Source organism: Metabacillus sp. YM-086, assembly GCF_048059995.1.
Lineage (GTDB): Bacteria > Bacillota > Bacilli > Bacillales > Bacillaceae > Metabacillus > Metabacillus litoralis_B.
Genome location: NZ_JBLUOI010000042.1, coordinates 1 through 46,778 on the forward strand (window position 1 = coordinate 1; position 46,778 = coordinate 46,778).

At 35.9% G+C, this 46,778-nt stretch carries 40 protein-coding genes, 1 rRNA gene and 2 riboswitches; of the genes, 34 read left to right on the top strand and 7 right to left on the bottom strand.

The window, feature by feature from the left end; all coding sequences use genetic code 11:
* Positions 1-311 precede the first annotated feature (311 nt).
* From thiL to tsaD, 5 genes are read left to right on the top strand one after another with little or no spacing between them, the layout of a single operon-like run.
* Complete coding sequence (gene thiL / locus ACEWK1_RS16990) at positions 312-1,298, top strand: thiamine-phosphate kinase (protein WP_212138732.1); 987 nt, start codon at positions 312-314, stop codon at positions 1,296-1,298.
* 10 nt (positions 1,299-1,308) lie between these two features.
* Positions 1,309-1,782: a tRNA (adenosine(37)-N6)-threonylcarbamoyltransferase complex ATPase subunit type 1 TsaE gene (gene tsaE / locus ACEWK1_RS16995; protein ID WP_212138731.1), complete on the top strand. Its 474-nt coding sequence runs from the start codon at positions 1,309-1,311 to the stop codon at positions 1,780-1,782.
* The gene (tsaB, locus tag ACEWK1_RS17000; RefSeq protein WP_212138730.1) at positions 1,763-2,452 is read left to right on the top strand and encodes a tRNA (adenosine(37)-N6)-threonylcarbamoyltransferase complex dimerization subunit type 1 TsaB; all 690 of its coding nucleotides are present in this window, start codon (positions 1,763-1,765) and stop codon (positions 2,450-2,452) included. The genes tsaE and tsaB overlap by 20 nt, the downstream gene beginning before the upstream one ends.
* 13 nt (positions 2,453-2,465) lie before the next feature.
* Entirely contained in the window at positions 2,466-2,918 is a 453-nt protein-coding gene (gene rimI / locus ACEWK1_RS17005; protein ID WP_396653934.1) for a ribosomal protein S18-alanine N-acetyltransferase, read from the top strand.
* Positions 2,915-3,946 carry a tRNA (adenosine(37)-N6)-threonylcarbamoyltransferase complex transferase subunit TsaD gene (gene tsaD / locus ACEWK1_RS17010; RefSeq protein WP_121664255.1) on the top strand — a complete coding sequence of 344 codons (1,032 nt, stop codon included), beginning with the start codon at positions 2,915-2,917 and terminating at the stop codon, positions 3,944-3,946. The genes rimI and tsaD overlap by 4 nt, the downstream gene beginning before the upstream one ends.
* A 440-nt stretch (positions 3,947-4,386) precedes the next feature.
* On the opposite strand, the gene ACEWK1_RS17015 is transcribed toward tsaD, so the two are convergent.
* The gene (locus ACEWK1_RS17015; RefSeq protein ID WP_121664256.1) at positions 4,387-6,321 is read right to left on the bottom strand and encodes an ATP-binding cassette domain-containing protein; all 1,935 of its coding nucleotides are present in this window, start codon (positions 6,319-6,321) and stop codon (positions 4,387-4,389) included.
* Positions 6,322-6,545: 224 nt separating this feature from the next.
* On the opposite strand from ACEWK1_RS17015, the gene moaC reads away from it, so the two are divergent.
* The 4 genes from moaC to tatC all read left to right on the top strand — a co-directional run bounded on the left by moaC (position 6,546) and on the right by tatC (position 8,749).
* Positions 6,546-7,037, top strand: a complete 492-nt coding sequence (gene moaC / locus ACEWK1_RS17020; protein ID WP_121664257.1) for a cyclic pyranopterin monophosphate synthase MoaC — start codon at positions 6,546-6,548, stop codon at positions 7,035-7,037.
* Between the two features lie 73 nt (positions 7,038-7,110).
* Positions 7,111-7,755, top strand: coding sequence for a redox-sensing transcriptional repressor Rex (locus tag ACEWK1_RS17025; RefSeq protein WP_121664258.1), 645 nt, complete (start codon positions 7,111-7,113; stop codon positions 7,753-7,755).
* Positions 7,756-7,788: 33 nt separating this feature from the next.
* Positions 7,789-7,983 (top strand): twin-arginine translocase TatA/TatE family subunit, encoded by a 195-nt coding sequence (locus ACEWK1_RS17030; RefSeq protein ID WP_098798907.1) that lies wholly within the window; start codon positions 7,789-7,791, stop codon positions 7,981-7,983.
* Positions 7,984-7,999: 16 nt separating this feature from the next.
* Positions 8,000-8,749 (top strand): twin-arginine translocase subunit TatC, encoded by a 750-nt coding sequence (gene tatC, locus ACEWK1_RS17035; RefSeq protein ID WP_121664259.1) that lies wholly within the window; start codon positions 8,000-8,002, stop codon positions 8,747-8,749.
* A gap of 15 nt (positions 8,750-8,764) precedes the next feature.
* Here tatC and ACEWK1_RS17040 read toward each other — a convergent pair whose 3' ends face one another.
* Together ACEWK1_RS17040 and ACEWK1_RS17045 are read right to left on the bottom strand one after the other, a co-directional pair.
* Positions 8,765-8,968, bottom strand: a complete 204-nt coding sequence (locus ACEWK1_RS17040; protein ID WP_121664260.1) for a YdiK family protein — start codon at positions 8,966-8,968, stop codon at positions 8,765-8,767.
* Positions 8,965-9,690 carry a CPBP family intramembrane glutamic endopeptidase gene (locus ACEWK1_RS17045; protein ID WP_212138728.1) on the bottom strand — a complete coding sequence of 242 codons (726 nt, stop codon included), beginning with the start codon at positions 9,688-9,690 and terminating at the stop codon, positions 8,965-8,967. Before ACEWK1_RS17045 ends, ACEWK1_RS17040 begins: the two co-directional genes overlap by 4 nt.
* A gap of 321 nt (positions 9,691-10,011) precedes the next feature.
* Here ACEWK1_RS17045 and groES point away from each other — a divergent pair, with 321 nt between their 5' ends.
* The 12 genes from groES (at position 10,012) to ACEWK1_RS17105 (ending at position 23,104) form a co-directional block, all read left to right on the top strand.
* A complete protein-coding gene (gene groES / locus ACEWK1_RS17050) occupies positions 10,012-10,296 on the top strand; it encodes a co-chaperone GroES (protein ID WP_026561982.1) in 285 nt (94 codons plus the stop codon).
* 54 nt (positions 10,297-10,350) lie between these two features.
* A complete protein-coding gene (groL, locus tag ACEWK1_RS17055; RefSeq protein WP_121664262.1) occupies positions 10,351-11,985 on the top strand; it encodes a chaperonin GroEL in 1,635 nt (544 codons plus the stop codon).
* A gap of 578 nt (positions 11,986-12,563) precedes the next feature.
* Positions 12,564-13,151 carry a TetR/AcrR family transcriptional regulator gene (locus ACEWK1_RS17060; protein ID WP_121664263.1) on the top strand — a complete coding sequence of 196 codons (588 nt, stop codon included), beginning with the start codon at positions 12,564-12,566 and terminating at the stop codon, positions 13,149-13,151.
* Positions 13,152-13,167: 16 nt separating this feature from the next.
* Complete coding sequence (locus ACEWK1_RS17065; protein WP_121664264.1) at positions 13,168-13,587, top strand: DUF3995 domain-containing protein; 420 nt, start codon at positions 13,168-13,170, stop codon at positions 13,585-13,587.
* Positions 13,588-13,675: 88 nt separating this feature from the next.
* On the top strand, positions 13,676-14,821 hold the full coding sequence (locus tag ACEWK1_RS17070) for an FAD-dependent monooxygenase (protein ID WP_212138727.1): 1,146 nt from the start codon (positions 13,676-13,678) through the stop codon (positions 14,819-14,821).
* Between the two features lie 327 nt (positions 14,822-15,148).
* Positions 15,149-15,718, top strand: a complete 570-nt coding sequence (locus ACEWK1_RS17075; protein ID WP_212138726.1) for a Uma2 family endonuclease — start codon at positions 15,149-15,151, stop codon at positions 15,716-15,718.
* Positions 15,719-16,158: 440 nt separating this feature from the next.
* Positions 16,159-17,010 carry a DegV family protein gene (locus tag ACEWK1_RS17080; RefSeq protein ID WP_212138725.1) on the top strand — a complete coding sequence of 284 codons (852 nt, stop codon included), beginning with the start codon at positions 16,159-16,161 and terminating at the stop codon, positions 17,008-17,010.
* A 916-nt stretch (positions 17,011-17,926) separates the two neighbouring features.
* Positions 17,927-18,874, top strand: coding sequence for a carbohydrate ABC transporter permease (locus tag ACEWK1_RS17085; protein WP_121664272.1), 948 nt, complete (start codon positions 17,927-17,929; stop codon positions 18,872-18,874).
* Positions 18,875-19,714 (top strand): carbohydrate ABC transporter permease, encoded by an 840-nt coding sequence (locus ACEWK1_RS17090; RefSeq protein WP_212138724.1) that lies wholly within the window; start codon positions 18,875-18,877, stop codon positions 19,712-19,714.
* A 34-nt stretch (positions 19,715-19,748) separates the two neighbouring features.
* Complete coding sequence (locus ACEWK1_RS17095) at positions 19,749-20,381, top strand: YesL family protein (RefSeq protein WP_212138723.1); 633 nt, start codon at positions 19,749-19,751, stop codon at positions 20,379-20,381.
* 188 nt (positions 20,382-20,569) lie between these two features.
* A complete protein-coding gene (locus tag ACEWK1_RS17100; protein WP_373995081.1) occupies positions 20,570-21,901 on the top strand; it encodes an ABC transporter substrate-binding protein in 1,332 nt (443 codons plus the stop codon).
* A 237-nt stretch (positions 21,902-22,138) separates the two neighbouring features.
* Entirely contained in the window at positions 22,139-23,104 is a 966-nt protein-coding gene (locus tag ACEWK1_RS17105) for a hypothetical protein (protein WP_212138722.1), read from the top strand.
* Positions 23,105-23,306: 202 nt separating this feature from the next.
* Here ACEWK1_RS17105 and ACEWK1_RS17110 read toward each other — a convergent pair whose 3' ends face one another.
* Positions 23,307-24,554, bottom strand: coding sequence for an oligosaccharide MFS transporter (locus ACEWK1_RS17110; protein WP_212138721.1), 1,248 nt, complete (start codon positions 24,552-24,554; stop codon positions 23,307-23,309).
* 19 nt (positions 24,555-24,573) lie between these two features.
* Positions 24,574-25,560 carry a family 43 glycosylhydrolase gene (locus tag ACEWK1_RS17115; protein ID WP_212138720.1) on the bottom strand — a complete coding sequence of 329 codons (987 nt, stop codon included), beginning with the start codon at positions 25,558-25,560 and terminating at the stop codon, positions 24,574-24,576.
* A gap of 627 nt (positions 25,561-26,187) precedes the next feature.
* Between ACEWK1_RS17115 and ACEWK1_RS17120 the strand changes: the two genes are divergently transcribed.
* On the top strand, positions 26,188-27,621 hold the full coding sequence (locus ACEWK1_RS17120; RefSeq protein ID WP_212138719.1) for a glycoside hydrolase family 1 protein: 1,434 nt from the start codon (positions 26,188-26,190) through the stop codon (positions 27,619-27,621).
* A gap of 306 nt (positions 27,622-27,927) precedes the next feature.
* On the top strand, positions 27,928-28,881 hold the full coding sequence (locus ACEWK1_RS17125) for an alpha/beta fold hydrolase (RefSeq protein ID WP_212138718.1): 954 nt from the start codon (positions 27,928-27,930) through the stop codon (positions 28,879-28,881).
* Positions 28,882-29,089: 208 nt separating this feature from the next.
* Here ACEWK1_RS17125 and ACEWK1_RS17130 read toward each other — a convergent pair whose 3' ends face one another.
* A complete protein-coding gene (locus ACEWK1_RS17130; protein ID WP_416636529.1) occupies positions 29,090-30,274 on the bottom strand; it encodes a DUF4317 domain-containing protein in 1,185 nt (394 codons plus the stop codon).
* Between the two features lie 235 nt (positions 30,275-30,509).
* On the opposite strand from ACEWK1_RS17130, the gene ACEWK1_RS17135 reads away from it, so the two are divergent.
* From ACEWK1_RS17135 to ACEWK1_RS17155, 5 genes are all read left to right on the top strand, one after another.
* On the top strand, positions 30,510-32,078 hold the full coding sequence (locus tag ACEWK1_RS17135) for a sensor histidine kinase (RefSeq protein ID WP_379053759.1): 1,569 nt from the start codon (positions 30,510-30,512) through the stop codon (positions 32,076-32,078).
* A 22-nt stretch (positions 32,079-32,100) separates the two neighbouring features.
* A complete protein-coding gene (locus tag ACEWK1_RS17140) occupies positions 32,101-32,781 on the top strand; it encodes a response regulator (RefSeq protein ID WP_247339198.1) in 681 nt (226 codons plus the stop codon).
* Between the two features lie 186 nt (positions 32,782-32,967).
* Positions 32,968-33,939: a tripartite tricarboxylate transporter substrate binding protein gene (locus ACEWK1_RS17145; RefSeq protein WP_247339202.1), complete on the top strand. Its 972-nt coding sequence runs from the start codon at positions 32,968-32,970 to the stop codon at positions 33,937-33,939.
* Between the two features lie 92 nt (positions 33,940-34,031).
* Positions 34,032-34,481: a tripartite tricarboxylate transporter TctB family protein gene (locus tag ACEWK1_RS17150; protein ID WP_247339203.1), complete on the top strand. Its 450-nt coding sequence runs from the start codon at positions 34,032-34,034 to the stop codon at positions 34,479-34,481.
* An 18-nt stretch (positions 34,482-34,499) separates the two neighbouring features.
* Complete coding sequence (locus ACEWK1_RS17155) at positions 34,500-36,002, top strand: tripartite tricarboxylate transporter permease (RefSeq protein WP_247347077.1); 1,503 nt, start codon at positions 34,500-34,502, stop codon at positions 36,000-36,002.
* 84 nt (positions 36,003-36,086) lie between these two features.
* On the opposite strand, the gene ACEWK1_RS17160 is transcribed toward ACEWK1_RS17155, so the two are convergent.
* On the bottom strand, positions 36,087-37,265 hold the full coding sequence (locus ACEWK1_RS17160; RefSeq protein WP_416636530.1) for a sensor histidine kinase: 1,179 nt from the start codon (positions 37,263-37,265) through the stop codon (positions 36,087-36,089).
* A 348-nt stretch (positions 37,266-37,613) separates the two neighbouring features.
* On the opposite strand from ACEWK1_RS17160, the gene ACEWK1_RS17165 reads away from it, so the two are divergent.
* The 6 genes from ACEWK1_RS17165 to ACEWK1_RS17190 form a co-directional block, all read left to right on the top strand.
* Positions 37,614-38,582, top strand: a complete 969-nt coding sequence (locus tag ACEWK1_RS17165; protein WP_247339205.1) for an AAA family ATPase — start codon at positions 37,614-37,616, stop codon at positions 38,580-38,582.
* Positions 38,579-39,793 (top strand): DUF58 domain-containing protein, encoded by a 1,215-nt coding sequence (locus ACEWK1_RS17170; protein WP_247339207.1) that lies wholly within the window; start codon positions 38,579-38,581, stop codon positions 39,791-39,793. Before ACEWK1_RS17165 ends, ACEWK1_RS17170 begins: the two co-directional genes overlap by 4 nt.
* Positions 39,793-42,006, top strand: coding sequence for a transglutaminase TgpA family protein (locus ACEWK1_RS17175; RefSeq protein ID WP_247339208.1), 2,214 nt, complete (start codon positions 39,793-39,795; stop codon positions 42,004-42,006). The genes ACEWK1_RS17170 and ACEWK1_RS17175 overlap by 1 nt, the downstream gene beginning before the upstream one ends.
* 26 nt (positions 42,007-42,032) lie before the next feature.
* Positions 42,033-42,134: riboswitch (purine riboswitch) on the top strand.
* Positions 42,135-42,346: 212 nt separating this feature from the next.
* Complete coding sequence (guaA, locus tag ACEWK1_RS17180; protein ID WP_416636531.1) at positions 42,347-43,888, top strand: glutamine-hydrolyzing GMP synthase; 1,542 nt, start codon at positions 42,347-42,349, stop codon at positions 43,886-43,888.
* Positions 43,889-43,973: 85 nt separating this feature from the next.
* Positions 43,974-44,075: riboswitch (purine riboswitch) on the top strand.
* Positions 44,076-44,222: 147 nt separating this feature from the next.
* On the top strand, positions 44,223-45,545 hold the full coding sequence (locus ACEWK1_RS17185) for an NCS2 family permease (protein WP_247339209.1): 1,323 nt from the start codon (positions 44,223-44,225) through the stop codon (positions 45,543-45,545).
* Positions 45,546-45,933: 388 nt separating this feature from the next.
* Positions 45,934-46,778, top strand: a 16S ribosomal RNA gene (locus ACEWK1_RS17190); the annotation flags it as partial.

Sequence of the window (46,778 nt, forward strand, 5' to 3'; positions counted from 1 at the left end):
CCGGTAGTTCAGTTGGTTAGAATGCCTGCCTGTCACGCAGGAGGTCGCGGGTTCGAGTCCCGTCCGGACCGCCATATATTGATTGCTTGCGAAACGATGATGTTTCGTTTTTTTTATGTTTACTCATAATATTTATGTTCATAGATAAGAATTTAATTAATACCACCATTAAGCCTTATATGGTACGATAGAATAGATAAAACTTGGTTAAACTAAGTTTAACGCTTACACGCTAACAGTGAATCCTTAGGAAACAATTCCTAAGGTTTTTTCGTAATATTAGCGAATAACTAAAAAAGATGGAGCATGAAATGGATGAATTTGATTTTATTCTTAAAGTAAAACCAAATCGTACTTTTCAAAAGAATGTAAAAGTAGCAATTGGGGACGATGCAGCTGTTTACGAACCGAGTCTAAATCGCAACCAAGTTGTTTGTGTAGATACTATGGTAGAAGGAGTTCACTTTCTTAAACATTTATCTACTCCTTTTGAAATAGGCTATAAAGCATTGGCAGTTAATATTAGTGATATTGCTGCTATGGCAGGTATCCCTCTTTATTATCTAGTTTCTATTACTGTTCCACCTAGATGGAAAGAAGAGGAGCTAGTAGAGATTTATAAAGGCATGGACGAGCTTGCAAAGGAATATAAAATGGATTTATTAGGTGGAGATACAGTTTCTACATCTGACAAACTTGTTATTACGGTTACGGTTATAGGAGAAGTTGAACAAAAAACACAGACTCTTAGAAGCAAGGCTTGTGATGATGATATTGTTTTTGTAACAGGTAGTATTGGCGATTCATCTGCAGGTTTAGCTATTTTATTAGATCACGTACAATTACATAATCAACAATCGAAAGAATACCTTATAACCCGTCACAAAAAGCCTACACCTCGTGTAAATGCAGGTAGACTTATAGGTGCATTAGATCGCGCTTCATTAAATGATGTTAGTGATGGGCTTGCTAGTGAATTGAATGAAATTTGTGAAGCAAGTGATGTTGGTATAACAGTCTTTAAAGATCAGCTTCCTATCAGTGATGAGCTTTTGTCATTGAGTTCAGCAAATGATATTTACAAATGGATTCTTTATGGTGGTGAAGATTTTGAATTAGTCGGAACCACCTCACGGAACTCATGGGAAAAGTTAAAGCAAGCTTGTAATGAAATGGATGTAAAAATAACACAAATTGGAATAGTAAATCAAAAGCATTCTGGCGTTATACTACAGACTGTTAATCACGAATTAGTCAGAATTGAAAAATCAGGGTATAACCACTTCAGAAATAAGTAAGGTGAGTAGAGTGGAAAAATATGAGTTTATAACAAAAAGTACTGAAGATACAACTATGATTGCCATTAATCTTTCAAAAAAACTAGAGTCGAATGCTGTTATTACTTTAGAGGGAGATTTAGGTGCAGGTAAGACTACTTTTACTAAGGGCTTGGCAAAGGGACTGGGGATTAAACGTAATGTTAACAGCCCTACATTCACTATTATTAAGGAATATCATGATGGGAGACTGCCATTATATCACATGGATGTTTATCGAGTAGAAGATTCTGATGAGGACCTAGGTTTCGATGAATATTTTCATGCCAATGGAGTTACTGTTGTAGAATGGGCTCATCTGATAGAAGAACAGTTACCAAGTGAACGGTTAGATATAAAAATTCTTTATGTAGATGATACAACAAGAACAATTATCATGAGTCCTAAGGGATCTTATTATGTTGGACTGTGTAAGGAGTTAAATGATGAAAGCATTAGCCATTGATACAACCAATAATGTGTTGGGAATTGCAATTGTTGAAGAAGATAAAGTCATTGGAGAATATATCACAAATTTAAAGAAAAATCATTCTGTACGAGCAATGCCAGCTGTTGAAAGACTTTTAAGTGATTGTGATATAACACCAAAACAGCTAGATAAAATTATTGTAGCAACTGGTCCTGGATCTTATACAGGTGTTCGAATTGGTGTTTCAATTGCTAAAACAATGGCATGGGCCCTTCAACTTCCCATTGTAGGTGTTTCAAGCTTGGAAATATTAGCGGCAAATGGACGTTTCTTTAATGGATTGATATCTCCACTATTTGACGCTAGAAGAGGGCAAGTATACACAGGCTTATATCAATATGATAATCAGAATTTAGTTACTGTGGAAAATGATCAAAATTTATTGTTAACAGATTGGTTAGAGATGTTAAAGTCTAAAAATGAGCGTATTCTATTTCTCGGTAATGATCTCCCTATTCATGAGGAAACAATTACACATATACTTGGTGGATTGGCAGAATTTGCACAAGTAGCTCTACATAATCCGAGACCAAGTGAGTTAGCACTTATAGGGCTTAGAAAGAATGCTGAAGATGTTCATAGTCTTGTACCAAATTACATAAGACTAGCTGAAGCTGAAGCGAAATGGCTAGAACAGCAAAAATAAGATGGTGGCTATTGTGGATAACGAGTTAACAATAAGAAAAATGGTAAGAGAAGATATTGAAGACGTATATCATATAGAGTGTCAGTCCTTCTCAGCACCATGGACGAAGGAATCGCTATATTATGAGCTTGAGCAAAATTTATTTGCCAAATATCTAGTAGTTGAACTGGATGGTAAAGTGGTCGGCTATTGTGGATTATGGGTAATCATGGATGATGCCCAAATAACCAATATAGCAGTTCACCCTGAATACAGAGGGAAAAAAATAGGTGAAGCTCTTTTAAGATTTACTATTCAATTAAGTAGAGAAATGAGTGCAAAAAGATTATCTTTAGAGGTTAGAGTGTCCAATCACATCGCACAGTCCCTATACAAAAAGGTGGGATTTTCACCTGGTGGTATAAGGAAGCGTTATTATACAGATAATCAAGAAGATGCTTTAGTAATGTGGGTGAATTTAATATGATTGAAAAAGATCAATATATACTAGGAATAGAGACAAGCTGTGATGAAACAGCTGCTGCGATTATAAAAAACGGCCGTGAAATTGTCGCAAATGTTGTTGCATCACAAATTGAAAGTCACAAACGGTTTGGTGGGGTAGTTCCAGAGATCGCTTCCCGACATCATGTTGAGCAATTAACAATTGTTTTTGAGGAAGCAATGAAACAAGCAGATCTTACTTTTGAGGATCTATCAGCAATTGCAGTTACTGAAGGACCTGGACTAGTTGGAGCGCTATTAACAGGCATTAATGCAGCAAAAGCCTTAGCCTTTGCACATGGTATTCCACTAATAGGAGTCCATCATATTGCGGGCCATATTTATGCTAATCGACTTATTCATGAGTTGGAATTTCCTTTACTTGCGCTGGTGGTTTCAGGTGGACATACGGAGTTAGTATATATGAGGGAGCATGGAGATTTTGAGGTAATTGGTGAAACTCTCGATGATGCTGCCGGAGAGGCTTATGACAAGGTTGCACGAACTCTTGGCCTTCCATACCCGGGTGGTCCTCATATTGATAAATTAGCTCATGAAGGTCAAGCCTCTATCGATTTACCAAGGGCTTGGCTAAGTGAAGGTTCCTTTGATTTTAGCTTTAGTGGACTTAAGTCAGCTGTTATTAACACACTCCACAATGCAAAACAAAAGGGGATTGAACTTGACCCTAAAGATGTTGCAGCAAGCTTTCAGGCAAGTGTTATCGACGTTTTAGTCACAAAGACTTCACAAGCTGTGGATAAATATCATGTTAAACAGTTGTTATTAGCAGGCGGTGTTGCAGCTAATAAAGGTTTAAGAACAGCATTAGAAAAAGAGTTTTCTTCAAGGGAAGGATTAACATTAACAATCCCACCATTATCATTATGCACAGATAACGCTGCCATGATTGCTGCTGCTGGAAGCATTTTATATGAAAAGGGAGTAAGAAGTGATTTAGCATTAAATGCAAATCCTGGTTTAGAATTAACATCTTATCAACAAAAGTGAATAAATAATAAAGTAAAACAGGATCTGAGGGTCCTGTTTTTTCTATTTCTTTTGACAAAAGGTGAGTGCATTCACAGAAAATCTCCTAATTTCTAAAAAAATAGGATTATTCACATAGTTATCCACAGAATGTACACGATTTTTGTAGAAATGTGTAAAACTATTTAAAATGCTGTCAAATCAATGTTTTTTAGAGTGTGTATAACTTGAGGAAATTAAAGCAAATATGTGGACAATGTGTATAAGTCTGTTGATATGTTGGAAATAAAGGATTTGTAGTGTGGATAAAAAGTGTGGATGTGAATAAATAATAGTTATTCACATGAACTTAAGAGAAGATTGTCGAATACGTTTTTGAATCTTACTTTTCTGAATGAATCAATAAAAAAACAGCGAGGAAAACCCGCTGTTTAATAAATATTCCGTTGATTACTTAATAATTAATGTAATTGTTCCCATTCTGCCATTAGACCTTCTAGTTTAGAATGGATTTGTTCATTTTCTTCGTTAATTTTTTGTACTTTTTCATGATCTTGATAAACATCTGGATCACAAAGCAGGGCTTCATTTCCTTCAACTTTTTCTTCAAGTTCGCTTATTTCATTTTCAATTTCTTCTATTCTTCTTTGCTTTTGTCTTTCAAGTTTTTTTAATTCTTTTTCTTGTTGATAACTTAGTTTCCCCTCAGGTTCTTGTCCTGATTTTTTTTGGATGGGAGAGTCATTTCCTTCCTGCTCTAACCGTTCATGTTCAAGTTGTTCTTCCTTTTTTGTAAGATAATAATCATAATCTCCTAAGTACTCAGTAAGATGAGTGCTAGAAAGCTCATAAACTTTTGTGGCAATTCTATTAATAAAGTATCTGTCATGAGAAACAAAAAGGATTGTACCAGGAAAATCGATTAAAGCATTTTCTAAGATTTGCTTACTATCTAAATCAAGATGGTTGGTTGGCTCATCAAGAATTAGGAAGTTGGCTTTTTGTAGCATCAGCTTAGAGAGTGCGACTCTTGCTTTCTCTCCTCCGCTTAGTGCAGATACAGGCTTTAATACATCGTCACCAGAGAATAAAAAGTTTCCAAGAATTGTTCGAATTTCCTTTTCGGTCATTTGTGGATATTCATCCCACAGCTCGTCTAAAACTCGTTTATTTGATGTAAGATCGGCTTGTTGCTGATCATAGTAACCAATTTGTACATGTGAGCCAAGAGAAAAGGTACCAGTCAACGAATCTAATTTTTGAATAATTGATTTTAGTAAAGTTGATTTCCCAATTCCATTTGGTCCGACTAAGGCAATGCTATCACCGCGGGATATAGAAAAGGAGATGTTAGAGATAACAGGATGAACATTGTCATAGGAAACAGAAATATGATCAGCTTTTAACACATCGTTACCGCTTTGTCGGTCAATATCAAACTGAAAGCTTGCTGATTTTTCATCACCTAGAGGCTTGTTCATTAACTCCATCTTCTCTAGCTTTTTCCTTCTGCTTTGGGCCAGCTTTGTAGTTGAAGCACGAGCTAAGTTGCGTTGAATAAAGTCTTTTAGTTTTGCTACCTCTTCCTGTTGCTTTTCAAAGCTTTTTAGCTCCTTTTCATATGAGTCAGCTTTTTGCTTTAGATATTGGCTGTAGTTTCCAATAAATCTTGTGCTTGTATGGCGGCTGATTTCATATACTTGTGTAACAATCTTATCTAGGAAATATCGGTCATGGGAAACAATTAGTATTGCTCCAGGGTAGTTTTGTAAATATTGTTCTAACCAGGTTAATGTTTCAATATCAAGATGGTTCGTTGGCTCGTCCAATATTAAGAGATCAGGCTTAGTAAGTAATAGCTTACCTAAAGCAAGTCTTGTTTTTTGGCCACCACTTAAAGAAGCAATTTTTGTTGTCGGATCAAAATGATGAAATCCAAGGCCATGTAGAACAGAACGTATATCAGCTTCATATTGATATCCGCCTTCTTCCTTAAATCTAACTTGAAGGGTATCATATTCTTTTAAAAGCTGTTCAAACTTTTGTGATTCAGTGGCCGGATCAACTGTTGCCATTTTCTGTTCAAGATTTCGCATTTCTTGTTCCATTGATTTGAGACCTTTAAACACTAAATTCATTTCTTCCCAAATCGATAATTGAGATTCAAGCCCGGTGTCTTGAGCTAAATATCCAACCGAAACATCTTTAGGCTTAATAATTTCACCAGAATCATGGGACATGGCTCCGGAAATAATTTTTAAAAGTGTTGATTTCCCTGCTCCATTACGACCAACAATCGCAACTTTATCTCTCGTTTGTACTTCCAACTTAATATTCGATAAAATAGGGTCAGCACCAAAGTATTTACTAAGTTGATTTATTTGTAACAATATCATTGTTTTCACCTCTACTAATGCTTTAAGTGTAGCTTAGTTTTGGGGTGCCTGTCACCACCCGAATTTTGTCGACGGAAAAGAAAAGTGCTCTCGATTCAAGTGTGTCATATACTCTTAGATGTTAAACGGGTGATTCTTGCTTTTTGTATCCATATAATTGTCACAATAACAAAACAGACAGAAGCTAAAAAATAGTGTATAGTCTAATATAAGGAGATTTGTATATGTCAGATTTTACTCATTTTAATGAACAAGGCCGAGCAAAGATGGTTGATATTTCGGCTAAAGAAGAGACTGTTAGAACAGCTCAAGCTAAGACAAGTATTCAAGTAACAAAAGAGGTTTATGAAAAAATGATCAACCATGAAATAGGAAAAGGTGATGTATTATCGGTTGCACAAGTAGCTGGAGTTATGGCAGCTAAGCAAACATCACAGGTTATTCCTATGTGTCATCCAATTTCAATAAAAGGTGTAAACATTGAGTTTGAATGGGATGCTCGTGATACGAATCATTATACTCTATTGATCTCAGTTACTGTGAAAACAAAGGGAAGTACAGGTGTTGAAATGGAAGCGTTAACCTCTGCTAGCATAACAGCACTAACTGTTTATGATATGTGCAAAGCAGTGGATAAAGGAATGATTATAGGCCCAACCTATTTAGTAGAGAAAACAGGTGGTAAAAGCGGCGATTTCCTAAGAAACGAAATATGACATGGATTTTACTAGTATCTCCAAAATCCTATAAGCATTGTCATATGTGTTTGTGTGAATGTGAGGGATAAGATTGAATATAGACCAAACGAAAATACCGCAGGCAACTGCTAAGAGATTGCCTTTATATTATCGGTTTTTAAAAAATTTACACTCGTCAGGAAAGCAACGAGTCTCATCCGCCGAGTTAAGTGATGCAGTAAAGGTAGATTCAGCTACAATCCGAAGGGATTTTTCATATTTTGGAGCTCTTGGAAAAAAAGGATATGGATATAATGTAAATTATTTGTTATCCTTTTTTAGAAAAACATTAGATCAAGATGAGATAACGAAAGTATGTTTAATTGGAGTAGGGAATTTAGGAACGGCATTTTTACATTATAATTTCACTAAAAATAACAATACAGTTATTTCTCTAGCTTTTGATGTAGACGAAGATAAGGTAGGTACAGAAATTGGTGGGGTACCGGTTTTCCATTTAGATGAGATGGAGCATCATCTTCCTGATGATGTTACAGTTGCGATTTTAACTGTACCAGCACCAGTAGCACAATCTATCACAGACCGTCTCATTACAAAGGGTATTAAAGGAATATTAAACTTTACACCAGCACGGTTAAACGTGCCGGATGAAATAAGAATTCACCACATAGATTTAGCAGTGGAGCTACAGTCACTAGTTTATTTCTTAAAACATTATCCTCATGAGGAGAAATAACTAATAACCATTATAGAAAAGGAGGTGGATTCGATGCCAACAGTAGGAATCGGAAGCCTTTTACTTATCGTATTCGTAGCATTACTTATTTTTGGACCAAAAAAGCTACCTGAACTTGGAAAAGCAGCAGGTAATACACTTCGTGAATTTAAAAATGCAACAAAGGGCTTAGCAGACGATGATGATGAGCAAGACAGCAAAAAAGAGAAAAAGGAAGAAGTCAAGTAAGATAGGATGAACCGATATGAAACATGATGAAATGTCGGTCATGGAACATATAACCGAACTAAGAAAACGACTCGTTATTGTTGTCGTTTTCTTTTTCGTAGCGGTTATTGCCGGATTTCTCCTCTCCAGACCGATCATTATTTATTTGCAGCAAACTGATGAAGCAAAATCACTAACATTAAATGCTTTTAATTTAACAGATCCATTAATGGTTTATATGAAGTTCGCTTTCATAATAGCATTTGTTATTACTTCACCGATTATTTTGTATCAGCTCTGGTCGTTTGTTAGTCCAGGATTATATGAAAAAGAAAGAAAAGTGACATTAAGCTATATTCCTATTTCACTTTTGTTATTCTTTCTCGGGATTTCCTTTTCTTACTTTATCCTATTTCCGTTTGTGATCGACTTCATGGAAAGAATATCAACTGACTTGGATATTAATCAAGTCATCGGAGTGAATGAGTATTTCTCGTTCTTATTACAGCTTACGGTGCCATTTGGTATCCTGTTTCAATTACCGGTTGTGATTATGTTTCTAACTAGATTAGGCATTGTCACTCCTATGTTTTTATCAAAGGTTAGAAAATACGCATACTTTGTGTTGTTAGTTATTGCAGCTTTAATCACACCACCTGAACTAGCGTCACATTTGATGGTTTCCATACCGCTGTTTATTTTATATGAAATTAGCATCTGGATTTCGCGTATTTCCTATCGAAAAGCACAGAAGATGCGTTTTGAAGAAGAGAACATAAAAAAATGAGACTCGTGAAAAGTCTCATTTTTTTATGTTCATTTTTTTAATTTTTCTTGATAAAGTAAACATCCGAATCGCAACACCAATATCGAAGGTTGCGATTAGCATTAATAAAATAGTTGGAAAGGTAAATATTCCGTCCTGGGCACTGTTTATTGCTAGATAAGTAAATAGCAACCCCATAATCAAATAAAAAATGGCCATGGAAATAGGGTTTGTTCTCATGATAAAAAGCCTCCAATAATTACTTGCATTTGTTCCATTTGCTTCATCATTCTTTCTATATCTTCCTGGAATACAGTCTGGATAATAACGACCATTGTATTCATAGCGACATGAGCAAAGATTGGGACGAGTATTCGTTTTGTTTTAACATAAAGAAACGCGAACGTGAATCCCATTGAACCGTACAATAGAACATGCTGTGGTTCACCATGTAATAGTGAAAAAATAAGTGAACTAATAACAGCAGCAATAAAGAAGTTTGTCTTAGTATAAAGTACCCCAAAAAGAATTTTTCGAAAAATAATTTCTTCTAGTATAGGACCTAAAATTGAGGTCACAATGATAACCAGAGGTGAAACCTTAATAACATTAACAATCATTTGAGTGTTCTCTGACCCAGCTTCGACCCCAAATACATTTACTTCTATGTTTGCTGCAACACTTTGTACAAATAAAGCTAAAAAGAAACCTGCAACAGCCCACCCGATTGAAGCCCCAACAGAAGATGGTTCCCCTCGGAAGCGGCTTTCTGAATGACGGTCGTGTCTTAAAAGAAAGAGAATAATGAAGAAAGCCAATGAAAAGCTGAGGATTGTCCAATATGCAAACCTCTCAACTGTGGTTTCTCCTATATTTAATAGGTCTAATAACCTTATTCCTAGAAACGATGATAGCTGTAGTAGCATATATGTTAATAAAATAAACCAATAATGCCTTTTCATATTAGCCTCCTTGTAAACCATCGGTGATATAACAACGAATAATTATACCAAACTTTATTGTAACATACCCATATTCCATCCTATGTATGATATCTCTTTTCATGAGATAAAATGATTAAGGTTCAAAATGATACCGTTTTCTATTAGGAATTTGCCGAGTCGAAAAATAATAGAAAAAGTTCTCAAAAAAATTAAGCTTCATACTTGAAATTAAAAAGGAACTTATATAATATATTAATTGTGTTAGCACTCAAGATTAGCGAGTGCTAATAAAAAGGAAAAATTAATCAATTATTTATGAAATTGAGGAGGTTGTTTCACTTGTTAAAGCCATTAGGTGATCGCGTTATTATCGAGTTAGTTGAATCAGAAGAAAAAACTGCTAGTGGTATCGTCCTTCCTGATAGTGCGAAAGAGAAGCCACAAGAAGGTAAGGTAGTTGCTGTTGGTACAGGTCGTGTACTAGATAGCGGAGAAAAAGTGGCGCTTGAAGTAGCAGAAGGCGATCGTATTATCTTCTCAAAATATGCTGGTACTGAAGTGAAATATGAAGGTACTGAATACTTAATTTTACGTGAAAACGACATTTTAGCTGTTATCGGTTAATAGAACAGCCCTATATCATAGAACATTTTATAATCTTGAGGAGGTTATGTAAAAATGGCAAAAGATATTAAATTTAGCGAAGAAGCTCGCCGTTCAATGCTTCGTGGTGTTGACGCTTTAGCAGATGCTGTAAAAGTTACATTAGGACCTAAAGGACGTAACGTAGTATTAGAAAAGAAATACGGTTCACCTTTAATCACAAACGATGGTGTAACAATTGCTAAAGAAATCGAATTAGAAGATGCATTCGAAAATATGGGTGCAAAATTAGTAGCTGAAGTTGCTAGCAAAACAAATGATGTTGCTGGTGACGGTACAACTACTGCAACTGTTTTAGCTCAAGCAATGATCCGTGAAGGATTAAAGAACGTAACTGCTGGTGCTAACCCAATGGTAGTTCGTAAAGGTATTGAAAAAGCTGTAGCTGTTGCATTAGAAGAGCTTCAAGCGATTTCTAAACCAATCGAAGGTAAAGAATCTATTGCACAAGTTGCTGCGATTTCTGCTGCTGATGATGAAGTAGGTCAATTAATCGCTGAAGCAATGGAGCGCGTTGGTAACGACGGTGTTATCACAATTGAAGAGTCTAAAGGTTTCTCTACTGAATTAGAAGTAGTTGAAGGTATGCAATTCGATCGTGGATATGCATCTCCATACATGGTAACTGATTCTGACAAAATGGAAGCAGTTCTTGAAAATCCATATGTATTAATTACTGACAAAAAAATTACAAACATTCAAGAAATCCTACCAGTATTAGAGCAAGTGGTACAACAAGGTAAACCACTATTACTAATCGCTGAGGATGTTGAAGGTGAAGCATTAGCAACTTTAGTTGTGAACAAGCTTCGTGGAACATTCAATGCTGTAGCTGTTAAAGCTCCAGGATTCGGTGATCGTCGTAAAGCAATGCTAGAAGACATTGCGATCTTAACTGGCGGTGAAGTGATCACTGAAGAACTAGGCTTAGATCTTAAATCAGCTAACATCGATCAATTAGGACGCGCTTCTAAAATCGTTGTAACAAAAGAAAACACAACAATCGTAGAAGGTGCTGGCCAAGCTGATCAAATCGCTGGTCGCGTAAGTCAAATCCGTTCTCAATTAGAAGAAACAACTTCTGAGTTCGATAAAGAAAAATTACAAGAGCGTCTTGCTAAATTAGCTGGCGGTGTAGCAGTTATCAAAGTTGGTGCTGCAACTGAAACTGAATTAAAAGAGCGTAAACTACGTATCGAGGATGCTCTTAACTCTACTCGCGCTGCAGTAGAAGAAGGTATCGTTTCTGGTGGTGGTACTGCTCTAGTGAACGTATACAATAAAGTTGCTGCTATTCAAGAAGAAGGTGACACTCAAACAGGTGTTAACATCATCCTTCGTTCTCTTGAAGAGCCAGTACGTCAAATCGCTCACAACGCTGGTCTTGAAGGATCTGTTATCGTTGAGCGCTTGAAAAACGAACAAGTTGGCATCGGCTTCAACGCAGCTAACGGCACATGGGTAAACATGTTCGAAGCTGGTATCGTTGACCCAACTAAAGTGACTCGTTCTGCACTTCAAAACGCAGCATCTGTAGCAGCTATGTTCTTAACAACTGAAGCTGTTATCGCTGACAAACCTGAAGAAGGCGGCGGCATGCCTGATATGAGCGGCATGGGCGGCATGGGTGGAATGGGCGGCATGATGTAAGGCTTCCTTAGCCAAACATCGACTTCCATTCTGTGAAGTAGTCATGTGAAAAATCTATATCAATAGCAATAACCACTTCCTATAAAAATTAGGGAGTGGTTTTTTGTGTTATTAAAGTTTGCGTATCAAGATTGTTGGATGACAGACGTTTCAAGAACACAACAAAAACGAATATCAAAAATTTCGAAATACTTTTAGGGGAATTTATAATTACGACATTGAGAACCAAGTGGTTAACGTTGGGGACATAACATATATGTTTTAGTGGATCTCTAATTACAACAAGTAATATATACCACGATTGATGATTTTTAATAAGATCAGTTTTCCCTAAATGGAACAGAATATGGAGTAACTCTTGAATTAGTTGTAGATTACTACTGTGCAGCAAAGGTTCTCATTAGCAACCAACATTTTGAGGTAATAATTAAAAGGAGAGCATCTCTTTTATCATGGGATGCTCTTTTTTAATGGAATAAGGACATTTCTTATTTTTATTTGTTAAAATATGGTTTTAATGTTAAAATGACCTTAGTCATAAAATGACCAAGGTCATTTTATGAAGGAGGATGAAATCTATGTTACGAGAAGAAAGAAAAAATGAATTAAAAAAACAAATATTTTTTAAGTCAATCGAACTTTTTAAGGAGTATGGGTATGACAATGTTACTGTAGAAAAGATTGCATCATCCTGTGGAATTGCTAAGGGTACATTCTTTAATTATTTTCCAAAGAAGGAACATGTACTACTATATTTAGGGAATTCACAAAATGATTATCTTCAAGAGATCACACAAAAATATAAGAATGTAAAAATTAAACAACAACTTCTACTCATCTTTAAGGAGCTTTTGTCCGTTTACTTGGAAAATTCAGATCTCCTTAAACTCGCATTGTCAGAAACCATTCGATCTGCTCTAAAGGATGAATCAAGGAATATAAACTTATTTAAAGAAACCATGACTATTTTAATAGAAGAAGCAAAAACAAATAAAACAATAAATACCCGTTTTGATTCAAAAATGATTGCCTCTGTTCTTGTAGGAATCTATTTTAACACCCTAATTAGTTGGTCTGTAAGTCAAGATGAGAGTGTGAATATTGTCTCTATTTTTGAAGGGCAATATGAAGTGATTTGGGAAGGGATTGAACAAGATCTAAATTAAGAGTGGAGGTAAAGAGATGCAACTATTCATTTACTTGTCGATCATAATTTTAGGTTTAGTAAGTGTGTTACATTTTTATTGGCTATTTGGTGGAAAATGGGGGCTCCGAGTCTCGTTACCTGAAAAAGTAGAGGGCGGAGCTGTATTTACTCCAAGGTGGATTGAAACTTTAATTGTTGCAATAGGATTAATAGGTATGGCTTTTATATTATTAGCTCAAAATAATTTAATTCCCTTTTTCACACCGAATGCCTTTACGAAATGGTCATGTATCATAATTACCTTCATTTTTTTACTAAGAGCAATTGGAGACTTCAAATATCTGGGGTTTTCCAAGAGGATCAAAAATACTAATTTCTCTAGGTGTGATACGAAGTTTTACTCTCCTCTGTGCTTATTTTTAGGATTAATATTTATGACTTCATGGTTATTTTAGGACTCTGTTTCTTTAAGTAGTGAAACATTGTATAAAGCTAAGTTTGAATAGTAATAGACCCACCACGTTTAGGGAATGAGGAGATAGTATGAAAAAAAGAATCCTTATCATCGGGGCTGGGATTAGTGGATTAGCAAGTGCCCTTATGCTTGAAAAGATTGGTTATAAACCAGTAATCTTTGAAAAGTCGGATTGCTCTCGAAATGATGGCGGTGGTTTAACCCTTTGGTCCAATGCAACAGATGCACTTCATTCGATGGGTCTATTAGAAGAAATTTATCAAAACAGCAAAGTCATAAGTGAATCAACCCTTAAAACATCGTCAGGACAAACACTAGCCACTATACCACTGAGAGAGTTAGCAACTAAATATGGTACACACACAGTAGGTATTTTAAGAGCCAACCTTCATCACATACTAGCTAGTAATTTAAAACAGACAGAAATAAAAAAAGGCTATAGACTAGTAGACCTAAAAGAAACTAATGAAGAAGTAATCGCACGTTTTGAAAATGGTCATGAACAAGCAGGGGATCTATTATTAGGAGCAGATGGAATATATTCAGCGGTAAGAAATAAGATATTTCCTAATAATTCCTTACGTTTTAGTGGATATGAAGCTTGGAGAGGTATCTCTACTTATACAGATCAATATACGAAATCTGGTCTTGCGTTTGAAGCATGGGGTAATGGGATGCGATTTGGTTTTATTCCTATGTCAGATTCACTAGTTTATTGGTTTGCGACAAGGAATACCTCGGAGAATCTGAGTGAAGGTCAGATATCTAAAGAACAATTGATCCATACGTTTAGAGAATTTGTCGAACCTGTTCCGACCGTTATTAAAGTTACAAAAGAGAAAGACATCACTAGAAATGTGATCTATGATCTAAAGCCATTACAGAATTGGTCAAAAGGTAGAGTATTGCTAATTGGCGATGCAGCGCACCCTACAACACCTAATCTAGGACAGGGTGCGTGTATGGCTTTGGAGGATGCCGTAATTCTTGCGCAAACTCTAGAAAAAGGAAACTCAATTTCACACACTGTCAAGACCTTTGAAGACATGCGTATGGATAGAGCTAAGTTCATTGTAAATAGCTCTTGGGTATTGGGGAAGATTGCACAAATTGAAAATAAGTTATTTTGTGATGTTAGGAATAGGCTAGTAAAAATAGCTCCTTCAATACAAAGAAGCAGTAATTTTAATAGAATTATTGGCCATAAAATTTGATAAATGGTGAAGTAAGTAGTTTGCATGTGATAGGAAAGGCGTTACATTGTATAGTATAACCCGGTAATAACCACTTTGTGGAAATATTGTATAAAACACGGCAGATCAAGTACCATTTAGCAGCTTTATTAGCTAACAAAATGCTAACATTCGGTTTATAAAAGAGGCTTCTCAATTAGTTGATTGAACTTATTGAGAAGCCTCTTTCTTTAGTAAACGGACCAGTTGGGGCAAGACTTGTTATATTATGAGTGCTTGAAGTGAATCTGTGTAATGCTCTTGAATATGCTAAAATATGATTAAGCTTGAATTGAAAGGGATGATTTAATGACCATTCCGGATAAAAAAGAGAAGTATTCGTATGCCGATTATCTAACATGGGACGAAGGTGGAAGATTCGAATTAATTGATGGGGAAGTTTTTAATATGTCTCCTGCTCCATCACGCAGGCATCAACAGGTTCTCCGAGAGCTATCTACAGCTTTTTCGATTTTCTTGCGAGAAGAAGAATGTGAAGTTTTTTTTGCGCCATTTGATGTACGGCTATTAGTGGAAAATAAACAAGATGATGATATAAATAATGTTGTTCAACCCGATTTATCGATTGTGTGTGACCAGAAAAAGCTTGATGACAAGGGGTGCAATGGAGCACCGGATATGATTATTGAAATCCTTTCACCTTCATCTGTTAAGTTAGATCGTTGGATAAAGTTCCAACTTTATGAAAAAGCAGGGGTGAAAGAGTACTGGCTTGTTGACCCGGTTAACGAATCTGTAGAAATATATCTTTTAATCAATGAGCAATACAAATTTCAAGGAGTCTTTACAAAAGTTGATAAAATTTCTGTAAATATATTAACCGGATTAGAATTAGACCTAAATCAAATTTTTGATTAAATTAATGTGACTGACCCCAGTACTATAACGCCTTATCGTACTGGGGATTGCAGGCCCCTTTTTTCATTTAAATATTTATCACAGCGACAGCCTGGATATTTTGTTCCAATAGATTTCTTATATTCATTAGTTGATGAAACTTTTAGGAAAGCTCTTTCTATTTTTTACATGTTTTAGTTGTTTATAATTGGACAAATTCAGGGGCGTCACTATTTCCTGAGTCAAAAATCTAAGAAATAGTTAATCTTTTTCACCTTTTTTTAAACTAGTCATGTAAATGTATAGACTACTTCCTAATTTGAGGAGATAGTCTTTTTTTGTTTAATTTTACCTTCCGAGAACTCTAGGATGCCAGACGCTATAAGGCTTTCTTGTGTATAATTAAAGCACAATGTAGGAAGAGTAAACGCGGACCTAAATATACCCAAGGGGGAAATAGAATGCGAAGGATCATCTTATCGACCGAAAGCGGTGCCGACGTACCGAGTGATTTAGCTGAAAAGTACGATGTTCAAATAGTTCCAATGCATATCATTATGGATGGAAAAGATTATTTAGATGGTTATCTTCCGGTACAGGATATTTATGATTATTACGGACGTACGAAGAAAATACCCTCTACTACCTCCACAAATGCACATGAGTATCAAGAGTTCTTTGCAAATATAAGAGAGAGTTTCCCAGATTGTATCATTGTCCATATTGGTTATACATCAAAAGCTTCTTCTTCTTTTCAAAATGCAGTCATTGCTGCGGAAGAATTTGAAGGTATTTTTCTCATTGATGCTCTGAACGTTACTGGAGGATTAGCTGCGATTGTACTGTATGCTGCTGAGTTATTAGAAAAGGAACCTTCCATTGAACCGGAACATTTAGTTGAAAATATAGAGGCAATCGTTCCTAAATCAAGATTGGTTTTCATCCCAGGTAGTCTTGAGTTTCTTAAAGCAGGAGGAAGAGTAAGTAATATGGCTTCTTTGATTGGAACTCTGTTGAAAATAAAGCCATGCATAGAGTTGAAGGATGGAAAGCTTATGTCCACAAAAAAGTACCGCGGGAACATGAGTGGAGCTACTGAAAAACTTTTTAGTGATTACTTAAATACATACAACATCGATAGAAAGCAGCTATATTTTATTTATTCAATAGGGTTTGATGAAAGAATCAGGCAGCGGATGGATGAGATTGCAAAAGAAAATGGATTCCACAATATAAGGTGGATCCAGGCGGGTGGTATGATTTCAACGCATTCTGGTGCTGGGGGCTTCGGGGTAGCGGGATTGGAGCAATAATACGGGAGAGGCTATATGCCAGAAAGCAATTGATTGAAATGATTGGAATTATGAAAATTAAAGTGTAGAAAAATGAGGAAAGTATCTTCTCTAACTGCTAATATCTTGTTAATGATCTAGTGAAAAACGGTTTAATTCTGTTAAAGATGTAACAGAAAGGAATTTAATAATACATTGAATATTGTACTCTATCCACACCAATTAAGAAAGGCTTCTCATAAGTTGACTAAACTTGTGGGAGGCTTTTTTGATATTTGATCATTGTGTAGACTAAAATTTTTCTAACTTCAAAACAAGTGCAATGCAATTCAACTTTTATTTTTATAGGTTCATCCTTGGATTATAAGAAGGTTCAATCTCTACAATGACTTCAACCCAGAGCGTGGATTTTAGGGGGAGATATATGTATTAGTGAACATATGCTTACAAGTTAAATATGTTAAATGTAGTTGTCGTGATGAATAGTTAAATGCTGGTTTTCGTTTAAGGGTATGCGTAAATAGTCCTGAATATAGATGAATAACAAGATTAGACAAATTTTTCATTATTTATAAAATAATCAGAAAGTACTTGAAATTAAATATTCAGTTATTTATAATCAATATATACCTAACATATACGTATGAGTGAGTGAGGAATTATCTTTATATTTGTTCGTACAAAATCAATTCTCTTATTATTGGTACGTATGTAATATTTTTTTGATTGGTAGTGTAAGCGTTGTCAATTTTAGTCTCAAGGGGAGGTTGTTTAATGTAATTCAAATCTTATAAATAACATGACTTTCATACTTCTATTCTAGAACTCATTTCGATCTCGCTTTAAACAGTCTTAGGTCATGATAAAAATGTATTGTGTGTTTTTACATGCTCTTAAGAGGTTTTCAGCTACTATGTATCAAAGGGAGGTTTTTTACATGTTACCTACTTCGAAGAATACATCACCTGAAATGACAGTAACAGCAAATAGATCAAATAAAGTGTTGAAATTTCTCAATTCAAAAAAAGTAGTACCGTATATTTTTGTCTCTCCGTTTATCCTTTCTTTTTTGGTTTTATCTTTATATCCTTCAATACAAGCAATCATCATGAGCTTTCAGCGAGTACTTCCGGGACAAACAACATTTATAGGAATGTCTAACTATTCAAGGGTTCTTAATCCAACCTTTTATAAGGCTCTATCAAATACATCTATCTACGTTTTACTAACCGTTCTCATTTTAGTTATAACACCAATTATTCTAGCTGTATTACTAGATTCTAAGCTTGTAAAATTTAAAACATTTTTCCGTGCATCTTTGTTTTTACCTGCATTAGCTTCAACAATTGTAGCTGGTATGGTGTTTAGACTTATGTTTGGTGAAACGGATACAGCAGTGGCTAACCAAATTTTAAATTGGATAGGTTTAGAGTCAGTTGATTGGAGATATAACGCTTGGTCAGGTATGTTTCTCATGGTTCTTCTTTGCAGTTGGCGTTGGATGGGTGTGAACATTCTTTATTTCTTAGCTGCTCTTCAAAATGTTCCTAAGGAATTATACGAAGCAGCAGAAATGGATGGTGCATCAACAATAAAGAAGTTTTTCTATGTAACATTGCCATTTTTAAAGCCGGTGACAATCTTTGTAACAACCATTTCCGTCATTAATGGTTTTAGAATGTTTGAAGAAAGCTTTGTTTTCTGGGAAGCTGGTTCCCCAGGAAATATTGGATTAACAGTTGTTGGTTATTTATATCAGCAAGGAATTCAGCAGAATGATATGGGATTTGGTGCAGCAATCGGGGTTGTTTTAATGTTAATCATCTTTGCAGTTAGCTTCATTCAACTTATTTTAACTGGAGCCTTTAAGAAAGGGGATGAGTAAATGAAAAAGAAAAAAAATACATTAGTCGTTTGGTTAATCAATATAGGCTTTTGCATCATTTCATTTATTGCGTTATTCCCTATTTTAAATTTGCTAATTTCATCACTAAGACCTTCCTCTGAATTAATGCGAAATGGAATTAGCTTGGCTTTTGATCCTAGCACACTGAGTTTTAATAACTACACGTATATTTTTACACAGGCTGGTAATTATTGGGGATGGTATGTGAACAGCTTGACCATTTCGGCGATTACAATTGTTTTATCGTTATTTTTCTCTTCGATGGTCGGGTATGCACTTGCGTTATACGACTTTAAGGGAAGAAATCTAATTTTTGGATTTGTGCTATTTATTTTAATGGTTCCTTTTGAAATTCTTATGCTCCCGCTCTTTCAATTAATGATTAGTATGAATTTAATCAACACGTACACAGCTGTTATTCTACCTGCTGTAGTTGCACCTGTAGCAGTATTCTTCTTCAGACAATATGCGATTGGTCTTCCAAAAGAATTAATGGATGCAGCAAGGATTGATGGAGCTACAGAGTATGGAATTTTCTTTAAGATTATGCTTCCGCTTATGGGACCATCGATGGCAGCGATGGCGATTCTTCAAGGATTAGGAAGTTGGAACAATTTCTTATGGCCATTAATTGTTTTAAGATCGAACGATATGTTTACATTACCAATCGGCTTAGCAACGTTATTAACACCATACGGAAATAATTATGATGTACTCATTGCGGGTTCTGTTATGACGATTATTCCAATCATTATTCTCTTTGTCTTTTTCCAGCGGTACTTTGTTGCAGGACTTACAGTTGGTGGAGTGAAGGGGTAATCCTATTGCGGATATAAAGAGGTGGAGTATTGATATGAATGGGAAAGAAATTGTATCAAAATTAGATTTTATACTTCAATGGATTTTCCGCCTTGTTGTGTTAAATGTAGCATGGATTTTCTATTCGGTTCTTGGACTATTTGTAGCAGGTGTCTTTCCGGCTACTGCCGCTATGTTAAGTGTAGCTCGGAAGTGGATTCTGGGTGAACATGATATTAAGATTTTCCAAACATTTAAGAACGCATATCGTCAAGAATTTGCTACAGCCAATATATTAGGATGGATTTTAACGATAACCGGAGTGATTCTGTATGTTAATTTTCAATTAATGAAGAACTCAGTAAGTGTGTTCTCTGTTGTAACTCCTTTTGCCTTTTATTTAATGGTTTTCTTCTATATGATTCTATTAATTTGGGCTTTTCCAATGCTTGTTCATTATAAAGCTACCTGGAGACAACATCTTAAGAATGCCATTATTGTAGGTTTATCAAAAATTCATTATACCCTAATGTGTGGCTTAGCGATTTTTGCGATATTGTATCTATCTTTAAGCTATCCGGGAATCATTCCTTTTTTCACGATTAGTGTCTTAGGGATAGGTGTGATGTGGGTTACGTTGCGGGTCTTTACTAGAATGGATCAGGGAGTAACCGTGAAATCACTGTGAAATGCTGTAGCATCTATTAAATGTTTATTCCTACCTATAGTAAAAATAAATACAGCTATGAGTATGCATAAAAGTTAGTTTGTAAGCGCTTGTCCTGAGGTGGCGAACTTAAGGGAGGTGAAACGATCGAATTAATTTCATTATGAAAAACTCTAGGCTTTAAAAATGATAACCAAGGGGGAAGAAAATTGAAAAAGTCGTTATCAGTACTATTGGGGTTACTAATGTGTTTTATATTAGCGGCATGTAACGGAGGAGATTCAGCATCTGGTGAGGCGACGGAAAAGGAAGTTATTGGTGGAGAGGTTGAAAATGCAACTGAATTAAAGTATTGGACATTTGTTGAATTGCATATGGATTTCTTTAAAGACGCAGTTCCTCGATGGAATGAACTTCACCCAGATAAACCGATTAAACTTGTTGCTGAAACATTTCCTTATGATCAAATGCACAACAACTTATTATTAGCGCTACAATCTGGTAAAGGTGCACCTGATATTTCTGATATTGAAGTAGGTCGTTTTCCGAATTTTTTACAAGGTGAGCCACAGCTTTTACCTATGAATGAATATGTTGAGCCTGAGATGGATAATTTCATCCAATCTAGATTTGACATTTATGCTAAAGATGGTAACTACTACGGTATGCCTACACATGTTGGTGCTACTGTCATGTATTATAACAAAGAAATTATGGACCAAGCAGGTGTTGATATTAGTTCAATCAAAACGTGGGATGACTATGTAGAAGCGGGTAAAAAGGTTGTTGAAAACACTGATGCTGTTATGACAACAGTTCATACGGGTGATGCAACTACTTTCCAACAAATGATTAGTCAACAAGGTTCTGACTTATTTGATGATGAGGGTAATTTAACAATAGATAGTCCTGAAAACATCAAAACACTTTCTTTGTTGAATGATATGCTTAATACACATAAAATTGCTGAGTTAACACCTGGTGGCGAGCCACATGCTGAAGAATTTTATGCATTTATGAATGAAGGAAAAGCGGCATCTATCTCTATGCCAATGTGGTATATGGGACGTTTCACTGATTATATGCCTGACCTAAAAGGCAAAATGGTGATACGACCAATGCCTGCTTGGGAAGAAGGTGGAGATCGCTCGGTAGGTATTGGTGGAACTGGTACTGTTGTTACAAATCAAACTGAGCATGCTGAGCTTGCGAAGGAATTCCTAGCATTTGCGAAACTTTCTAAGGAAGCAAATATTAAACTATGGACAGTTCTAGGCTTTGATCCACCTCGTTGGGATGTGTGGGAAGATCCTGCAGTTCAAGAGGATAACAAATTCTATCAATACTTCGGTACAGATATCTTTGAAACCTTACTAGAAATTAAAGATGAAATTAATGGTATTAACGTAACAGAACAATATCCAGATGTTCTGACCGAACTTAATACCAATACATTAAATAATGTACTAAGACAGAAATCTGAATCTCCTGAAGATGCTTTAAAGAAAGCGCAGGAAACAGTTGAAGCAAATATGCAGTAAGTAGATTAAAGGGTTGAAACATTTTGGTTTCAGCCCTTTTTTAGTGTTACAGAATCAGTTTGTTTGTAAAAGTTAAATCTGAGTAAGCGCTAGGATTCACCTGTGACGTTTAGGTATAAACCTGTTTTAGACCTGTTTGGAGCTCCCCTCTAGAAATTTAACGAAACTTATATAAGTTTAAATCGTATAATAGGTAATGATTGGAATAATTAACATAACTTAGAAGGGGAGAGGGCCATGGCGGAAATTTTTATTGGATTTATTATAATTGCATTCTTTATTATTTTAGGAAGTACATTATTTTCAGCACCTAAGAACAAATCATTAAGAAATGACCCAATCCCAGAGCAACTAGGTGTTCAGTTAGAGGAAGGAATACCGATTGTGAAGAAGCTCGATCAATCCTTAACACACTCTTATATCGATAATGTGAAAAACCGTGTTTTGCAGGAGCATCCGAAATGGAAGGATCATGAGTTTGATTGGGGTATGTTTGAGTTAAAGCGTTATTTCTTCATAAATAGCTTATTAAAATCAGTTCCGATGTTTAGCCATCACGTAGATGAAATTTGGCATGAGATGTTAATGTTTACAAGAGATTATGAAAAGTTTTCAAAGGACTTTTATAATGATACGCTGCATCACACGCCGAATATGGATCGTACACCGATTCCGGGTGAACGAGCCTTTTTTGATTGGGTATATATTAGTTTGTTTGAAGTAACTACGAACAGCAGAGCTATTTGGGGGCGCTTTTTACAGAACCCAATCAAGCGTGAAATAATAGAGGATTTTCGTCAATTATCTGAAGATGAGTTGCTTTCAACATATTTTAGAAAAAATGAAGACTGGTTAGAAGTAAAGAGATATTTAATTCGTAAAATGAAAAACGAGATTCTTGAGGCAGAGCAGCAAAAATCAGGCTCGAAAAAGTTTACTCCACATACATCAATGAGTGATACCAATATTTATTCCTATGCAGCAATGGCAGCTATCTTTTATTCGTTATATGACGAAGATCAATTTCATGAGCATATGAGTGAAGTAGTACCTGAAGAATATGATAAAGGTGTTCCTTTCAGTGGTGGTGGATCTTCTTGTTCTGGTTTTGCATGTAGCAGTGATTCAGGTGACTCGGGTGGCGGTGGAGATTCAGGAGGAGGTTCCAGCTGCTCCAGCTGTGGAGGGGGCTGCAGTAGTTAAGGGAACATTTTCCTTTGCTAGTAGTGTCTAAGAAGAATGTGATTTTTATATGGGAGACCTTCTCAGGAGGAGAAGGTACAATTAGAATGAAGGTAATCTAGATGAAAAAGAACACAATTTTTAGCCAGTTAGGCAAATTGCGTTCTTTTTTTATTCTGCTAGTTTATGATATTAAACCTTCATCATTTTTCTATTTATATCACTAGGCAACCAAGTTTCTGTTAAACTGAGGCTGCTGTTTTTCACTTTTCATAATGAACGCACCAATGGTAACGAATACAATGACGATCAATGACAATACAATATAGGAGTTTTGGAATCCAATTGCACTATATAGTATCCCCATTACATAAGAGAAGATGGTGATACCAATTTGTTTTGCAAAGTTAAATCCAAGCATATAGACAGTTGCTGATAGGCGAACATCGAATACACCTGTAATATATTTCATAATAGAAATGAGCATCAATGGCATTTCAATAGATGCTAGTATTCTCCAGAAGGAAAGCATCCATATCTCAGTTAAAAATGCTGATCCTAGGATACGGACAAATAAAATAATACCCGCTAGAATGAGTCCGTTTTTAGCTCCTATTTTGTTAATAAACCATGGTGTTAACAGCATAAAACCTGCTTCAAGAAAGATTTGTAAGGATGTGATACGACTAAAAATGAGCTCTCCTCTAGATGTATCATCAAAAAAGCTAGTAAAATAATTTGGGAATTGTTGATCAAAGACATCAAACATTGTTGCGATCCCAATCATCATGATACAGAATCCCCAAAAGCTTCTGTTCTTAAATACATTCATGATATTTTCTTTTGTAACAGGGTTTTCTTCATGCTCTTTTGAAACTTCCTGGCTGCCAGTATCTTCATTTTTTACACGCAGTGCCCAGAGAAGTACACCAAGAATAATGGCAGAAACGGTACATGCCCAGAAAATACTATAAGGGTTACGTACAAACATGATACCGCCAATAAATGCAGCAGTACCGCCAGCTAATGAACCGAATAGACGAACATGGCCATACTCATAATTGTTTTCACGTGTACTACGTTCGATGTATGCTTCGACAACACCGACACCACCATTTAAACATAGGCTTAAGAAAGCCCCACCAACTACTGCCCCAAATATAGCATTGATTTGAAGTAGTGGGATAAATGCAAATTGAACGAATGGGCCAATAAATAAAAGACATAGAACGACAAAGCCAAAAAGGTATTTTTTTAAGCCTAGCTTATCTTGAATTAATCCATAAATTGGTTCTAATATTAGGGCGGTTATAGCCATTGCTGAAAATACGATTCCTGAAACACTTGTATCCAGATGGGCTGTTTTATGCAACCAAAATGGTAAAAAGGCGAATATTAAAGCCCAGATCATGAAGTAAAAATAGTACATACCGCCAAAGTTCCAAAATTTAAGTTGGTTTAAGTTTTTCATTATCTTTGAATCCTTCTTTCTACTTTAAAACTTCCGGTGTTTTTGGTGTCCATCTTTTATCTGGAACAGGTACTCCAAATATTGGATTTCCTTGTTCATCCCACTCGATTTTTTGAGCACGTGCTTGACGGTTTGGTTCATAAAGTGGATCCCCCACTAATTCTGTGTAGTTACGAGCATGATAGACTAGAATCGTATCTTTACCATCTGGAGACTCCGTAAAACAATTATGTCCTGGTCCATACTGACCATTTTCGGGACAACTTTGGAATACTGGCTCCTGACTTTTCGTCCATGAATTTGGATCTAGTAAATCATCATCTTCACTTGCAGTTAAAAGACCCATGCAGTAGTCTACCCCAGTCGCACTTCCTGAAAATGTGATAAATACTTTTCCGTTTTTAATTAAAACAGCTGGTCCTTCATTAACCCAAAATCCTTTAATTTCCCAAGGTAGTTCAGGCTTGGTAAGCATGACCGGTTTAGTTGATATGGTCCATGGATTTTCCATTTTAGAGATATATAGATTTGAATGTCCTTTAATATCTAAGTCCTGCTGTGCCCAAACGTAATATTGTTCACCTTTATGGAAGAAGGTAGTAGCATCAAGAGAAAACGTTGACATTTCAGTTTTAACTTCGCCCTTTTCAACCCAAGTACCCTCTAGTGGATTCTCGGATACGTTTTCAAGAACGTACATTCTATGGTTAAATGTATTGTCGTTAATATTCGTATCAGGTGCAGCAGCAAAATAAATGTACCATTTATCATTTGCTCGATGAATTTCTGGAGCCCAGATTAAGTTGCTTAATGGTCCATTATCATGTTTCCACCACACAGCTACTTCTGTGGCATCGTGTAGATCATTCAATGTTTCTGCTCTTCTTAAAACAATACGATCATAAAGAGGATGGGAACCTGTAAAATAATAAAAACCATCCGTATGTTTATAGACGAAAGGGTCTGCTCGTTGTAAAACAATTGGATTTAAAATTTCTTCTGCCATCTTAAAACACTCCTTTTTTAAATGCATGTTAACGCTTAATTTTTAAATAGAATGAATGAATGAATCATTCTATTTATCTACTTAGTTAAGCTTTAGGGAAAATGATTTCATTCTTGAATTCATAAAGTGATGTTCTGTTTTTTAATTTACCAGTTGTACGTACGTATGTCAATCGCAATCTCAATTATTGTAAAAAAATATCCTTTTTAAAGGTTGAAATGGGTTACAAAAACAAATTATGTACGTACGTCTCGTGTATTTCCATTATCTGTTGCATGAATAGGTACTGTGTTGATCTGGTTGGTGTTACATGTTGTACGTATATATATTCGTGAATTTGGTGAATATGCAGGAATGACTGTGATCGGTAGTAGTTGGTGAATCCTTCTACAGTTCGAAAGCCTTTACATTCCTTTGGTAGAATGATATATTAATATCAAAGTTTATATAACTTATGGATTGTTACTGATAAAGCAGGCAAAACCTAAGTTGCTTAGAAATAGAGGAGGGAATCCTTCTGTTTTCTTGAGCAATTTAGGTTTTTTTTATGCGAAAAATGACCTTTTATTAGTGATGAGCTATTTCATTTTTAACAATGTTTCAAAATACTAGATGAGGTGATAAATAATGACTAGTAAATTTCCAGAAGGATTTTTATGGGGTGGAGCAACAGCTGCTAATCAATTAGAGGGAGCATACCAAGAAGGTGGAAAAGGCCTTAATTTAGCGGATGTACTTCCAGGAGGAAAAGGGAGACTAAAGCTTTTAACTGATACTGGATTTAATTTTGAAATTGACCACTCAAAATATGTGTATCCTAATCATGAAGGAATCGATTTTTATCATCGATATAAAGAAGATATCGCATTATTTGCAGAAATGGGCTTCAAAACGTTTCGTTTAAGTATTGCTTGGTCTCGGATTTTTCCGAACGGTGATGAAGTAGAGCCAAATGAAGAAGGTCTAGCATTCTACGATCGAGTGTTTGATGAACTAGCAAAGTACAACATCGAGCCATTAGTAACAATTGCACATTACGAAACGCCATTGCACCTGATAAAAGAATACGGTGGCTGGAGAAATCGTAAATTAGTAGAATTCTTTGAGCGTTATGTAACAGTTCTTTTCAATCGCTATAAAGAAAAGGTGAAATATTGGCTTACGTTTAATGAAATTAACGGAGCAACACATATGCCATTGTTTGGTCTTGGTTTTTCACCTGAAAGTGAAGAAACACGTCTTCAAGACAGCTTCCAAGGGCTTCATCATCAATTTGTTGCAAGTGCTAAAGCTGTTCAACTAGGACATGAAATCATTCCAGGTTCACAAATTGGCTGTATGCTTATCTATGCACCTGTTTATTCTTTTGATAGTAATCCTGAAAATATTATGTACGCACAGCAAGAGGCTCGTATTTTCAATAATTTCTGTGGAGATGTTCATGTTCGCGGTGAATATCCAAGCTTTATTAACCGTTACTTCAAAGAGAACGACATTAACATCAAAATGGAAGATGGCGACCTTGAAATCATAAAAGAAGGTACAGTGGACTTTATTTCATTTAGTTACTATATGTCACGAACTGATAAGAAGAACAAAACTCCTGAAGAAATTGGTCAAGGAAACTTGATTGGTGGAGTGAAAAATCCATTCTTAGATGCAAGCGATTGGGGCTGGGAAATTGACCCTGTTGGTCTTCGTATTGCTTTAAATGAACTATATGGCCGATATCAAGTGCCTTTATTCGTTGTTGAAAACGGTCTAGGTGCTTACGATAAGGTAGAAGAAGATGGAAGCATTAACGATGATTATCGCATTGATTATTTAAGAGAGCATATTAGAGCAATGCGTGAAGCGGTAGAAGATGGTGTTGAATTAATGGGATATACTGCTTGGGGATGTATAGACTTAGTAAGTGCTTCCTCAGGTGAAATGTCTAAGCGCTATGGATTCATTTATGTAGACAAGCATGATGATGGAAGTGGAAGCTTAGAGCGTAGTAGGAAAAAATCATTTCATTGGTATAAAAATGTTATTTCTACGAATGGAGAAGAGCTTTAAAAATTATAACAGGTATGGTCAGGGAGAGGCTTCTATGTGGTTTTTACATGGAAGCCTTTTTTAATTGTCAATAAAAGCAAAGGAGAATGATCTAAATAGCTTCATCAATTCTCAACTTGTTTATCAAACGGTAATGTTTGTTTTTTTTCTTCAAGAATCATTCTGTATAAAAAGTGAAGGATTACACCTTCTATCCTTAAATTTGTACCATCTAAATAAAGGAAAATAGTAATAAAAAATTAACGTAATAAAAATATTTTAAAAATAACATGGTGGTATAATTTTACAAAAAAAGGTGGTGAGGAAATGGAGAAACAAATTCATGTAAATGTAAAGAAGAAAAGGTTCAATTTTTTAAGATGGTTTGGGGTTTGTCTAGGTATGCTAATGTTAATTGGTTTTACTTATCAGCAAATTATGACTAGAGTAACAGCTGACATGTATCCTCCGGTAGGTGAAATGATTGATATAGGAGAGTATACACTACATTTGCATGCTCTTGGGGAGAAAACGAACCTTCCGACAATTATTCTTGAATCTGGTTTGGGTACGCCATCTTCGTATAAGGACTGGGAGAATATACAAGAGGAACTATCAAAATACACGAGAGTTATTTCATATGATCGAGCAGGATATGGCTGGAGTGAGTCTGCTTCAAATGAGCGAACAGCAGAACAAATTGCAGATGATTTATTTAAATTGCTTGAACAGGCGGAGGAAAAGGGTCCGTTTCTTTTAGTCGGCCACTCTTTTGGTGGGTTTACATCACAAGTATTTGCTCATAAATACAAAGAGGATGTGGCTGGACTTGTGCTTATAGATTCTTCACATGTTGATCAAGAGGGAGGATTTTCAAAAGGTGAAAGTTACCTAATTAGAGGGCTAAAAGAATTAGGTGTCGGAAGAATATTAGAGTTGATTAATATGCTACCTATCTATTCAAATGATGAACTATCTGTTCACTTTTTCCATCAACATTTTTATAACGATAATCAAATAAGTGAGCTAGAATTTATGATGACCAAATCAGCAGAACAGGTTCGTGCCGCTCAAGCGGAAGGCTTCGGAAATATCCCGTTATTTATTTTGTCAGCTGAGCATGATGAATACCCAGAGTGGTCAGAACTGCAAGCCCAAACTGCTTCGTTATCCTCAGATAGTAAACATATCGTTGTTAAGGATGCTAGTCATTATATCCACAAAGATGACCCGCAGATCGTTATTGACACAATTATGAGTATGATTGAAAAACGACCATAGGTTAATAAGTAAAGGAATTCACTAGTAACAACTAAGGGTAATTAGCTAGCGGGTAAGATAATAAACAAAAGGAAATGTGAAAAGGTGGTACATTTCCTTTTGTCTATGGCTCTATTTTCCAAAATCTTAGTATGTTGTGTTGTGCTTCCATTTATATAGAAAAATTAGATTAATTCTTAGTCAAAAGACACTCGTTTCAAAGTAAAAGCTAGTCTTCCTTTTGTTCCCCACCAAAAGCCTCTGGAATCATTGTAAAGCCTTCTATTACAGTATCTTCTTCCACTTCAATCATCAAATAACGTTTGCCACCTAACTGTACTTGTTTGACGTACCTTAAGTCTTGTGGGCTAATAGAGATATTCGCTATTTTTGTATTGATTTTAATTGATTTTGAAGTGAACTTTGGTAGAACACTGTTTGCTTTTATCTCATATTTGTCATCATCAATTATTTTTTTGAAGGCTGTTTCTACCTTTTCGGTGTTGATATCTTCTAGACCGCTCATTTTTAAAACTCGTTCAACATCTTTTGTGTCTAACTTTGGTAGTTCTTCCTCTTCATTTTCTACAATCATACGGTTTATTTCTTCATACACATTTGAAAGAGTAGATGTATTTAGTTGATCACCGGTTACGTCTTTAATAATTTCTTCAAAAACAATTTTATCGTCCTTTGCGGTCATTGTTTCTTCGCCGTTTAACACTTCTTCTATGAATTGATGATCTGGCTCATGGACCTTGCCGGCTGAATACAGAATGTGATTAACATCAGCTGCATTGTCCGAAAAGCACGGAAACAAAAATCCAGCAATTGGAGAATTAAGGTTAATAATCGGATCAACAACAAAATTATATTTGAACTCCCTTTCAACATAATCAAACAGTAGCTCTTTCTTCGGCTCTTGTGTGTTGTTAATACTGCACAAAATAAAGGGATGAGAATAAACAGTATCTCGATCACTTTCCTCAGCATCATCGTTTCGTCGTTTTGTTGGCTTGAGGTATTCTCCCTTTATGAATGTAACAACTATGTCCATCTCATATTGTCGTATAAGCAGCATTTTGCCCACAATTTGCAGCATTTGCTCTTTCCAACCTTCAACATCATGACTAAGTAATCCTTGATGTAAGATAAGCTGGCTATTATTTTCAGCATTTCGTTGAAACTTTAATTCAAATAGCTTTTCATCCAGCTGACCAGCTAGCAATTTTTTGAAGTTATTCATAAATAACTCCTGTTGATCTTGATCTAGCATTTCAAATGGTTGACTCTGGTGATGATAAATCTCACTTGATTCTTTCATAATATAAACATTAAAAATGTCAGAGATCTTGAGTAAATCATTATCTATTTTGAATTGTTTTCGAATAAGTGCAACATCTTTTTTGTTCATGACTTTCCACTCCTAAGCTACCTTGAGGTATTCTCACCTGTTTCGTAATTCATCTATTTTACCATATTTATTTAAGTGTTATTAATGTCTTTCATTTTCTTACAGTGAAAGGCATTTTCTATTCTTTTGAAAGTTCGTTTGAGTCAGAATATTCATTCATGTATTATAAATATAAATATCTCAAATTATATTATTTTGTTTGATCTAGTAGTTTACGAGTAAAATGGAGGTTGATATGAAGGTTCAGTTTACATTACAAACTAAAATTTTAGGTCTCATTTTCTTTCTTATTTTACTTGTTATTGGAGTTCTTACAGCTACATTTGCATTCAATGAAACAAAAGAGGATGTGAAACAGGCTGAGGAATTGGCCCTTCAAACAGCTCAAACTCTCTCGTTTATGCCTGCAGTCCAGGAGGGTTTTCGAGAACAAAATGCTAATAGGCAAAATATGAATTTGGTTATAACTAAAATGATGAATCAAGTAGATGCTTCAAGTATTTTTATTGAAAATCGGGAGAAAAAAATAATCGCTGGAGAAAAGCCCATATCAGAATCTCATGAAACATATAAGGCTCTTGTATTTGGTAGTTCCTATGTTACTCATGTTGGGAAGAAAGAAGAAGAGGTTTTAAGAGGAATAGCTCCAGTCATTCTTAACCACGGTGATTATACAAAGGTAGAAGGAGCAGTAGTTGTTGAGTTTCAGATGCTACAAATCCGTGACCGTATTTCAGGTGAAGTAAAAGGAATGGTGATGACTTCTGCAATTGTATTAATAATAGGAGTTATCGGAAGTATTGTTCTTGCACGTAATATTCGAAAAGATACTCTTGGGCTGGAACCTTATGAAATCGCTTTATTATTTAGAGAGCGTAATGCCATTTTACAATCAGTCAAAGAAGGTATTATTGCCATTGATCAATACGGCAAGGTTACGATGATGAATAAATCAGCTCAACAAATTTTAGACATTTCAAGTCGAGATGAAGTTCAGAGAATTAATGAAATAATCTCATCTGATACTATTTTAAAACTAATGGAATCAAAAAAAGATGTTGTAAATGAGGAAGTGCAGTACAAGGATCGTACTCTTATCGTTAATACTCAGCCAGTTTTAGAGGATGGAGAAAGTGTTGGAACAGTCGCCACCTTTAGAGACAAAACGGAAATGAAAAAGATGGTTGATGCATTTTCTGAGGTGAAGCAGTATTCAGAAGACTTACGAGCACAGACACATGAGTTTACAAATAAGCTTTATGTCATATTAGGATTAATTCAACTTGGTAAAAAAGAGGAAGCCATACAACTAATTCAAGAAGAAACAAAATCACAAGAACATCATGGCGAACTAATTTTTAATTCAATACAAGATGAGAAAATTCAAGCAATTTTACTAGGAAAACTTGCGAAAGCATCTGAAAAGAAAATTGTCTTTCATATTGAAGAAGAGAGTTCAGTATCTCCTCTATCAGAAAAATTTAAACTTGCACCGCTAATTATTATTTTAGGAAATATATTAGATAATGCGTTTGATGCAGCTGCTGATAGCAAAGAAAAAAAAGTTTCTTTTTTTGCAACCGATTTTGGGAACGATGTTTTGTTTGAGATAACAGATAGCGGCAAGGGAATACCAGATGGCATGGAAGAAGCCATATTTGATAAAGGTGTTTCATTAAAGGGAGAAAAAAGAGGGTATGGCCTTGCGAATGTGAAAGAGGAAGTGGAACTTTTAGGTGGCTTTATTGAATTAACAAGTACGGAAGATGAGGGGACTGTATTTTCGGTATTTTTACCAAAGTAATAGAAAAAGAGGGGGAACGGGTATGATTAACGTCATTATAGCTGAGGACGACTTTCGTGTTGCCCAAATTCATGAGGCATATTTAGCAGAAGTGAAGGAGATGAATTTAGTAGGAAAAGCAAGCAATGCTAAGGAAACGTTTGAATTATTGGAGAAATTAGATGTTGATTTACTTTTATTAGATGTGTATATGCCTGACCAGCTAGGCACAGAGCTTTTAGCCGAAGTAAGAGAAAACTATCCTGAAGTTGACATCATCATGATTACAGCGGCAACAGACAAAACCTTTATAAATAAAGCACTAAACTATGGAGTAGAACATTACTTAATAAAGCCGATCACCATTGAACGATTTAAAGAAGTAATGAATCAGTATAATAAGAAAAAAGAGTTGTTGAAGTCTGTAACAGATGTGAATCAAGATTTTCTTGATTCTCTATTTGGATCAGGTGAAAAACAAATAGAAAAGCCTTTGCTTCCTTCAGGTATTGATTATGTTACGTTAAAAAAAGTAAAGGAAATCATCGAAATTGAATTCGATGGAATTACATCAGAAAAAGTCGGCAAAAAAATGGGTGCTTCACGAACAACGGCGAGGAGATATCTCGAATATTTAGTTGGAACGGGTGAAGCTATATCAGAGCATGTATATGGAATTGTTGGAAGACCAGAGAGACGTTACTACTCGAAAAAAGCAGAGTAGCAGCGTCTCTCTGCTGCATTGTGAACAAAATGAATAAAACTAAATTTAATTTATTTATTACTCAATATTTTGAAAACGTTTACATAAATAGGCTTAATCGATACGATATTCATAGGTAAAGCAACACACATTTAATAGCAAGAGGGTACGTGTATCAAAAATTGTTAATAAGGGGTGTTAGTTTTTATGAAAAAGATAGGAATCTTACTTTTATTGATGGCTATTTTAACAGCATGTTCAAATTCAGCTTCAGGCAACAAGGAATTTCCAAATAAAAATATTGAAATCGTTGCTCCTGCATCACCAGGTGGTGGATGGGATTTAACAGCAAGATCGATTCAGCAAGGTTTAAAAGATAATAGTTTAGTAGATAGCAATATCAATGTAATTAATAAGCCTGGTGGCGGAGGAGAAGTTGGTTGGAAGTACTTGGAATCTAAGGATGCTCACTTCTTAGCTGTAAATTCAAGCTTACTTCTTACAAACAATTTACTAGGGCAAAGTCAGTTAACACACAAGGAGTTTACACCAATAGCAACACTTGCAACTGAATGGATTTCGATTGCCGTTCCAGTTGATTCGGAATTTAAATCAGCAGATGAAGTGATGAAAAAGTTAAAAGAAGATCCTAAATCATTAAAAATTGGAGTAGGTCCAGCACTTGGAAATAATGACCACTTATCATTTGTTCAAGCTTTTAGTGAATACGGAGGAGATCCTTCTCAACTTGATTTTCTTGTTTATGAAGGTGGCGGAGATGTTGTAACAGCATTACTAGGAAATCACGTAGATGTGATTACAACTGCATTATCTGAAGTAAAAGATCAGCATTTAGCTGGAAAGCTTAAAATACTGGCTGTTTCATCTGAGGAAAGAGTAGAAGAGCTTGATGATGTCCCAACATGGACAGAACAAGGAGTTGACATGGTTTTCCCTCACTGGAGAGGAATCATGGGACCACCTGATATGACAGAAGAAGAAATTGCGTACTGGGATGAAAAAATTGGTGAACTGGTAAAAACAGAACAATGGCAAAAAGTACTTGAAAATAATGATTGGGACGATTTTTATAAAAATAGTTCAGAAACAAAAAGCTTCCTTGAAGAACAAGAAAAATCATATACAGAGTTAGTTAATAACTCTGGACTTGTAAAGTAATTAAAAAGTTAACCTTCCCCATAACGGGAAGGTTAACTTTTCATCAGTAAGAATACTTAGTAAGAAATAAATAGAGAAAGGGGCGAGTTCTAATGAAAATAATTAAAATGGGAATGCCGATCTTTTTGATCCTACTAAGCGTTGTTTTCTTAATTGGATCTTTCAATCTACCAAAAGCGAATTTAGGCAATCCAAACGGTCCTCTTTACTTTCCAATCGGATTAAGTTTTTTATTATTGATTTTTAGTGTTTTATATCTCTTCCAAGAACTTAAAACATTAAATAAAGAAAACAAGAAAATCACACAAATGCTTTCCGGGCGAACTCCTAAACTTATTGGTTTAACCGTTTTATTAGGTGTAGGGTATGCGTTCATTTTTGAGATCATTGGATTTTTATTTTCTACAGTTCTGTTTCTAGGCGCACTATTATTTGTCGTGAATGGCAAACAAAAGTGGAAAGTTAATTTGATTGTAACGGTTTGTTTCTCATTTTTATCCTGGTATGCATTTAGTGTGTTACTAGGTGTTAGCTTACCATAGGAGGTGACTTAAATGGATATGAATAATTATCTCGAAGGATTAATGACATCCTTAGAGCCAATGAATATATTGTGGGTTATTGTTGGTGGATTTTTAGGAACAATCGTAGGGATGTTACCAGGGCTTGGGCCAGCAACAGCTGTAGCGGTATTGATACCCATTACTTTTGGAATGGAGCCGATCAGTGCAATCATCTTAATGGCTGCAATTTACTATGGTGCCATGTACGGTGGATCAAGGAGTTCGATCTTATTAAACACACCTGGTGATGGGTCAGCTATTGCCGCAACCTTTGATGGATATCCTATGGCTCAAAAGGGTCAAGCGGGTGAAGCAATGGCCATTTCAGCAGTAGCTTCCTTTATTGGTGGAATTATGGCTGTTATAGGATTTGTCTTCCTTGCTGAGCCACTTGCAAATTTCGCTTTAAAATTTGGACCAGCGGAATACTTTCTTTTAATGCTTCTGACACTTTCTGCAATCGTGTCACTTTCGATTGGCAAAATGATCAAAGGGTTTATAGCCATGTCACTGGGACTATTATTGAGTACAGTCGGAATTGATACACAAACAGGTGTTTACCGTTTTACTTTAGGGATCCCTCATTTCAGTGAAGGAATCGATTTCTTAATTGTGATTATTGGGGTTTATGCAATTGGTGAAGTGCTATACAATTTCCTCACAATTGATCAGCTTAAGAAGGAAAAGAAAAAGGTCGGGAAAATTTGGTTTAGCAAAGAACAATGGAAACGTTCAAAGTGGCCAATTTTAAGATCTGGACCACTTGGATTTATTATTGGGGTGCTTCCTGGAGCAGGTGGATCTATTGCGTCCATGATCAGTTATTCGACAGAAAAGCAAATGTCTAAAAAGCCTGAGGAATTTGGTAAGGGTGCTGTTGAAGGTCTTGCTGCACCGGAATCTGCCAATAATGCTGCATCTGTAGGTGCAATGATTCCGTTATTAACAATGGGAATTCCGGGGTCTGGAACAACAGCAGTTATGCTTGGGGCACTTATTATGCTAGGAATTAAACCCGGACCACTTCTATTCGAAAATGATCCAACAACTGTTTGGTCTTTAATTAATAGTATGTTTATCGGGAATATTGCCTTAGTGATCATTAATATTTTACTAGTGGGTGTTCTTGTCAAAATTCTTGATACACCAGCGAAGGTGCTTTATCCAATCATCGTGTTACTAGCTTTCATTGGGACCTATACACTAAGTTATAGTGCTATTGACTTCTTTTTATTGCTAGTTTTCGGATTATTCGGACTTATGCTTAAAGTATTGGATTTTCCAATTGCTCCACTTGTTTTAGCTTTAATTGTTGGAGCGGATATGGAGCAAAACTTCCGAAAGGCCGTATTATCATCTAATGGAAGTATCGACATTTTCTTTGCATCACCAATTTCAATTACTCTCATTTTCTTAACGATTCTATCAATTAGCTATCCAGCTATTATAAAGTACTTTCAAAAACGTAAAGAGAGAAAAAATATCAATGTAAATATGTAAGGGAAAAGCCAGTGTTATTTTGCATTTAGCAGAATACACTGGTTTTTTAGGCTCCTATGATCAGGACATAGGAGCCTATATTTCTTATACCCTCACTCTCACTTCAAAGGAAGTCTTTCCATTTAAAGAGTCAACTATAATTCTCCCATTATATTTCTCAACAATTTGCTTTACAATATATAGCCCTTGTCCTCTCACTTGAGTATTTTCCCCTGATTTCGTCGAGTAACCTGGTATGAAGATCTTCGTTAATTCTTCTTTAGAAATTATAGATCCTGAGTTTATTACTCTAAAGATATACTCATCATTTTTTTCCTCACAATACACCTCAATTGATCTATTTTCCTTTGATATCTGTTTAGTCGCATCAATTGCGTTATCAATGAGATTCGATAAAATTTTGACTAAATCAGTTGGTTGGATCAAATTAAATGAAGCGTTTGAGTTATAAAATTGAATATTGATATTATGACTTTGTGCTGATAGAGATTTTGTTTGAAAAAGAACAGATAATGCTGGATTATTCGATTGAATCGGAATTTTATAGAGTAATTGTGCCTCTTCGCGCATTGAGTTGGAATAATCAATCGCTTCCTGCTGTTTGCCTAGCTTTAACAATCCGTTGAGAACTTGAATGTGATTAGCAAAATCATGTCTTAACGAACGTACAGATTGTATTAATGAATGAAGTTCAGAATGATAGGTTTCTTCAGTATCGCCCACTTGTTTTTTTAGCTCGTGGTTATACCATTTTTGAATAAGTATGAACGATGATACTAATAAGATGATTAACAGCCCACTTAGAATAAAACCTAGAGTGCTGTTTTTAACAACAGTATGATCAATTCGATCAAGCATTGTTGTTTCGATATCAATGCTTAGAAAGCCAATGGTTTCCCCATCTTTATTTACAATAGGTGCTCCGGCTGATATATATTCTCCATAATGAGGATCATTAATTTTTCCTGTAAAGTAAGGATTCCCAACGTATGCTTCCTTGATTTGATCAATTGGAACAAGACAATCCATACCTATATCGTAATAGTTGCCCTTATCAGGTGGAAATCCAGCAATCATGACTTTAGGGCGTGAGTTTGGATTCTCAAATGACAAAGTGTATACATATAAAGCAGCAGTATGTTGCTGTGCTTCATTTAACGATTTTCTTATTTTCCAGTAATCTGTATTTCTTTCGGGATTGTTAAGGAAACGCTCATAAGCCTCTACATCAATCGAGTTAGCGATTGAGGCTGCCATTTCCATTGCATTATTTGCTACAGAAACTTCTGCTGCTTTTTTCGCTGTAAAATAAGAAACTAATATATTAAGAGTGATCAAGCATAGAAGAATGGTTATCGATAGGAAAATGATAAACCTAATTTTTTTGTTTTGTTTAATAATTGAAACCTCCTATCGACTAATATGCTAACAACGAAATTCTACATAATTATACAAGAAACTACAATAGGAAGGTATGAGGAAGACAATTTTCATCAAATTTATTAATTATATGTAAAATTAGAACATATTGCTAAATGCAAAAGGATTTTGTTAACTTTTTCAGAATACTATAATAGAAGATAAGGAGAAATACACCCTAGGAGGATAATCATGTCTCAATATGAAGCAATGCATCCAAAACTCGGTCGAGTTATTGAAAATATCGAAAACGTAATGGTAGGAAAACGTGATGTTAGTATTCTAAGCCTTGTGGCCATTCTTGCTGGAGGTCATGTGCTGCTTGAAGATGTTCCAGGTGTCGGAAAAACGATGATGGTTCGCGCTCTTTCAAAATCGATAGGAGCAGAATTCAAGAGAATTCAGTTTACACCAGACTTACTTCCCTCGGATGTGACGGGAGTTTCTATTTATAACCCAAAAGAATTAAAATTTGAGTTCCGTGAAGGGCCTATCTTTGGAAACATCATCTTAGCAGATGAAATTAATCGTACCTCTCCAAAAACTCAGTCCGCGTTGTTAGAAGGAATGGAAGAAGGAAGCATTACTGTTGATGGCACAACAAGAATTCTTGCGAAACCATTTTTTGTTATGGCTACACAAAACCCAGTTGATTACGAAGGAACATATCCGCTACCGGAAGCACAATTGGATCGCTTCTTATTCAAGTTAAGAATGGGATATCCAACTAAAGCTGAAGAGTTTGAAGTGTTAACATTAGCAGAAAGAGAAAGACCTATCTATAAAATAGAAAGTGTTATCTCAAATGAAGAATTAGCTGAGTTACAAAATGAAATTCAGTTTGTTTATGTTGATGATACGATTAAGAACTATATTATTGAAATTACTGGGAAATCAAGAAAGCATCCTTCTGTTTATCTTGGTGCAAGTCCACGTGCCTCAATCGCGTTAATGAAGGCCGCACAAGCCTATGCGTTTATTTTGGGTAGAGATTATATTATTCCTGATGATATTCAATACCTTGCTCCATATACGTTGGCACACCGGATAATTTTAAGGTCAGAGGCGAAGTTTGAGGGGAAATCTGCTGATGAACTTATACATGATATTATTTCTAAAACACCAGTGCCGGTTCAAAGGTCTTTAAGTGGTAAATCATGACGTTATTAACAAGATTTAAAGCTGGCTGGAAGGTCTTATCCCTCTTATTTCTTACCTTAGCAGCATTTAGTTATGCAATGTTTCAAGGTGGATTTGTAAGCTGGTTTCTCTTTTATAGCTTTCTACCGTTTGCGCTCTATTCTTTCTTATTAATGATCTACCCAATCCGCTCTTTTCAAGTAACACGGAGAATTAATCAGGAACAGTTTTCGGTTGGACAGAGGCTTATCGGTACAATAACGGTTAAAAGATCTTTTCCTTTTCCGTTATTTTATTTATTAGTTGAAGACGAGCTTAATGATAAATTAAAGGGTGTTCAAAAACTTAAAGAGCCAAACAAACTCTTTTTTCCGTGGTTTAAGAAGTCGATCTCCTTTAGCTATGCCCTTCTTGAGATGCCTCGAGGTGAACACCACTTTAAATCGGTCCGCTTAAGAACAGGGGATTTATTTGGTCTAATTGAAAAGGAAGTTTCTTTAGAGGTTGAAAACTATTTTCTTGTTTACCCTTCAACTGTTGATTTAGCCTATCATTCAAAGCAAAAACAGTATGAGCAAGGATCAGCATCAACATTAACAAAGTATTGGCAGGATTCAACTATGGCTGTCGGTGTCAGGGAATATCAACCAGGAGATAAATTTGCTTGGATTGATTGGAAAGCTACGGCTAGAAGAGATTCAATTATGACAAAGGAATTTGAACAAATGCAAAGTCATGATGTTGTTGTATTTATTGACAGGTCACATTCTGAGGTATTTGAATCAGTTGTATCCTATACCGCATCATTAATTCGCGCTATAGTTAAAAGTGGCGCTAGAGTAGGGTTAGTTTCAATTGGGAAGCAGCAAAAGATGTTTCCGCTGCAGGCTGATGAGCAGCATGTAAGCAGCATCTTTTATCATTTGGCAAAAGTTGATTGTGACAGTCGAACACCTTTTTCTGCTGTACTTGGAGGTAACTATTTAAATAAGGAAATGAAACAAGTTACCAGTATTCTTGTTACATCAACTCTAAACATGGAGATGGTGAGAAAGCTCGAGTTTTTATCAGCTCGTCAGCAGACATTTATTCTATACCTTATTAAAGGGAAACTTCATGAACTTTCAAAAGAAGAGTCTGTTTTAGTTGAAAGATTGAAGCAGCGTCAAGTTCATGTAAATGTAGTAAAAGAACAGGATGCAAATAAGCGTTTTAAAGAGGTGAATATCTAGTGAAAACACCTAAAGACCAAGAAGGGATATCTGTTAATCTTCTATATTATCTGTTTGCATTTATCCTGCTATGGGAATGGTTAAGACCTCTTGGGGAATTTACTGATACAGCTAACACGTTTATTTTTGTGTTTTTTATTGCTGTCAGTTTTATTATGACATTTTTCAGGTTGCGATGGTTCATCACATTTCCGGTAAAAATGTTCATTATTTTGTTTATGCTTCACGGGTTATATTTCGAAGGCGTGTTTTTTAGTTTCCTTTGGATAAAGGACCTAATTGGTGATATTGCCTTTAATCTTTCGTTAGTACCAAGTGCGGATTGGATGGGGATGACTTCATCTTTTCGTTCATTGTTATTTTTTATTTTGCTTTGGTTACTTGTTTATTTAATACACTATTGGATTCTTTTCCAAAAGAGAATTTTCTTTTTCTTTGTGTTAACGCTCCTTTACATTACAGTGTTAGATACCTTTACTCCATACGATGCATCTTATGCAATTGTTAGGGTTGTTTTAATAGGTTTCTTTATGCTTGGTCTCCTGTATTTTGATCGATTGAAGAAACTGGAGAATTTAAAAGTGAAAAGGCTTGCTTCCCTTAGATGGATCATGCCGCTACTTGCATTTATCATGCTTTCAATGATTCTAGCCATATTAGCTCCTAAGGCATCACCACAGTGGCCTGATCCAGTTCCGTATATTACAGCTGTTGGGCGAGAAGATGAAGGTGGTAGTGGTACAAAGAAAATTGGGTATAGCCCAAATGATGAAAAGTTAGGTGGATCATTTGTAGGGGATGATACCGAAGTTTTCACTCATATATCAAGTGATCGACATTATTGGCGAGTAGAATCTAAGGATGTGTATACAGGGAAAGGATGGGAAGCCTCCGATCCTGATGCAGAACGTGAAGTCATTACATCAATTCAAGATGAAGTTATTTGGATAGATGATCGTGTAGAGACAAAAAGCTTGGAATCGACTGTTACAATAAATGAGGAATACCGCTATTTACATGTTATTTATCCTTTAGGTTTAACAGCTGTAAACACAGAAGCAAATTTACCAATTTACCTGAACCGAAATACAGAGTTAATCTCCCCTTTTCAGAAGCAGGGTGACGGATCTAGAGAGGAATTTCTAACATATCAGGTCGAGTATGAGCTTCCCTCTTATCCACTAAATGAAATGAAAAAAGCACAAGTTTTTGAAAATGTACCTGATGGGTTTGTTGAAAGATACACACAGTTACCTGATACATTACCTGAACGGGTGAGAGAACTTGCTGTGTCTCTTACAGAAACAAAATCTAATCAATACGATAAAGTGAAGGCAATAGAAGACTACTTGGGAAGGCCGGAGTTTACGTATGATAAGGAAGATGTGGCCATACCTGAAGGTAATCAAGACTATGTAGACCAATTTCTTTTTGAAACATTCAAAGGTTATTGTGATAATTTTTCTACTTCTATGATCGTTTTACTAAGGTCAATTGATATTCCTGCAAGATGGGTGAAAGGATACACAGAAGGTGACTTTGTTCAAACTGTAGAGAACAGTAATAGTGAATATAAAGTAACAAATAATAATGCCCATTCATGGGTTGAAGTGTATTTCACTGGAGTAGGATGGGTTCCATTTGAACCTACTAAAGGCTTTGTAAACCCTTATGATTTGGTAAGTGACTATAAAGATACACCTGGTCAGGAAGAGGTAGAAGAGGAGAAGGAACCTGTTGAAGAAGAGGAAAAGGAACCTGAAGCAACTCCAGAAAAGCCTGAGCAAACTAACAAAGAAACATCTTCTTCTACAAGTGATTTCTTCGGTTTCTTTAGTCTGCGTCTAGGGAGTACCGGTTTATATGGTGTTATGATCGTTACAGCGATACTAGCTTTTGTGATTTTCAAAACTAGGACGAAATGGATACCAAAGCTTATCATTTTAAAATATAAAAACCGTAACGATGACCAAGTATTCTTTCAAGCTTATGAGTCACTATTAAAACAATTTGCCCGCCGTGGTATTAAAAGAAAAGAAGGCCAAACCTTGAGGGATTATGCTCGGTATATTGATCGATATTTTCATATGGTCCATATGACAGCTTTAACGGAAAACTATGAAAGAGCATTGTATCGACGCGATGATGCAAAACAAGAATGGACTAAGTCAGTTGAATTGTGGGAAAATTTAATTAAAAGAACATCGTCTTGACCAATTGTATAAGAGATTGATAGAATAGAAAAAATTAATAGACCCTTCATATATCCTCGATAATACGGTTCGAGAGTCTCTACCGGGTAACCTTAAAACACCCGACTATGAAGGCAGAATAAGTTCGAAAGTAAGCTGGATTCTGCCTTCTTTTTATATAAGGAAATTAGACTCTTACCTTTTATTGGTGATAAGTCTGTTTCTTTATGGAAGGTGGATTCAGTTTTTTTGCTATACAGACATATTAGTAAGTATTTCCTGGGTTATGATACTTTTTGTATGATCTTAATAGTCTTAATAGCATACTAACAATAGTGCATGAAAATACGATGAGGTGACGATGGTGGCAAACATTCATGAAATGGTAGTAGTTTTAGATTTCGGTAGTCAGTATAATCAGTTAATCACAAGACGTATCCGTGAATTTGGTGTATACAGTGAGTTACATCCTCACACTTTGACGGCTGAAGAGATTAAACAAATGAACCCTAAAGGAGTAATCCTTTCAGGTGGTCCGAACAGTGTTTACGGTGAAAATGCTTTTGACTGTGATGAAGCAATCTTTGATTTAGGTATCCCTGTATTAGGTATTTGTTACGGTATGCAGCTGATGACTCATAAGCTTGGCGGAAAGGTTGAGCCAGCAGATCACCGTGAATACGGTAAAGCAACAATTGATGTTCATGGGAAACCAGCGTTATTTGCTGAGTTACCGGAACAACAGGTTGTATGGATGAGTCATGGTGACTTAGTGAAAGAAATTCCATCAGGATTCCATGTGGATGCTACAAGTACATCTTGTCCATTTGCGGCAATGAGTAATGAAGACCGCAAATTTTACGGTGTTCAATTCCATCCAGAGGTACGTCACTCTGAATATGGTAATGACTTATTGAAGAACTTTGTTTTTAACATTTGTGGTTGTGCTGGTAACTGGTCAATGGAGAATTTCATTGAAATGGAAACAGATAAACTCAAACAAAAAGTAGGCAATAAAAAAGTGCTTTGCGCCTTAAGTGGTGGTGTTGATTCTTCAGTTGTTGCCGTGTTAATTCACAAAGCAATTGGTGATCAACTAACATGTATCTTTGTTGACCATGGGCTGTTACGTAAAAATGAAGCTGATAGTGTTATGAAAACATTCACTGAAGGTTTTAATATGAATGTTATTAAAGTGGATGCAAAGGATCGCTTTATGAATAAGTTAAAAGGTGTTTCAGATCCAGAGCAAAAACGTAAGATCATTGGTAATGAGTTCATCTATGTATTTGATGATGAGTCAGCTAAATTAGAAGGAATTGAATTTTTAGCACAGGGTACTCTTTATACAGATATTATTGAGAGCGGAACAGCAACAGCTCAAACGATTAAATCTCACCATAACGTTGGTGGGTTACCAGAAGATATGGAATTCGAACTTATTGAACCTCTAAATACATTATTTAAAGACGAAGTTCGTGCATTAGGAACGGAACTTGGTATTCCAGATGAAATCGTATGGAGACAACCATTCCCAGGTCCTGGATTGGGAATTCGTGTTCTAGGTGAAATTACGGAAGAAAAATTAGAGATTGTTCGTGAATCAGACTATATTCTACGTGATGAAATTAAAAAAGCTGGATTAGATCGTGATATTTGGCAGTACTTCACGGTTCTACCTGATATCCGTAGTGTTGGTGTAATGGGTGATGCTAGAACTTATGATTATACTATTGGTATTCGTGCAGTTACATCAATCGATGGAATGACTTCGGATTGGGCAAGAATTCCTTGGGATGTACTTGAAGTGATTTCTACAAGAATTGTAAATGAAGTAAAGCACATTAATCGTGTAGTTTATGATATTACAAGTAAACCACCTGCTACTATCGAGTGGGAGTAAAAAACGAACGAAACGAACATTATTTTGAATAATGTTCGTTTTTTGTATTGACGAAAAAACGATACACTGATAAAATAAAAAAGTAATCAATATAGTCGAAATACGTCGTATAATGTCGAGGATATGGCTCGAAAGTTTCTACCAAGCTACCGTAAATGGCTTGACTACGAGGTATTAATAGCAGAGGTAACTACTGTTTGTTACCGGCCATTAATATTTTCAAAGTCAAGCGCTCACGTATAGGTGTGCGCTTATTTATTTGGAAATATTACTGGGGGACAATGTATTTGGTAGTAAAAGCTTTTGAACTAATACTGAGGAGGAACACCTATTTATGAAGAAGTTTTTTCAGTTTGATGAATTAGGTACAAATTATCGACGTGAAATTATTGGTGGTTTAACAACGTTCTTATCAATGGCTTATATTTTATTTGTTAACCCTAACACATTAGCCATGACGTCAATTCCAGATCTACCTGCTGAAATGCGAATGGATACAGGAGCTATTTTCACAGCAACTGCTATTGCCGCTGCTGTTGGTTCATTGTTAATGGGGCTTATAGCCAAATATCCAATTGCCTTGGCACCAGGTATGGGGTTAAACGCATTTTTCTCATTCACAGTTGTTTTAACAATGGGAGTACCTTGGCAAACAGCTTTATCAGGGGTTTTAGTATCAGGACTTATTTTTATTCTTCTTACTTTATCAGGATTACGTGAAAAGATTATTAACTCTATTCCAGCTGAATTAAAATTCGCTGTAAGTGCCGGAATTGGATTATTCATAACATTTGTTGGTTTTCAAGGTGCAGGCATTATTGTTAATAATGATGCTACTTTAGTTGGGTTAGGTGACTTCACTAATCCTCAAACACTTTTAGCTATATTCGGTATTATTGTGACAGTTATTTTAATGGTTCGTGGAGTAAATGGTGGTATCTTCTACGGAATGCTAATTACAGCAATTGTAGGAATGATCTTTAATCAAATTGCTGTTCCGACAGAAATTGTTGGTCAAATACCAAGCTTAGCGCCAACGTTTGGACAAGCATTTATGAACTTAGATCAAATCTTTACTGTTCAAATGTTAGTTGTTATTTTGACATTCTTATTCGTAGATTTCTTTGATACAGCTGGAACACTTGTTGGAGTAGCTAACCAAGCTGGTCTAATGAAAGATAATAAGTTACCTAGAGCAGGAAAAGCGTTGTTCGCAGATTCTGCTGCAACAGTAGTAGGTTCTGTTTTAGGCACATCTACAACAACTTCATATATTGAGTCTTCTGCAGGTGTTGCCGCTGGAGCTCGTTCAGGTTTCGCATCAGTCGTAACTGCTGTCCTGTTCTTATTAGCCTTATTCTTCTCTCCGCTTTTAGGAGTTATTACTTCAGCAGTTACCGCACCTGCATTAATCATTGTAGGGGCTCTAATGGTATCATCTTTAGGACAGATTGACTGGAAACGATTTGAAATTGCTGTGCCAGCATTCTTAACAATTATTACAATGCCTTTATCTTACAGTATTGCAACAGGTATTGCAGTTGGATTCATCTTCTATCCAATTACAATGATCATGAAGGGTAGAGGAAAAGAAATTCACCCGGTTATGTACGGACTGTTTGTCATCTTTGTACTATATTTTGTATTCTTAGCTTAATATATAGTAGGAATAAGGAAGAGGGACCGTCCCTCTTCCTTTTTTAAATTTATTAAAGCTTGAGTGAAGGAGTTGATAATCTACAGTCTATTCTATCGCCTCTATTGTTTAATTTATTTTATGTAAAAAAATATTGACTCTAATCTTTTTTGTTGTTATAGTAATAAAAGTCATTCGACGAGGTCATATTAAATTCTAGTTGAATGAAAGTTTTTTAAAAAACATGTTGACTTGATAATGGTTGATGTGGTAAATTAATAAAGTCGCTTCTGAGGAACGACATTAAATGATCTTTGAAAACTAAACAAAACCAAGCGTGCAAATGTTAATTTCGATTAACAAAAAACGTACTATAATAGTACAAACTTTTATGAGCTATATCAACTCTTTATTGGAGAGTTTGATCCTGGCTCAGGACGAACGCTGGCGGCGTGCCTAATACATGCAAGTCGAGCGAACCAATGGGAGCTTGCTCCCTGAGGTTAGCGGCGGACGGGTGAGTAACACGTGGGTAACCTGCCTGTAAGATTGGGATAACTCCGGGAAACCGGAGCTAATACCGGATAACATTTTGAACCGCATGGTTCAAAATTGAAAGACGGTTTTAGCTGTCACTTACAGATGGACCCGCGGCGCATTAGCTAGTTGGTGAGGTAACGGCTCACCAAGGCGACGATGCGTAGCCGACCTGAGAGGGTGATCGGCCACACTGGGACTGAGACACGGCCCAGACTCCTACGGGAGGCAGCAGTAGGGAATCTTCCGCAATGGACGAAAGTCTGACGGAGCAACGCCGCGTGAACGATGAAGGCCTTCGGGTCGTAAAGTTCTGTTGTTAGGGAAGAACAAGTACCAGAGTAACTGCTGGTACCTTGACGGTACCTAACCAGAAAGCCACGGCTAACTACGTGCCAGCAGCCGCGGTAATACGTAGGTGGCAAGCGTTGTCCGGAATTATTGGGCGTAAAGCGCTCGCAGGCGGTTTCTTAAGTCTGATGTGAAAGCCCACGGCTCAACCGTGGAGGGTCATTGGAAACTGGGGAACTTGAGTGCAGAAGAGGAGAGTGGAATTCCACGTGTAGCGGTGAAATGCGTAGAGATGTGGAGGAACACCAGTGGCGAAGGCGACTCTCTGGTCTGTAACTGACGCTGAGGAGCGAAAGCGTGGGGAGCGAACAGGATTAGATACCCTGGTAGTCCACGCCGTAAACGATGAGTGCTAAGTGTTAGAGG

Bases quoted from the DNA above. Each gene is read 5' to 3' on its own strand.
- ACEWK1_RS17045 (WP_212138728.1), bottom strand. From the start codon at position 9,690: ATGAAAAGGCATTATTGGTTTATTTTATTAACATATATGCTACTACAG.
- ACEWK1_RS17110 (WP_212138721.1), bottom strand. From the start codon at position 24,554: ATGAAAAACTTAAACCAACTTAAATTTTGGAACTTTGGCGGTATGTAC.
- ACEWK1_RS17080 (WP_212138725.1), top strand. From the start codon at position 16,159: ATGCGAAGGATCATCTTATCGACCGAAAGCGGTGCCGACGTACCGAGT.
- ACEWK1_RS17150 (WP_247339203.1), top strand. From the start codon at position 34,032: ATGAAAATAATTAAAATGGGAATGCCGATCTTTTTGATCCTACTAAGC.
- ACEWK1_RS17130 (WP_416636529.1), bottom strand. From the start codon at position 30,274: ATGAACAAAAAAGATGTTGCACTTATTCGAAAACAATTCAAAATAGAT.
- ACEWK1_RS17060 (WP_121664263.1), top strand. From the start codon at position 12,564: ATGTTACGAGAAGAAAGAAAAAATGAATTAAAAAAACAAATATTTTTT.
- ACEWK1_RS17075 (WP_212138726.1), top strand. From the start codon at position 15,149: ATGACCATTCCGGATAAAAAAGAGAAGTATTCGTATGCCGATTATCTA.
- ACEWK1_RS17015 (WP_121664256.1), bottom strand. From the start codon at position 6,321: ATGATATTGTTACAAATAAATCAACTTAGTAAATACTTTGGTGCTGAC.
- tsaB (WP_212138730.1), top strand. From the start codon at position 1,763: ATGAAAGCATTAGCCATTGATACAACCAATAATGTGTTGGGAATTGCA.
- ACEWK1_RS17040 (WP_121664260.1), bottom strand. From the start codon at position 8,968: ATGAGAACAAACCCTATTTCCATGGCCATTTTTTATTTGATTATGGGG.
- ACEWK1_RS17120 (WP_212138719.1), top strand. From the start codon at position 26,188: ATGACTAGTAAATTTCCAGAAGGATTTTTATGGGGTGGAGCAACAGCT.
- ACEWK1_RS17095 (WP_212138723.1), top strand. From the start codon at position 19,749: ATGAATGGGAAAGAAATTGTATCAAAATTAGATTTTATACTTCAATGG.
- tatC (WP_121664259.1), top strand. From the start codon at position 8,000: ATGAAACATGATGAAATGTCGGTCATGGAACATATAACCGAACTAAGA.
- guaA (WP_416636531.1), top strand. From the start codon at position 42,347: ATGGTGGCAAACATTCATGAAATGGTAGTAGTTTTAGATTTCGGTAGT.
- ACEWK1_RS17030 (WP_098798907.1), top strand. From the start codon at position 7,789: ATGCCAACAGTAGGAATCGGAAGCCTTTTACTTATCGTATTCGTAGCA.
- ACEWK1_RS17185 (WP_247339209.1), top strand. From the start codon at position 44,223: ATGAAGAAGTTTTTTCAGTTTGATGAATTAGGTACAAATTATCGACGT.
- ACEWK1_RS17070 (WP_212138727.1), top strand. From the start codon at position 13,676: ATGAAAAAAAGAATCCTTATCATCGGGGCTGGGATTAGTGGATTAGCA.
- ACEWK1_RS17085 (WP_121664272.1), top strand. From the start codon at position 17,927: ATGTTACCTACTTCGAAGAATACATCACCTGAAATGACAGTAACAGCA.
- moaC (WP_121664257.1), top strand. From the start codon at position 6,546: ATGTCAGATTTTACTCATTTTAATGAACAAGGCCGAGCAAAGATGGTT.
- ACEWK1_RS17165 (WP_247339205.1), top strand. From the start codon at position 37,614: ATGTCTCAATATGAAGCAATGCATCCAAAACTCGGTCGAGTTATTGAA.
- groL (WP_121664262.1), top strand. From the start codon at position 10,351: ATGGCAAAAGATATTAAATTTAGCGAAGAAGCTCGCCGTTCAATGCTT.
- tsaD (WP_121664255.1), top strand. From the start codon at position 2,915: ATGATTGAAAAAGATCAATATATACTAGGAATAGAGACAAGCTGTGAT.
- ACEWK1_RS17140 (WP_247339198.1), top strand. From the start codon at position 32,101: ATGATTAACGTCATTATAGCTGAGGACGACTTTCGTGTTGCCCAAATT.
- ACEWK1_RS17065 (WP_121664264.1), top strand. From the start codon at position 13,168: ATGCAACTATTCATTTACTTGTCGATCATAATTTTAGGTTTAGTAAGT.
- thiL (WP_212138732.1), top strand. From the start codon at position 312: ATGGATGAATTTGATTTTATTCTTAAAGTAAAACCAAATCGTACTTTT.
- ACEWK1_RS17105 (WP_212138722.1), top strand. From the start codon at position 22,139: ATGGCGGAAATTTTTATTGGATTTATTATAATTGCATTCTTTATTATT.
- ACEWK1_RS17115 (WP_212138720.1), bottom strand. From the start codon at position 25,560: ATGGCAGAAGAAATTTTAAATCCAATTGTTTTACAACGAGCAGACCCT.
- ACEWK1_RS17090 (WP_212138724.1), top strand. From the start codon at position 18,875: ATGAAAAAGAAAAAAAATACATTAGTCGTTTGGTTAATCAATATAGGC.
- ACEWK1_RS17170 (WP_247339207.1), top strand. From the start codon at position 38,579: ATGACGTTATTAACAAGATTTAAAGCTGGCTGGAAGGTCTTATCCCTC.
- ACEWK1_RS17160 (WP_416636530.1), bottom strand. From the start codon at position 37,265: ATGGAAATGGCAGCCTCAATCGCTAACTCGATTGATGTAGAGGCTTAT.
- ACEWK1_RS17125 (WP_212138718.1), top strand. From the start codon at position 27,928: ATGGAGAAACAAATTCATGTAAATGTAAAGAAGAAAAGGTTCAATTTT.
- ACEWK1_RS17135 (WP_379053759.1), top strand. From the start codon at position 30,510: ATGAAGGTTCAGTTTACATTACAAACTAAAATTTTAGGTCTCATTTTC.
- ACEWK1_RS17155 (WP_247347077.1), top strand. From the start codon at position 34,500: ATGAATAATTATCTCGAAGGATTAATGACATCCTTAGAGCCAATGAAT.
- ACEWK1_RS17145 (WP_247339202.1), top strand. From the start codon at position 32,968: ATGAAAAAGATAGGAATCTTACTTTTATTGATGGCTATTTTAACAGCA.